This is a genomic window from Pseudomonas sp. DrBHI1 (assembly GCF_002205115.1).
Taxonomy (GTDB): Bacteria; Pseudomonadota; Gammaproteobacteria; order Pseudomonadales; family Pseudomonadaceae; genus Aquipseudomonas; species Aquipseudomonas mosselii.
In genome coordinates, this window is record NZ_NIBE01000059.1 from 260,142 (window position 1) to 317,812 (window position 57,671).

Annotated in this window: 42 protein-coding genes and 1 pseudogene (1 of these 43 only partly in view); 27 read left to right on the plus strand and 16 right to left on the minus strand. The window is 63.5% G+C overall.

Annotated elements, in window-relative coordinates:
* Positions 1-224 precede the first annotated feature (224 nt).
* Positions 225-2,291 carry a hypothetical protein gene (locus tag CC207_RS13250; protein ID WP_143496112.1) on the plus strand — a complete coding sequence of 689 codons (2,067 nt, stop codon included), beginning with the start codon at positions 225-227 and terminating at the stop codon, positions 2,289-2,291.
* Between the two features lie 45 nt (positions 2,292-2,336).
* On the opposite strand, the gene CC207_RS13255 is transcribed toward CC207_RS13250, so the two are convergent.
* Positions 2,337-3,764, minus strand: coding sequence for a serine protease (locus tag CC207_RS13255; RefSeq protein WP_028688417.1), 1,428 nt, complete (start codon positions 3,762-3,764; stop codon positions 2,337-2,339).
* 161 nt (positions 3,765-3,925) lie between these two features.
* Here CC207_RS13255 and CC207_RS13260 point away from each other — a divergent pair, with 161 nt between their 5' ends.
* On the plus strand, positions 3,926-8,596 hold the full coding sequence (locus CC207_RS13260) for a dermonecrotic toxin domain-containing protein (protein ID WP_088852234.1): 4,671 nt from the start codon (positions 3,926-3,928) through the stop codon (positions 8,594-8,596).
* 5 nt (positions 8,597-8,601) lie between these two features.
* Here the strand turns inward: CC207_RS13260 and CC207_RS13265 are convergent, their stop codons facing one another.
* The 5 genes from CC207_RS13265 to CC207_RS27160 all read right to left on the minus strand — a co-directional run bounded on the left by CC207_RS13265 (position 8,602) and on the right by CC207_RS27160 (position 13,925).
* Entirely contained in the window at positions 8,602-9,366 is a 765-nt protein-coding gene (locus CC207_RS13265; RefSeq protein WP_062362600.1) for a divergent polysaccharide deacetylase family protein, read from the minus strand.
* 9 nt (positions 9,367-9,375) lie between these two features.
* Positions 9,376-10,707: a S41 family peptidase gene (locus CC207_RS13270; protein WP_028688414.1), complete on the minus strand. Its 1,332-nt coding sequence runs from the start codon at positions 10,705-10,707 to the stop codon at positions 9,376-9,378.
* A gap of 87 nt (positions 10,708-10,794) precedes the next feature.
* Complete coding sequence (locus CC207_RS13275) at positions 10,795-12,093, minus strand: murein hydrolase activator EnvC (RefSeq protein ID WP_028688413.1); 1,299 nt, start codon at positions 12,091-12,093, stop codon at positions 10,795-10,797.
* Between the two features lie 140 nt (positions 12,094-12,233).
* Positions 12,234-13,769: a 2,3-bisphosphoglycerate-independent phosphoglycerate mutase gene (gpmI, locus tag CC207_RS13280; RefSeq protein ID WP_028688412.1), complete on the minus strand. Its 1,536-nt coding sequence runs from the start codon at positions 13,767-13,769 to the stop codon at positions 12,234-12,236.
* 9 nt (positions 13,770-13,778) lie between these two features.
* On the minus strand, positions 13,779-13,925 hold the full coding sequence (locus tag CC207_RS27160; protein ID WP_175406146.1) for a hypothetical protein: 147 nt from the start codon (positions 13,923-13,925) through the stop codon (positions 13,779-13,781).
* Between the two features lie 50 nt (positions 13,926-13,975).
* Here CC207_RS27160 and CC207_RS13285 point away from each other — a divergent pair, with 50 nt between their 5' ends.
* Genes CC207_RS13285 through secB form a run of 3 tightly spaced genes read left to right on the plus strand, consistent with a single transcriptional unit; the run spans position 13,976 to position 15,167 of the window.
* A complete protein-coding gene (locus CC207_RS13285) occupies positions 13,976-14,389 on the plus strand; it encodes a rhodanese-like domain-containing protein (RefSeq protein ID WP_028688411.1) in 414 nt (137 codons plus the stop codon).
* Position 14,390: 1 nt separating this feature from the next.
* A complete protein-coding gene (gene grxC / locus CC207_RS13290) occupies positions 14,391-14,645 on the plus strand; it encodes a glutaredoxin 3 (RefSeq protein ID WP_003249204.1) in 255 nt (84 codons plus the stop codon).
* 39 nt (positions 14,646-14,684) lie between these two features.
* The gene (secB, locus tag CC207_RS13295; RefSeq protein ID WP_011531802.1) at positions 14,685-15,167 is read left to right on the plus strand and encodes a protein-export chaperone SecB; all 483 of its coding nucleotides are present in this window, start codon (positions 14,685-14,687) and stop codon (positions 15,165-15,167) included.
* Positions 15,168-15,236: 69 nt separating this feature from the next.
* Here the strand turns inward: secB and trmL are convergent, their stop codons facing one another.
* Positions 15,237-15,692, minus strand: coding sequence for a tRNA (uridine(34)/cytosine(34)/5-carboxymethylaminomethyluridine(34)-2'-O)-methyltransferase TrmL (gene trmL, locus CC207_RS13300; protein ID WP_028688410.1), 456 nt, complete (start codon positions 15,690-15,692; stop codon positions 15,237-15,239).
* On the opposite strand from trmL, the gene CC207_RS13305 reads away from it, so the two are divergent.
* Together CC207_RS13305 and CC207_RS13310 are read left to right on the plus strand one after the other, a co-directional pair.
* Positions 15,691-16,128, plus strand: a complete 438-nt coding sequence (locus tag CC207_RS13305) for a hypothetical protein (RefSeq protein WP_088852235.1) — start codon at positions 15,691-15,693, stop codon at positions 16,126-16,128. The genes trmL and CC207_RS13305 overlap by 2 nt on opposite strands.
* Positions 16,129-16,395: 267 nt before the next feature.
* Positions 16,396-17,196 carry an RHS repeat-associated core domain-containing protein gene (locus tag CC207_RS13310; RefSeq protein WP_081791505.1) on the plus strand — a complete coding sequence of 267 codons (801 nt, stop codon included), beginning with the start codon at positions 16,396-16,398 and terminating at the stop codon, positions 17,194-17,196.
* A gap of 77 nt (positions 17,197-17,273) precedes the next feature.
* Here CC207_RS13310 and ntrC read toward each other — a convergent pair whose 3' ends face one another.
* The 4 genes from ntrC to glnA form a co-directional block, all read right to left on the minus strand.
* Entirely contained in the window at positions 17,274-18,710 is a 1,437-nt protein-coding gene (gene ntrC / locus CC207_RS13315; protein ID WP_028688408.1) for a nitrogen regulation protein NR(I), read from the minus strand.
* On the minus strand, positions 18,707-19,792 hold the full coding sequence (gene glnL, locus CC207_RS13320; RefSeq protein WP_062362614.1) for a nitrogen regulation protein NR(II): 1,086 nt from the start codon (positions 19,790-19,792) through the stop codon (positions 18,707-18,709). The genes ntrC and glnL overlap by 4 nt, the downstream gene beginning before the upstream one ends.
* Positions 19,793-20,046: 254 nt before the next feature.
* Complete coding sequence (locus CC207_RS13325) at positions 20,047-20,589, minus strand: chorismate mutase (protein ID WP_088852236.1); 543 nt, start codon at positions 20,587-20,589, stop codon at positions 20,047-20,049.
* Between the two features lie 145 nt (positions 20,590-20,734).
* The gene (gene glnA / locus CC207_RS13330; RefSeq protein ID WP_028688405.1) at positions 20,735-22,141 is read right to left on the minus strand and encodes a type I glutamate--ammonia ligase; all 1,407 of its coding nucleotides are present in this window, start codon (positions 22,139-22,141) and stop codon (positions 20,735-20,737) included.
* A gap of 414 nt (positions 22,142-22,555) precedes the next feature.
* On the opposite strand from glnA, the gene thiI reads away from it, so the two are divergent.
* Complete coding sequence (gene thiI, locus CC207_RS13335) at positions 22,556-24,010, plus strand: tRNA uracil 4-sulfurtransferase ThiI (protein ID WP_028688404.1); 1,455 nt, start codon at positions 22,556-22,558, stop codon at positions 24,008-24,010.
* Between the two features lie 127 nt (positions 24,011-24,137).
* Entirely contained in the window at positions 24,138-25,958 is a 1,821-nt protein-coding gene (gene typA, locus CC207_RS13340) for a translational GTPase TypA (RefSeq protein WP_028688403.1), read from the plus strand.
* A 115-nt stretch (positions 25,959-26,073) separates the two neighbouring features.
* Here typA and CC207_RS13345 read toward each other — a convergent pair whose 3' ends face one another.
* A complete protein-coding gene (locus CC207_RS13345) occupies positions 26,074-26,478 on the minus strand; it encodes a YkgJ family cysteine cluster protein (protein WP_028688402.1) in 405 nt (134 codons plus the stop codon).
* 198 nt (positions 26,479-26,676) lie between these two features.
* On the opposite strand from CC207_RS13345, the gene CC207_RS13350 reads away from it, so the two are divergent.
* The 3 genes from CC207_RS13350 to CC207_RS13360 all read left to right on the plus strand — a co-directional run bounded on the left by CC207_RS13350 (position 26,677) and on the right by CC207_RS13360 (position 30,916).
* Entirely contained in the window at positions 26,677-29,142 is a 2,466-nt protein-coding gene (locus CC207_RS13350) for a glycogen/starch/alpha-glucan phosphorylase (RefSeq protein ID WP_088852237.1), read from the plus strand.
* 163 nt (positions 29,143-29,305) lie between these two features.
* Positions 29,306-30,316, plus strand: coding sequence for a class 1 fructose-bisphosphatase (locus tag CC207_RS13355; protein WP_028688400.1), 1,011 nt, complete (start codon positions 29,306-29,308; stop codon positions 30,314-30,316).
* A gap of 3 nt (positions 30,317-30,319) precedes the next feature.
* A complete protein-coding gene (locus CC207_RS13360) occupies positions 30,320-30,916 on the plus strand; it encodes a DUF924 family protein (RefSeq protein WP_028688399.1) in 597 nt (198 codons plus the stop codon).
* Between the two features lie 122 nt (positions 30,917-31,038).
* Here CC207_RS13360 and CC207_RS28330 read toward each other — a convergent pair whose 3' ends face one another.
* Positions 31,039-31,869, minus strand: coding sequence for a methyl-accepting chemotaxis protein (locus tag CC207_RS28330; protein ID WP_371916451.1), 831 nt, complete (start codon positions 31,867-31,869; stop codon positions 31,039-31,041).
* A gap of 24 nt (positions 31,870-31,893) precedes the next feature.
* Positions 31,894-32,931, minus strand: a pseudogene (locus tag CC207_RS28335) (cache domain-containing protein); the annotation flags it as partial.
* A 223-nt stretch (positions 32,932-33,154) separates the two neighbouring features.
* On the opposite strand from CC207_RS28335, the gene bamE reads away from it, so the two are divergent.
* Together bamE and CC207_RS13375 are read left to right on the plus strand one after the other, a co-directional pair.
* Complete coding sequence (gene bamE / locus CC207_RS13370) at positions 33,155-33,409, plus strand: outer membrane protein assembly factor BamE (RefSeq protein WP_088852238.1); 255 nt, start codon at positions 33,155-33,157, stop codon at positions 33,407-33,409.
* The gene (locus CC207_RS13375; RefSeq protein ID WP_088852239.1) at positions 33,406-33,978 is read left to right on the plus strand and encodes a lipocalin family protein; all 573 of its coding nucleotides are present in this window, start codon (positions 33,406-33,408) and stop codon (positions 33,976-33,978) included. The genes bamE and CC207_RS13375 overlap by 4 nt, the downstream gene beginning before the upstream one ends.
* 159 nt (positions 33,979-34,137) lie before the next feature.
* On the opposite strand, the gene CC207_RS13380 is transcribed toward CC207_RS13375, so the two are convergent.
* On the minus strand, positions 34,138-35,502 hold the full coding sequence (locus CC207_RS13380) for a formimidoylglutamate deiminase (RefSeq protein WP_088852240.1): 1,365 nt from the start codon (positions 35,500-35,502) through the stop codon (positions 34,138-34,140).
* Between the two features lie 144 nt (positions 35,503-35,646).
* Here CC207_RS13380 and hutC point away from each other — a divergent pair, with 144 nt between their 5' ends.
* The 7 genes from hutC (at position 35,647) to hutG (ending at position 43,966) form a co-directional block, all read left to right on the plus strand.
* Entirely contained in the window at positions 35,647-36,357 is a 711-nt protein-coding gene (hutC, locus tag CC207_RS13385) for a histidine utilization repressor (protein ID WP_172402402.1), read from the plus strand.
* Entirely contained in the window at positions 36,354-36,926 is a 573-nt protein-coding gene (locus CC207_RS13390; protein WP_088852241.1) for a HutD family protein, read from the plus strand. Before hutC ends, CC207_RS13390 begins: the two co-directional genes overlap by 4 nt.
* A 155-nt stretch (positions 36,927-37,081) precedes the next feature.
* The gene (hutU, locus tag CC207_RS13395) at positions 37,082-38,755 is read left to right on the plus strand and encodes a urocanate hydratase (protein ID WP_028688392.1); all 1,674 of its coding nucleotides are present in this window, start codon (positions 37,082-37,084) and stop codon (positions 38,753-38,755) included.
* 87 nt (positions 38,756-38,842) lie between these two features.
* The gene (gene hutH, locus CC207_RS13400) at positions 38,843-40,375 is read left to right on the plus strand and encodes a histidine ammonia-lyase (RefSeq protein WP_062362629.1); all 1,533 of its coding nucleotides are present in this window, start codon (positions 38,843-38,845) and stop codon (positions 40,373-40,375) included.
* Between the two features lie 149 nt (positions 40,376-40,524).
* Positions 40,525-41,928, plus strand: a complete 1,404-nt coding sequence (locus CC207_RS13405; RefSeq protein WP_062362632.1) for an amino acid permease — start codon at positions 40,525-40,527, stop codon at positions 41,926-41,928.
* An 18-nt stretch (positions 41,929-41,946) separates the two neighbouring features.
* On the plus strand, positions 41,947-43,152 hold the full coding sequence (gene hutI / locus CC207_RS13410; RefSeq protein WP_069015857.1) for an imidazolonepropionase: 1,206 nt from the start codon (positions 41,947-41,949) through the stop codon (positions 43,150-43,152).
* Between the two features lie 10 nt (positions 43,153-43,162).
* Entirely contained in the window at positions 43,163-43,966 is an 804-nt protein-coding gene (hutG, locus tag CC207_RS13415) for an N-formylglutamate deformylase (RefSeq protein WP_088852242.1), read from the plus strand.
* A gap of 62 nt (positions 43,967-44,028) precedes the next feature.
* On the opposite strand, the gene CC207_RS13420 is transcribed toward hutG, so the two are convergent.
* Positions 44,029-49,518, minus strand: a complete 5,490-nt coding sequence (locus CC207_RS13420; RefSeq protein WP_256582082.1) for a dermonecrotic toxin domain-containing protein — start codon at positions 49,516-49,518, stop codon at positions 44,029-44,031.
* 168 nt (positions 49,519-49,686) lie between these two features.
* On the opposite strand from CC207_RS13420, the gene pip reads away from it, so the two are divergent.
* The 6 genes from pip to CC207_RS13450 all read left to right on the plus strand — a co-directional run.
* Positions 49,687-50,658 carry a prolyl aminopeptidase gene (pip, locus tag CC207_RS13425; RefSeq protein WP_028688386.1) on the plus strand — a complete coding sequence of 324 codons (972 nt, stop codon included), beginning with the start codon at positions 49,687-49,689 and terminating at the stop codon, positions 50,656-50,658.
* Positions 50,655-51,092, plus strand: a complete 438-nt coding sequence (gene dtd, locus CC207_RS13430) for a D-aminoacyl-tRNA deacylase (RefSeq protein ID WP_062362635.1) — start codon at positions 50,655-50,657, stop codon at positions 51,090-51,092. Before pip ends, dtd begins: the two co-directional genes overlap by 4 nt.
* A 263-nt stretch (positions 51,093-51,355) precedes the next feature.
* Positions 51,356-53,092 carry a glucan biosynthesis protein G gene (locus tag CC207_RS13435; RefSeq protein WP_218192828.1) on the plus strand — a complete coding sequence of 579 codons (1,737 nt, stop codon included), beginning with the start codon at positions 51,356-51,358 and terminating at the stop codon, positions 53,090-53,092.
* Complete coding sequence (gene mdoH / locus CC207_RS13440; protein ID WP_088852243.1) at positions 53,085-55,658, plus strand: glucans biosynthesis glucosyltransferase MdoH; 2,574 nt, start codon at positions 53,085-53,087, stop codon at positions 55,656-55,658. Before CC207_RS13435 ends, mdoH begins: the two co-directional genes overlap by 8 nt.
* Positions 55,659-55,920: 262 nt before the next feature.
* Positions 55,921-56,718 (plus strand): transporter substrate-binding domain-containing protein, encoded by a 798-nt coding sequence (locus tag CC207_RS13445; RefSeq protein ID WP_028688382.1) that lies wholly within the window; start codon positions 55,921-55,923, stop codon positions 56,716-56,718.
* 79 nt (positions 56,719-56,797) lie between these two features.
* Positions 56,798-57,671 carry the 5' portion of an amino acid ABC transporter permease gene (locus tag CC207_RS13450; RefSeq protein WP_028688381.1) on the plus strand. 89 nt of this gene lie beyond the right edge of the window, so the window shows 874 of its 963 coding nt (coding positions 1-874); it begins with the start codon at positions 56,798-56,800; its stop codon lies beyond the right edge, outside the window.

Sequence of the window (57,671 nt, forward strand, 5' to 3'; positions counted from 1 at the left end):
CGAGCCAAGGCCGGGTCACGTCACCTGGGCCCTTGGCATGGCCAGAGCCAGTGGTGGGCGACGCAGCCGTTGTGGACTTCAGTTGGCGTGGCAACCAGGGCTTCAACGACTTGCCGCCCTCGCGGCGCAAGGCGTTGATGGCCATGCGCTCGAACGTGGCACTCGCAGGTGAGCAGCCACAGGCATCAGGGGTTTACCGGGTGGCTGGGCAGGACTGCGTGCCGATGCTGGGCGAAGTGTTTGCCGTGAGCGCATCGGACGACGGCATCCGCGTGGTCGACCCGGCGGGTGGGCATGGCCCTTACTTGTCCTACGAGGCGGGCGCCTGGCGTGTCGATACCCGGCTGCGCTTGCGCGGTGGCATGCCCAAGCCTTCCCTGGAAAAGCAGTTCAACAGGATGCTCACGCAGATCGACCGGCTGACCCTGGAATCGAACCAGGCGGCGGGAGTTCTCAAGCCAACCCTTGATGAAGCGCTGGTATTGCAACGCAAGCACGATCAGCTCTGCGTGCTCGAGGCTGCGGAGCGAAAGCGTCGCCTGGACGCCGAAATGACAGGCGACACCTGCTTCGACAAGGTCGGCTCCGACCGCCTGATGACCAGCTACCAGGCACGACTCGCCGAGTTGAACACGGCGTTGAAGGCAAAGCGGCTCGAGGCGCTGTCGGCGCTGGAAGCGGTCATGGCGCCCGATCGCAAGCAGATCGCCCAGATCAAGGTGATGCTCGAGCCCAAGTATGGTCGCTACCGGCAGCATGGCGCGGGCGCGCTCCTCGATGGCCAGTTGAACCTGCTCACGCAGTCGACGATTCGTAACGCCGATTTCGCGCTGACCGAACTCTATACGCTGGCCGACTACGCGCACATCAGTGAGATGCGCAAACAGTTCAGGGGAAAGTACCTTTTCGAAGTGGCGGAGCAATATCGGCAATTTCGTAACGAACTCATCGATCTCTGCGAGATCAACGAGCGGGTGCTTGCTTTGCACGGCGAGCTCGACGTGCTGCTGCTCGACGTGCCGGATACCCTGAATGTCAGCGCCACGACGACGGCCCGCAGCGTGGCGCAGTTGATCATGGGGCGGCGCTTCACCACGATCGATTTGCGTTTCCAGCACGTGTTGAACCTCGCGGAGGCCGCGTTGCGGCTGGAGTCCAGGAGCATGCCGCGGCGCTTGTTGAGGTTCCAGCGGGGGCTGGTCAACCCTGCGCTGAATCGCGCCTCCTCGGCGCATGGGGATTCGTTGAAGGCCAACCTGTCGGCGGCCGACCGGATCAGCATCCTGCAAGAGGCCTGGGACGTGTACACCGCCGCGATCGTACACAGCCTGCACATCGAGCCCCAGGCCGGCGAGTTGCTCGACCCCGTGATGCTGCGCCGCTACCGGGCTCACATGATCCTGCTCAAGGAGGACGCGGGGCGCCGCTTGGTCGATGCCATCGCCGAGCAGGACGGTGCGCCGACGTCCAGCGGGCGCGTGCCTTACCCCGTCGCCCAGGAGCCCAAGCGGATAATTCGCAATGACGACGGCCAGTTGCTCATCGCCACCGAGGTAGACCACGAAGGACGGGTTGTCCTGGAGGTGCGCCAGTCGATCACCGACAAGGTCTTGCAGGTGTTCGAGCGCCAAGGGGATGCCTGGGTCGAGCGTGTTGAGGACGCGCCCGCGCCCAGCGTGCAGCCAGGCCCATCGATTGACGTCGCTGCGCAGGTCAAGGCGCTGCTCGCGGACCACCAGGACCTGCTCGACGCCGCCCAGGCGTATGTGCAGGACGATGTCAGTGGCGCGCTGCTGGATCGCCTGCTCAGTGAGCAGGTGAAGGTGTTGGAGCAAGCCTTGGCAGGCTTCGCCGAGCAGGGGGCGCAGGCGACGGCTACCGCCCCGCTGAGAAAGGCCTTGGAGGCCTTGAAGACTTACCGGGTCGAACAGTTGACCCTGCTCTACGGCAAGACCCCATACCCCACGGCCAAGGGGTTGCGCTTCCTGCATGAGCAGCAACTGATCAAGGTCGAGTACGTGCGGCGCGAGAGCTCGGTCAACACCAGCCCGTTCGATGAGTTCAAGATCGTGCGTCTGAACGCGCCGGCTGGCAGCAAGGGTCGCCCGCTTTGGGCCGCGCATTTCCACTTGCCGTCGCAAGCGGCAAACCTGGCGGACTTCACCCACGCCCACCTCAAGCTCTGGAGCCAACGCTTGTTGGGCCGGCAGTACGAGGCCGCCAGCGGTCAGCGGGTGCACCGCGGGCGTCTGGAGCAGGCCGATGTGCAGGGCATCATCCCGCTGACCTGACGCCCGCAGGGACAGGCCCGGTCTTCACGACAGGGCCTTCGATCATCAACTTTCCGGGCTCAGCAACTCGCTGCGGGTGGCCGAGACCTGCCCGTCGAGATCGATCGCCCGGCTGCAGAGGGTGACCGGAAGCTGCGCCGCCGTGATGACCTGAGACGACATCAATGCGCGTCGGTAACCAAAGGGATTGGTGCAGTCGACTGCGTCCGGCTTACCCAGCTTGAGCACGTAACGCCGCAAGTAGGGCTGGTCAGTCTGCCAGTTGATCCGTACATGGCCTGCTTGGTGACGATCGATGCTGTAGCGCACCTGCGGCGAGCCCTCGGCGAGCAGTTCCAGCGGCACGCTCAAGGCATTGGCCATTAACGCTGGCGAAGGCAGTTGGTCGGCCGATTGCACGCCGATCAGGCACAGGTGATACCTGCCGGGTTGGCTGCCGATCGGGTCGTCGATGTGGTTTTCACTGGACGCTAGGGTTGCGCTGTAGCCGACAGGATCCTCGCAGGCCAGCGCATCGCGCACGGTTTTGTAGCGGTAGTAAGGGGTATCGAGGCTGAAGCTCATGTTCCATGTCGCGGGGAGGGGCTGGCCCTGCGCGTCGCTGGCTACCCGCTTCAGCAGACGGATGGGCGGCTTCTGGACGAGTTGGAAGCCGGGCAGCAGGTCGCAGCCCTCTACGCTGAGGTCTACGTGTGCGTTGCGAAAGCATCCCATCACCCGTTGCACCGGAATCGCGAAGTTGTTCATGGGCGTACAGGCGCCACCGGGGGCGCAGGCCTGGCCGACCGCCGCACTGTTGAGCACGCTGACCACGCGGCCGTTGGCGCGTTCGATCACCGGGCTGCCTGAGGCGCCTTCGCTACGGGTGGGGCAGTCGTTGGTCTTGAGCTTGCGCCAGACCCAGGGGAAGTCGGTCACGCTGTCCACGTCAGTCTCTTTGCAATACGCCGCGCGCAAGCCGCTGTCTGGTCGGCTGGGCTCACCCACCATCACCACTTCGCTGCCCGCTGGGGCGCGTTTGCCGAGCGTCAACGGCTCGACCCCGGCGGCCATGACATCGGCCAGGCTGGCTTGCAGTTCCACCAGGGCCAGGTCACTGCCTTGCACGCTGCTCCACACTGTGCGCTTGAGGGGGAAGGCGGCGCGTGTATCGGGGGTGTCGATGAAGTAGTTGAATGTGATCGTACCTTGCGCCGGTGCGTCATGGACGATCTGGCCGTTACGGGTGCTCAGGCAGTGGCCGCTGGTCAGCACGTAGGCGGGGCCGTTGGTGGCAGATGTCTGCTCACGGCTGTCGATCAGGGTGGCGATGCATTGGGTGTAGGGCGGCACGCTCAGGCGACCGATGCCGGTCCAGTGGGCGTTTTCGCCGTTGGCATTGGTCAGCGGCGTGGGCACCGCCTGGGCGGCGATGGCGTTAAGGGTGGTCAGGGCCAGTACGCTGGCCAGGGCGTTGGTGGGGAGCATGGGCATGGGGCGGTTCTCTTCGTGGGGGGCGCCGTCACGCTGCCGTAACCGGACCCTGCGTTGTGGTGCTTATTGATGACGTCACCGCGCTGAGCAATATGTAGGCCTGCCCCGCGTTCTTGGCTGTATACGCTCCTTGGCCACCCTCAGCCTGGAGCCGCCCGCCCATGACCCCTTTGACCGATGACAAGCACGCCGTGGCGATTCAGTTCGCCAGCCGCCCGACCCTGCGCCAGGTCGCGGGGCGGCAGTTGATGCAGGTGCTGATTGAGCATCACCCGACGATTGCCGAGTACCGCCCGGAGCTGACATCTGCAGAGGTGCTGTACCTGATGATCCCCCAAGCGGATACCACCTGGCGCAACCAGCCGTTCGTCGACTACATCCTGCAAGCGCTGCTGGATCGACGCGTCCTCGATTTTTCCCGGGTGGCTGGTCTGGACTACCGCCTAAGCCTTGAGGTCCCGCGCCGGTTCTACGCCAACCCGGCCCCCTTCGAAGGTTCCGATGCCGACGTGGTCAGGCTCGAAGCGCTGACCGACGCGCTCAATGACCTGCTGGTACTGCTGCCCGAGCACTTCTGCCAGGCGCAGGTCGAGTACTGGCAAGGCACGGGCAGTGCCGGGGTCAGCCGCGACCGCTGGCTGCAACAGGCGATGAAGTCGGCCTGGTTGGCCAACCTGCCCCTGCAAGGCTTGGATGCCGAGCAACAGGGCTACGTCCATGGCCTGCTTCAAGGCGGCAAGCAATCGCCTAGCGTGAGTGTGCTCCAGGTGCAATTGAGCCAAGGCGCCGAGCGTTACCACACGCTGCTGCCGAACCTGCTGCTCATGGGCGAAAGCGATGCGCGCAAGGTGTTCCTCTGGTGCATGCCTTCCAGTGCCATCCGCGCGTTCGACTCGCTCGAAACCCTGGTCCTGTTCCTGCGCGATGCATTCGCTCAGGAGCAGGCGTTCGAGACGTTCGTGTGGAACCGCTACGAACTGGAGGGCGATGCGTTCGCCCAGCTGAGCACGTTGATGCTCGAGGCGTCGCTCGAGCGCGTGCGCCGTGTCCGCTACTCGCAACTGGCCGATGTCGACGCCCTGGAGCGCTGCTTCGCCGCGCTGTGCGACCCGTCGCGCCCCTTCATCGAGGGCTACCGCGTGAACGACCCGCAAGCCCGCGCGCTATTGCCGCCGCAGTTTCTGCACGCGGTGCCGGCCGACAGCTTCGCTTGCCAGTGCGCGCTGTTCGACCTGGCCCTGGCGCAGGCGCTGTCCGATGGTGTCGGCGCCCTGGATGGCGTGCTCGACCTACAGGCCTACGCGCGCCAGCAGTTGCGTACGCAGTTGCTGGCCGACCATCCCGACGACGCCAACTACTTCCCGGACGACCTGGAGTTGACCCTGACCATCGCCCGAGGCACACCCGGCGGTGCGGGCGCAGGCGTGGGTGGCGGCAGCGTGGCGCACCGGCGCATGAGCCTGACCGAATTCGCCATCGGCAACCTGAGTTCGCTGCAAGGCGCGCTGCTGAGCGCCGTCGAACACCGCAAGGGCCAGTTGATCATGGACTGGATGAACCCGGGCTACGTGCAGTCACTGGTCCAGCGGGTCGATATCGGCGGGCACTACCCGAACTACGTGGCGCAGTGCCTGGACGACCCTGCCCAGCGCGCGCAGCGGGTCGTGCGGTTCGGGCGCGAGTGGCGCTGCTCGCTGTTGTTCAGCGCCCTTTCGGCACGCCTGGCCAAGACCCTCAGCGAAGCGGCCCTGGGCTGCGTGGTCGACTACTGCCGCGGTGTCGTCGATCCGCAGTCGCCTGCGCAGATGCTGATGCCCTTGGCGTTCAAGCGCGAGCCCGATGCGACCTCCAGCGACAAGGCGGCGGGCATGTACGTGCTATTTTCCACCCAACCTGAATGTGTGCTGCTGTACCGGCCGCTGTACGGTAATGCCGCGCTCATCGAGTACGCCAGCCTTAGGGCGATGATGGCGGCGATCAGCCAGTCCGGTGCGCTGCAGGACAGCGTCCTCGACTGGCTCACCCCCGAGGCGCGTCTTGTCTATGGCCGCGGCGGTTTTCTCGAGCCGCACCTGCTGCGGCCGATCGTCGACACCTCGGTGTTGCCTTCGCGGGTCAAGCCTGCCACCTTCGAGGCGCAGTTCTGGCAGCGCGACGTCGATGCCAAGCTGTACCAGGCCAACCGCGATCTGCTGGTGGAACTGGCCGACCGGCAATCGGTTTCCAATCGGGAAAGCCGCTGGGCGATCCTCACCCAGGGCGCCTGGTTGCTGTTCGATGTGGTCAGCCTGTTGCTGCGCGGGCCTGTGGCCACTGTTGCCTGGCTGGCGCAGGGCATCACAGGGATGCAGAACGACCTGGCGGCGCTGCGTGGCGACAACGCGTTCGAGCGCTCCGCGGCCGTGGTGGACCTGCTGCTCAACGCGTCAATGGCGTTGATGCACCTGCGCCTGCCGGGGGCGTCGGCCGTCACGCAATCGATCGTGCCTGCATCGGCCATCGAGCGCCTGCCGTTGCTGCAGCCAGCTCGCCGCGCACAGGCACTCAAGCCTTCGCAGGGCAAGGTCGGGTTAGCGGGGGCCCTGGGTGACGCGGCCACACGGCTGGACTTCTCGTGGCGCGGCGCCCAAGGGCTCAACGTGCTCACGGCCGAGCGGCGCAAGGCGCTGCAAGCCCTGCGTGTCGGGCAATCGCTTGACGGTCTGGAGGCGATTGGAAGCGGTGACCATCAAGGGCTGTATGCGCTCGAGGGACATCACTATTTGCCCTTGGATGGCGATGTGTACCGCGCTCGTGTCTCTGGCGAGGGGGTGCGCATCGTCGACCTTGCCGGGCAAGCGGGGCCTTGGGCGGTGTTCGTCGACGGCCAGTGGCGGATCGACCCGGCGCTGCGCCTGCGCGGCGGCATGCCGCGCAGTCGTCTGAAGGCGATGAAGGAGGAAAACCAGAGGTTGTTCGACAGTCTGCGTCATAGCGAGACGGTATTCGCGCAAACCAACAACCGACTGGGCAAGCTACTGGAGGACCACCGCGACCTACTGAACCAGAAGGACCGCCAGATTGCCGCATTGGAAGCCTTGCCCGCACTGGACGAGCTGAACCAGAACGTCCTCGACCTGACTCGGCGCTTGCGCAAGAAGATCAACGAGAAAGTCATCTACGAACTCAAGGCGGTGGTGGAGAACGGTATCGAGCATGACCGGCTCCTTGCTCGCCTGCACGACATGCGGATCGACGACACGGCGCTGCAAGCTTCGCTCGCGGAGCAGCGCAGTGGCGTGCGCCAGGCCCTCGTCGAGAATCTTTCGGTGTACTACAACGAGATGGCCTCGATGATCAATGAAGAGGGGCTGGATGATATCTCCAAGGATGTCGCCGTGCGCCCCGAGGGAGCGCTGGAGATACAGCACTACAAGACGTTCCTGGCCTCGCTGGAGAATGTCATCAAATGGGAGACCGACCTGGTCGACATCTCCCGAGTGCTGGACAAGGTGCTCGTGGATACCCTGAACGACACCTCGATCGTGTTCAAGAATGACAAGAACGAGGCGAGGATCAACAAGGACACCGAGCTCAAGCAGACTATCGAGCGCCGACGCCTGTCGGCCATCGACCTGGATTTCCGCCTGTTGCTCGACCTGGCCGAGGTCAGCCTCGACCGCTTGGTGGATGTCGAGGAGCGTACCTTGGAGCAGTACCTCGACTACCTGGCCAGCGAAGCCCTGAAGAGTGCGGGCAATGCCCATGGTGACCTGGCCGGGAGCGAGCTTTCGGTCAATGAGCGGATCGACGTTCTGACGGGCATCCTGGAGGCCTACGAAGAGGCCAGGGGGATGGCGGACTACCTGAGTAGCCTCGGTGGCCAGGCGATCCGGCAGGATCGTTTACAGCAGTACAAGCAGACCCTCGAAGGCCTCAAGAACTTGGCGGAAAAAGACCTGGCCGAGGCCGTCCGGGAAAAGGAACTCGAGCTGCCGCCGGTGAGACAGGCTTCCACCTACGCGCCACGCGGCGGCAGGCGCAAAGTAGTCAGGACCAGCCGCGGGCGCAGCGTCCTGGGTGAAGAGGTGGAGATCGACGGTATCGCGGTGATCCAGCAGCGGGACTTCCGCACCCAAAGCGTGATCAAGACTTTCCACAACCAGGGTGGGGAATGGGTCGAGCAAGCCTCGGGGAGCGGGGCTGACGACCTTCCGCCCGTTTCGCCCAAGGACCCGCGCATCGCGCGTCAGCGTGCCCATGCCTTGGTCGGCCAGGTGGACTCGGTAATCAACCTTGCCCGGCTGTACGTCAAGTCCGATGAAGCGCTCGGGCTTTCCGCGGTGATGGAGGGGCATATCGGCAAACTCAAGGAGGTGCAGGCCAAGTTGCCTAGGCTGACCCCTGAAGACGAGCTGTTCGACAACCTGAGCCAGGCGGTGACGCGTCTGCAGGCGACCCAGCGTGACCTGCTGACGGGCATGTACCTGGTCACCTCCCACCCCACGGCGAAGAGTTTGCGCTTTCTGTTCGAGCACAACGAAGTGACGGTTCACCGAGCCGGCCCACGGCGAATGCTGTCGGCCAAGGACTACCTGGACGTTTATGAGATTCGCCGCCGTCAGCGGGCGGGCGAGCAACAGGGCGAGGGCCTGTGGGAGGCGCATTTCCACTACCCTGCAACGACCACCGGCACACGGCAATTCAGCAAGGGCCATCTCAAGCTGTGGTCGCAGCGCAAGCTGGGGCGCAAGGCGCAACTGCATGCGGCGGCCAGCGGCAAGGACCTGCTGGCGATCTACCGGGGGGAAGTGCGACTGGGTGAGGTGGAGGGCGTTATTCCCTTCGACTGAGGCGCTCAGCGGTTCAGGTAGCGGCCTTGCTTGCCGTGCGCGGGCGTGGCCTGGTTGCCCCGTTCGGCGATCATCTGGTGCAGGCTGATCAGCTCGATGCCTTGGCTTTTCAGCCGGGGCAGTTGCTCCTCCAGGACCGCCAGGGTTTGTGGGTAGGGGTGGCCGATCAGCACCGCCGAGCCTTGCTTGCGCGCCTGGGCAATGCCCAACTGCAACTGTCCGCTGATCGCCTCTGTGGTGCGCACGTCATCGAGGAACACATCCCTCGAAACATGAGCCAGGCCGACGGTCTGCGCTTCGGCGGCTGCCACGGTGGCAGCGCTGGTGCGGCTGTCGACGAAGAACAGGTGGCGGCGCTGTAGTTCTTCCATAAGCCAGTGCATCGGCTTGCGCTGGGCAGTCATGCGGCTGCCCATGTGGTTGTTGATACCCGCGGCGAAGGGCACCTTTGTCAAGGCGGCGTCCAGGCGCCGGGCCAGCTCCTCGATCGGCGTGCCAGGGTGCCAGGCGTAGGGGCCGGTGGCCGGGTCCATGGGCATGTGCAGGATCACCGTGCGTCCGGCCTTGTGGGCCTGGCGGGCGAAGTCGGTGGCGTGCGGGGTGTCGGGCATTATCGCCATGGTCACCGGCCCAGGCAGGGCGAGGGTGCGGCTGTCACGCTCGCTGTTCTGGCCCAGGTCGTCGATGATGATGCTCAGGTAGGCCTTGCCCGGCGCCGCCTGGGCGGTACCGAGCATCAGGCAGATAAGCGTGAACAGCAGGTAACGCATTGGCAACGGTCAGTCGCCCTTGGTGATGTTCAGGCCCTTCAGCAGGCTGAGGGCCTGGCTGAGCTGGAAGTCGTTGTCCTGTGGGCGGTCCTTGCGCTTGCTGCTGCCGCTCGGACGGTCGGCGCCGCCGTTGCCGTTGCCCAAGTGACCCTGCAGATCGGCTTCCTTGAAGTTGTCGTTGTCGGCCTCGGCGGTAAGCTTGGCAGGACGCACCTCGATGTCCGGGACGATGCCCTGGGCCTGGATCGAGCGGCCGTTGGGGGTGAAGTAAAGCGCGGTGGTGAGCTTAAGCGCACGGTCGTTGGCCAGTGGTAGCACGGTCTGTACGGAGCCCTTGCCGAAGCTGTCGGTGCCCATCAGCACGGCGCGTTTCTGGTCCTGCAGGGCGCCAGCGACGATTTCCGAAGCCGAGGCGCTACCGCCGTTGATCAGCACCACCAGCGGCACGCCTTCGCTGGCGTCGGCCGGATCGGCAGAGTAGCGCAGCTCGGAATTGGCGATACGGCCCTTGGTGTAGACGATCAGGCCCTTGGTCAGGAAGTGGTCGGCTACTTCCACCGCCGACTGCAGCACGCCGCCGGGGTTGTTGCGCAGGTCGAGGACCACGCCGCGCAGCTTCTTGCCGTTGTCCTTGCGCAGCTTGGCCAGGGCCTTGCCTACCTCGTCGCCGGTCTTGACCTGGAACTGGGTGATGCGGATGTAGCCGTAGTCGTTTTCCAGCAGCTGGCTCTTGACGCTCTTGACCTGGATCACCGCGCGGGCCAGTGTCACGTCGAACGGCGTGCCGCCGTCGCGCACCAGGGTCAGGGTAATTTTCTCGCCGATCTTGCCGCGCATCTTGTCCACGGCCTCGGTCATGGTCTGGCCACGGGTTGGCGCGCCGTTGATCTTGACGATCAGGTCGCCGGCCTCGATGCCGGCGCGGGATGCCGGGGTGTCGTCAATGGGCGAGACCACCTTGACGAAGCCGTCTTCCATGCCCACTTCGATGCCCAGGCCGCCGAACTCGCCGCTGGTGCTTTCCTGCAGCTCCTGGAAGTCCTCGGGACCAAGGTAGGCCGAGTGCGGGTCGAGGTTGCTGAGCATACCCTTGATGGCGTTTTCCAGCAGGGTCTTGTCATCCACTGGCTCGACATAGGCTGCCTTGATACGGTCCATGACCTCGGCGAAGGTGCGCAGCTCGTCCAGCGGCAGCGGCGCCTTGGCGGTCACCTCGGTGGCCGGCACGGCGGCGGGCTTGGCCGTCGTCGGCTTGGCCGGCTCGGCGGCAACGGCCAGGGGCGCGCCGACGACCAGAGCGATGGTCAAGGCCAGCTGGGTGAGGCGAGGCGAGTGCAGCATGTCAAACGAACTCCTGATCCTGTTGGTGCTCCCGTTGGGAGCATCGGTGCCACCGTTTCGTGGGCGGCGCCGTAAAAGTAGCATTAACTAGCCTCGGCACCATTGCGCTGGGTCGGTTGGCCGGCCCTGCTGGCGAATCGCGAAGTACAAGCCCGCGTTGTCCTGGCCACCGCTGTCGCCTACGGTGGAGATGGCATCGCCGGCCTTGACGATGTCGCCAGCGCTCTTGAGCAGGCTCTGGTTGTGGCCGTACAGGCTCAGGTAGCCATTGCCATGGTCGAGAATGACCAGAAGTCCAGCGCCGCGCAACCAGTCGGCGAACACCACGCGCCCGCCGTGCACGGCGCGCACCTGGGTGCCGGCGCTGGCGCCGATCATCACCCCGTCCCACTTGGCCCGGGCATCGCCGCCGCGGGTATCGCCGAAGCGTGCCAGCAATCGACCATTGACTGGCCATGGAAGTTTTCCCCGGGCCGCAGAAAAAGCACCGCCGTAGCTGGCGCCATCGCTGGAAACCACTGGGCCGAGGGTGGTACGGGCCTTCTTCGGCGCTTCCTCGGGTTCCTGGGCGCTGGCCGCCGCGGCCAAGGCCTGCTGCTTGCGGCGTTTTTCTTCTTCCTGCTTGGCCAGCAGGGCGCGCTGGCGGGCTTCCTCGGCCTCGCGGGCCTGACGGGCGAGGGTTTCCTCGATGGTCTTGAGCACCTTGCCCAGGTCGGCCTGGTCCTGCTCGCGGCTCTGCAGCTTCTGGTCGCGTTCTTTCATGTCGCTGTTGAGCTTGGCCAGCACCTGCTGGCGCTTGTCGCGTTCGGCCACCAGCGCTTGACGGCGGCCGTCGAGGTCGGCGCGTTGGGTCAACAGCTGTTCCTGCTGGCGGACGATGTCTTGCTCGACATTGGCCAACTGGCGCAGGGTCTCGTTGAAGGCGCGCAACTGCTCCATGCGTGCCTTGCTGAGGTAATCGTAATAAGTGAGGGTGCGGGCGAACTTCTCGGGGTTCTGCTGGTTCAGCAGCAGCTTGAGGTATTCCTCGCGGCCATTGTTCTGATAAGCGGAACGGGCCTGGATGGCAATCAGGCGTTGCTGTTCAACGCGGGCGCTCTGGAGTTTTTTTTTCTCGTGATCAAGGCGCTCCAGCTCGCCCTCTGTCTTTTTTAGTTCTTGCTGCAGTGCCTCCACCTGTTTCTCGAGGTTGCCGATGTCGGTCTCGGTGGACTTGAGGTCTTTCTGCACGCCGGCTTTCTCCTCCTGGAGCTTGCCCAGCATCTTCTTCAGCTCGGCGATGTCCTGGCGGGTGGCGTCCAGCTGCTGCTGGGTCTGCGCGCGCTCGTCGGCGAAGGCCGGGGTGAGCAGGCATGACAGGGCGAGTAAAAAGAGGGCGCGGAGCATGGGGTTTGGCGTACCGGGGATGGAGACTGGCCTAGTATGCCCTTGCGGGCCTGCAAAAAAAACGCCCCGCGGCTTGGGCGGCGGGGCGTTGGTCTGGAATTAGGGTATTTCGGGGCCACAAAGCGGCCCCAGTAGAACCCTCAAGCATCGATCAGGATCGAGGTTCCGGTCATTTCCGCCGGCTTTTCCAGCCCCAGCAGCTTGAGCATGGTCGGCGCCACATCGGCCAGCACGCCGCCTTCGCGGACCTTGACCTGACGCTTGCCGACATAGATGAACGGCACCGGCTCGGTGGTGTGGGCGGTGTGCGCCTGGCCGGTGCATTCGTCTTCCATCTGCTCGACGTTGCCGTGGTCGGCGGTGATCAGCGCTTCGCCGCCGACCTTGTCCAGCGCCTCGACGATGCGACCGACGCAACCGTCCAGCGCTTCCACGGCCTTGACCGCCGCGTCGAATACGCCCGTGTGGCCGACCATGTCGCCGTTGGCGTAGTTGACCACGATCACGTCGTAACGCTGCTGCTCAATGGCCTCGACAATACGGTCGGTGACCTCGGGGGCGCTCATTTCTGGCTGCAGGTCATAGGTGGCGACCTTTGGCGATGGGATCAGGATGCGTTCTTCGCCTTCGAACGGCTCTTCGCGCCCGCCCGAGAAGAAGAAGGTGACATGGGCGTACTTCTCGGTCTCGGCAATGCGCAGTTGGGTCTTGCCGTTCTTGGCAAGGTATTCGCCGAGTACGTTGTTCAGGCTGGCCGGGGCAAACGCCGCTGGGGCCGGAATCTTCGCCGAGTACTGGGTCAGGCCGATGTAGGCCGCCAGTTTCGGCAGGCGGGCGCGAGGGAATTCGTTGAAATCGGCCTCGACGAACACACGCGACAGCTCGCGGGCACGGTCGGCGCGGAAGTTCATGAAGATCACCGCGTCGCCGTCCTCGACCTTCACGGCTTCGCCGACACGGGTGGCCTTGACGAACTCGTCGCTCTCGTCGCGGGCATAGGCGGCTTCGAGGCCGGCCAGGGCGGTGTCGGCGGTGTAGTCGGCGACGCTGTCGACGATCAGGTTGTAGGCGGCGCTCACGCGGTCCCAGCGGTTGTCGCGGTCCATGGCGTAGTAGCGGCCGATCAGGCTGGCGATGCGGCCCTTGCCCAGCTTGGCGAAGGTGGCGTCGAGCAGTTCGATGGACGACTGGGCGCTGCGCGGTGGGGTGTCGCGGCCATCGAGGAAGGCGTGCAGGTAGATCTTCTCGGCGCCACGCTGCGCGGCCAGCTCGGCCATGGCGACCAAGTGGTCTTGGTGGCTGTGCACGCCGCCGTCGGAGAGCAGGCCGAGGATATGCACGGCCTTGCCAGCACCGACGGCCTTGTCCACCGCGCCGCCGAGCACGGGATTCTCGAAGAACTCGCCGTCACGGATGGCCTTGGTCACCCGAGTGAAGTCCTGGTACACCACACGGCCGGCGCCAAGGTTCATGTGTCCGACTTCGGAGTTGCCCATCTGCCCGTCGGGCAGTCCCACGTCCATGCCGGAACCGGAGATCAGGCCATGCGGCTGGGTGGCGCGCAGGCGGTCGTAGACCGGCGTGTTGGCAGCGAAGATGGCGTTGTATTCGGGGCTTTCGCTGTGACCGAAGCCATCCAGGATGATCAGGACCAGGGGTTTAGGCGTACTCGTCATCAATCAAACTCACGGTTGTTCAAAGATGATAAAGACACGCATTTTAGGGCAAATCCGCCAGCGACGGCGAATATTCCTCCCCTTGCCCGACAGGCGCGGCCAGGCATGCAACATGAAGACGCGTTTGCCGCCAGCCCAGTGGGCTTTGGTGGTCATGGGGCGCTGTGTATACTGGCCGCCATTTTCAATCGCCTGGAACACCCCTGATGGTTGCTCACCTGATTCAATTCGCGACAGATCACTACATCCTGGTGGCCATTTTCGTCGTCCTGCTGGTCCTGCTGCTGATCAACGAAGTCCGCCGTGGCGGCCAGAGCCTGAGCAACGGCCAGCTGACCGCGCTGGTCAACGCCGACAAGGCCGTGGTGATCGATATCCGTACCGCCAAGGAATACTCGGCCGGGCATATCGTCGGTGCGCTGAACATTCCCCAGGACAAAGTGGCCGGCCGCATGAGCGAGCTGGAAAAACACAAAGAAAAGACCCTGATCGTCGTCGACGCGATGGGCCAGCAGTCCGGCACCCTGTGCCGCGAACTGCTCAAGGCTGGTTACACCGCCGCCAAGCTCAGCGGTGGCGTTTCCAGCTGGAAAGCCGATAACCTGCCCCTGGTGAAGTGATATGAAGCCCGTCATCGTCTATTCCAGCGACTACTGCCCCTACTGCATGCGCGCCAAGTACCTGCTCGAGAGCAAGGGCGTGGCGTTCGAGGAGATCAAGGTCGACGGCAAACCCCAGGTTCGCGCCGAAATGAGCCAGAAGGCCGGCCGCACCTCGGTGCCGCAGATCTGGATCGGCAGCACGCACGTCGGTGGATGCGATGACCTCTATGCCCTGGAGCGCGCGGGCAAGCTCGACGCGCTGCTGGCGGCCTGATTCGCACTGCATTCAAGAACATTAGGAAAAGGATCTGCCATGACCGAGCAACAGACCAACGGCGCCACTGACGCCAACGCCCCACAATTCTCCCTGCAGCGCATCTACGTGCGCGATCTGTCGTTCGAGGCGCCGAAAAGCCCGCAGATCTTCCGCCAGCAGTGGGAACCGAGCGTCTCGCTGGACCTGAACACCCGCCAGAAGGCCCTGGAAGGCGACTTCCACGAAGTCGTGCTGACCCTGTCGGTGACCGTCAAGAACGGCGACGAAGTGGCCTTCATCGCCGAAGTGCAGCAGGCCGGCATCTTCCTGATTGCCAACCTCGACGCCGCTTCGATGAGCCACACCCTTGGCGCGTTCTGCCCGAACATCCTGTTCCCGTACGCCCGTGAGACCCTGGACAGCCTGGTGACCCGTGGCTCGTTCCCGGCGCTGATGCTGTCGCCGGTCAACTTCGACGCCCTGTACGCGCAAGAGATGCAGCGCATGCAGGAAGCCGGCGAAGTGCCGACCGTGCAGTAATCGCTGAAACAAGAAAGGGCGACTTCGGTCGCCCTTTTTTGTTCGTCGGTGTGCCCCGCGAAAGACCTTTCAGGCAAACCCCTGCTGCCGCCACGCCTCGTACACCGTCACCGCCACGGTATTGGACAGGTTCAGGCTCCGGCACCCCGGCCGCATCGGCAGGCGCAGGCGCTGCTCGGGGGCCAGGCTGTCCAGTACCTCGGCCGGCAGGCCACGGCTTTCAGGCCCGAACAGGAACGCATCGCCAGGTTGGTACTCGACCTCATGGAACGGGTGCGAACCCTTGGTGGTAAAGGCGAACAGCCGCGGCTGATTCAGGCTTTCCAGGCATTCGGCCAGGCTTTGGTGACGCTTGAGCGTGGCATACTCGTGGTAGTCCAGCCCGGCCCTGCGCAGGCGCTTGTCATCCAGTTCGAAGCCGATCGGCTCGATCAGGTGTAGGTCGCAGCCGCTATTGGCGCACAGGCGGATGATGTTGCCGGTATTCGGCGGAATTTCTGGTTGAAAAAGGATGACGTGAAACATGCACGGCTCCAAGCATGAGGATAACGAGCATTCTACCCCCGAACCCGACCCGCGTTCGAAGGCCTTCCCGCGGGTGATCCTGTCGCTGGCGATTGTCGGGCTGATGGTGGGCATGATGATCGGACGCCTGACCACCCCGGAGGAACGGGTGCTCGAGCAGGTGCAGGTGGTGCAGGATGGCCTGGACCTGTGGTTCAACGAAGAACCCAAACTGCATGGCGAGAATGTCCAAGGCACCGTTGCCATCGTGTTCGAGGCCCAGGGCAAGGCACAGCGTGGTCAGCTGACGCTGCAGGACAAGCCGGTGGGCTGGCGCCTGCAGAAGAGCGAGGAAGGGCTGGTACTGACCTTGGTGGCCGCCCGCCCCCTGCGCGGCGACTGGAACGCTACGGAGGAGGCGGGGCGCTGGCGGGTGCAGGTGAGGCTGCATGAATAAAAGAGGGGATTTCCCGGCCTGCCTGTACCGAGGTCCCCAAAACTGGAGGTACTTGGTACATAGCAGGGAGCGTGCCAGGTCTTGTGCGCCCAGAAATACGGTGTTCCGGCCATTTTTTGAGGGCTTGCGAGGGCGAATCTGCCTTTTGCTGGTGCGCGCAGCACAGCAACGGTGCAAATGGGGCCTGATAATTTTGCCAGTTTCGGACACTGCCAGCCTCGGTTAGCTTTCGGCTCATGATTCCCGGCTCGATAGGAGTGACTGTTCATGAGCCAGTACTTGCCGATGACAGATCACCAGCGATCACCTTTCAGAGGACGCAATTTCTCCAGGGCGTATACGCCATATGGTGCTACTGCGGCTGCAGGAGGCCCAATTCTCGGTTTCTGTGGGCAGCCCTGCGAGAGGCCCATTGGTATCTACCCTCTGGGCAACGGCTACCGTTGTTATTCCCCAACCGCGTTGCGCTTCCTGTCTCCGGATCGATTGAGTCCTTTTGATGAGGGAGGGATCAATGCCTATGGCTACTGCGCGGGTGATCCAGTCAACAAATGGGACCTCAGTGGCGGGGTATGGGAGCCGATATTTGGTGGCATCATGGGTATTATCGGCACGGTGGAGACAGCAAGTAGCCTGGCCACAAATATCAAACTCAGAAAGAATATAAAAACGCAGAAAGCTACTTCCAATGACCCTGCCGTGCTGAATACTGTAGAGCCCACCAGAACACGTATTCTGGAAGAGAAGATAGCAACAGGCTTGGCACTGGGCGCCACGGCAAGTGCTGGGGCTACTTTGGCTGGTGTGGCAGTGGCCGCACCCGTTGGAGTTGTTCTTGCCGGAGGATCCTTTGGCGCGTGGGCCCTGGATAAGGTGGCAGCTCGTCGTGAAGAGAAGAGACGTGAAAACCCACTAGATTTTCTGGGGCGCTCGGCAGGGACTCGCGAGAACCAGATCATTGCCGCGTTCAAGGTGGTCAGAAAGGCGATCAATGACGACATAGGGTCGATTGAATCTGCACCCAATGAGGTTTTGGCGGCTGCCAATGAGTTGAGAGAACTGGTCTGACTTACCGTCTAAGTTGATGTTGTGCGGCGCACGTGAGGACCACAAATGGCCCTCACTGGCCTGTACTCTCTTGATGGTTAGTGATCTTCACCTTCATCGTCATCCGAACCATCTACTTTCATCCCCAACTCCTTGATCTTTCGCGTCAAGGTATTGCGCCCCCACCCCAGCAACAGCGCTGCATCACGACGACGTCCGGCCGTATGCTTGAGCGCGGTCTCGATCATGATCCGCTCGAAGCTCGGCACGGCGCTGTCGAGCAAACTTGACTGGCCACGGGCCAGGGCCTGGTCGGCCCACTGGCGCAAGGCCTGTTCCCAGTTGGTCACGGGCGCTGCGTCCTGGGGCAGGTTGAGCAGCTCCGGCGGCAGGTCGCCGACCAGCACTTCGCGGCTGGAGGCCATCACCGTGATCCAACGACAGGTGTTCTCCAGCTGGCGCACGTTGCCCGGCCAGGGCAGGTTGCGGATGAATTCCTCGGTCTCCGGCTTGAGCAGCTTGGGTTCCACCGCCAGCTCCTGGGCGGCGCGACCTAGGAAATGGCGGGCCAGGGCCGGGATGTCCTCGCGCCGGTCCGCCAGGCGCGGTATATGGATGCGGATCACGTTGAGGCGGTGGAACAGGTCTTCACGGAACTTGCCGGCCTGCACCAGCGACTCGAGGTTCTGGTGGGTGGCGGCAATGATGCGCACATCCACCTTTACCGGCACATGGCCGCCGACCCGGTAGAACTCGCCATCGGCCAGCACCCGCAGCAGGCGGGTCTGGGTGTCGGCGGGCATGTCACCGATCTCGTCGAGGAACAGCGTGCCGCCGTCGGCCTGCTCGAAACGCCCACGACGCAGGTTGGCGGCGCCGGTAAAGGCGCCTTTCTCATGGCCGAACAGCTCGGACTCCATCAGGTCCTTGGGGATCGCCGCCATGTTCAGGGCGATGAACGGCGACGCCGCACGCGGGCTGTGACGGTGCAGGGCGTGGGCTACCAGCTCTTTACCTGTGCCGGACTCACCGTTGATCAGCACGGTGATGTTGGAGTGGCTGAGGCGACCGATGGCGCGGAACACCTCCTGCATCGCCGGCGCCTCGCCGATGATCTCGGGCGTGCGGGTCAGTGCCTGGGGCACTTCCAGGGCCTGCTGTTCCTGGGCATGCTGGTTGGCGCGCTTGACCAGTGACACCGCCTCGTCGACATCGAACGGCTTGGGCAGGTATTCGAAGGCGCCGCCTTGGTAAGAGGCCACCGCGCTGTCCAGGTCGGAGTGGGCGGTCATGATGATCACCGGCAGCCCTGGGTGCTGTTCGCGGATCTGGGCGAGCAGGTCAAGGCCGCTGGCGCCGGGCATGCGGATGTCCGAGATGATCACATCCGGTTGCTGGCGGGCCAGGCGGCCCATGACGCCGTCGGCGCTGTCGAAGCTCTGGGTGGTCATGCCTTCCTGCTGCAGGGCCTTTTCCAGGACCCAGCGGATGGAACGATCATCATCGACGATCCAGACGGTTTCACTTCGGCTCATGGGGCGGTGGCTCCTTGTTCCAGGGGCAGGTAGATCGAGAAGGTGGTGTGGCCGGGGTGGCTCTCGCACTCGATCAGGCCCTGGTGCTGGCTGATGATGTTCTGGGTGATGGCCAGGCCCAGCCCGGTACCGTCCGGGCGGCCGCTGACCATGGGATAGAAGAGGGTGTCCTGCAGTTCCGTGGGGATGCCGGGGCCGTTGTCGACGATCTCGATCCGGGCGACCAGGCGGTGGCGCACATGGCCGATGGTGAACTGGCGCACGGCGCGGCTGCGCAAGGTGATGCGGCCCAGGCGCAGCTCGTTCTGCCCGCCGATGGCCTGCATGGCGTTGCGCACGATGTTGAGCACGGCCTGGATCATCTGCTCGCGGTCGATCAGTACGTCCGGCAGGCTAGGGTCGTAGTCGCGCACCAAGGTGATGCAGCCCTGGCTCTCGGCCTCGACCAGGCTGCACACGCGCTCGAGCACTTCGTGGATGTTGGTCATGGCCAGCGACGGCAGCTTGTTCGAGCCAAGCATGCGGTCGACCAGGTTACGCAGGCGGTCGGCTTCCTCGATGATCACGTTGGTGTAGTCGCGCAGGCTTTCTTCCGGCAGTTCACGGGCCAGCAACTGGGCCGCGCCACGGATGCCGCCGAGAGGGTTCTTGATCTCGTGGGCCAGGCCGCGCACCAGCATCTTGGTGGTCTCCTGCTTGCTCAGCTGGGCCTCTTCCTTGGTGATGCGCAACAGGCGATCGCGTGGGTGCACCTCCAGCAACAGCAGGGTCTGGCCCAGGTGCAGGATGGGCGTGACGGCATAGTCGACGGTTATGGTCTGTCCGGTCAGCGAGGTCAGCTGCGCTTCACGCTTGGTGAACGGGTGCGCCTGCTCCACCGCCTGGCGCAACGAATTGAGCGCCTCGGTCGATTCGGTGAACAGCTCGCTAATGAACTGCCCGTGGCTGCGCTGGCCGCTGACGGCCAGAAGCATCTCCGCCGCCGGGTTCATGTACTCCAGGCGCAGTTCAGAATTGAGCAACAGCGTGGCCGTGGTCAGGTTGTCCAGAAGCAGACGGTGCTGTGCATCGCTGATGGTCATAAGGCGTCGTTGACCTCTTTTGGCACAGTGGCGCCCAAGGGCTCAGGCCTGGGGCGCGCACGGAAGAGTGCTGGATGCAGTGAAAATGCAAGAACCAAACCAAGGCTCCGAAAAGAAGCGGAAATTCCGGATAAAGACTCGGAAATGCGCGAATTCGAGCCAGAAAGCCTTGGTTTATCGATTCTTGTGACCCAAATTGGGGTACATGATGGGGCGGCTTGCGCAATCATGCACCAATATGGAGCATAGGGCGGTCAGCGCAATTTGCACAGCTGGGCGCTGGCGCGAACCAGGGCGAGGTGGCGCGTGGTGTCCTGGGCGCGTTGCTGCAGGGCGTCGGCCAAGTGGTTGGCGCAATTGGCCGGCGGGGTCTGGTCAAAGCGGGCGAGGGCGCTCAGCAGCTGTTCCTGCAGCAGATCCAGTTCCGGGCGCACGTCGTTGGCCAGGTCGCGGCGTGGCAGGGCTGGCGCTTGACGGGCGCGATGCCAGGTGTCGAGCAGGTGGTACTGCAGGAGCTTGTTGGCTTCGATCTGGTCGGCAAAAAAGGCCTCGACGCGTGCCGGATCCAGGTGGTGAGCGACGGCGGCCTGCCGTGCACTGGCCAATACCTGCTGCTCGCGGGCGCTGGCCTGCACCGGTTGTTGGTGATCCCACTTGTGCAGGGCGACCGCTTCGGCCAGGTCCAGGCGCCGGTCAATGGTGGCAAGCAGCTGATCCAGGGTTGGCGTGACGTTCGGTGAGGTGGCACAGCCGGATAGGGCGAAGCAGCAGGTCAGGGCGAGGGTGGTGGCACGCATGGCGATCTCCTTGGGAATGAAGCCTCGAGTGTCGCCTTTGGCTGTGTGGCGGCTAATAGGTGTTGTCCGATTATGAGGGTATGAAAAAGAAACGGCCTCCCGAGGGAGGCCGTCCTGATGTCATCGACGCGGGGCGCCGATCATATCAGCAGCTGTAGTACAGCTCGTATTCCAGCGGGTGCACGAAGGTGCGGACCTTGATCTCTTCTTCGCTCTTCAGCTCGATGAAGGCATCGATGAAGTCGTCGGAGAACACGCCGCCCTTGGTCAGGAACGCACGGCCCTTGTCCAGCTCTTCCAGGGCTTCCTTCAGGCTGCCGCACACTTGCGGGATGTCTTTCGCCTCTTCAGGCGGCAGGTCGTACAGGTTCTTGTCGGCGGCATCGCCTGGGTGGATCTTGTTCTGGATGCCGTCCAGGCCTGCCATCAGCAGGGCCGCGAAGGCCAGGTATGGGTTGGCCGACGGGTCCGGGAAGCGTGCTTCGATACGGCGGGCTTTCGGGCTACCGACGTACGGAATACGGATCGAGGCGGAACGGTTGCGAGCCGAGTAGGCCAGCATTACCGGGGCTTCGAAACCTGGGACCAGACGCTTGTAGGAGTTGGTCGAAGGGTTGGTGAAGCCGTTCAGGGCCTTGCCGTGCTTGATGATGCCGCCGATGAAGTACAGGGCGGTATCGGACAGGCCGGCATAGCCTTCGCCGGAGAAGGTGTTCTTGCCGTCTTTCCAGATCGACATGTGCACGTGCATGCCCGAGCCGTTGTCGCCGTACAGAGGCTTGGGCATGAAGGTGGCGGTACGGCCATAAGCGTCGGCAACATTGTGCACGACATACTTCAGGGCCTGCACTTCATCCGCTTTCTTGACCAGGGTGTTGAACTTGACGCCGATCTCGTTCTGGCCGGCGGTCGCCACTTCGTGGTGGTGAACTTCGACGGTCTGGCCCATTTCTTCCAGGGCATTGCACATAGCAGTACGGATTTCGTGGTCGTGGTCGAACGGCGGAACCGGGAAGTAGCCGCCTTTCACGCCCGGACGGTGGCCTTTGTTGCCGCCTTCGACGTCAGCGCCGGTCATCCACGAGCCTTGCTCGGAGAAGATCTTGAACATCGAACCGGAGATGTCCGACTGGAACTTCACTTCGTCGAAGATGAAGAACTCAGGCTCTGGGCCAGCGAACACGGTGTCACCGATGCCGGTGCTCTTCAGGTACTCTTCGGCGCGCTTGGCGATGCCGCGCGGATCGCGATCGTAGCCCTGCATGCTCGACGGATCGACGATATCGCAGGTGATGATCAGGGTCGGCTCTTCGGTGAACGGGTCCAGCACGGCGGTTTCGTCGACCGGCATCAGGATCATGTCGGAGGCTTCGATGCCTTTCCAGCCAGCGATGGAGGAACCGTCGAACATCTTGCCGACTTCGAAGAAGTCTTCGTCCAGGCCATCGCGCGCCGGCATGGTCACGTGATGCTGAATGCCCTTGGTGTCCGTGAAACGCAGATCAATCCACTTGACGTCATGATCTTTGATGAGTTGAACCGACTTCGACATGTTGTCCTCCGGATGGTCTAGGGCGCAGTTGGCCGCTGCCCTGGAAAAAGGGTGTCGCTGGGCGCGGATAGTCGGCCAAGCGTACCTGCCTCACAAGGGAGCAAATTGCATGCCAGTGCCCAAAAATGGCGAGAGTGGGATGAAAGGGGGCGTTGGCGGGCATTTCTTGGAGGGGTGGAGTGTAGCTTTGCACTCATAAGATGCGTTTTTGGGTGTAGGTGCACCATTGTGGTGCTTTCGTGCTGGCGTGGGCCTCATCGCGGGGCAAGCCCGCTCGCACGCAGCAGGCCGACGAGGGGTGGCGCGGCCAACATAAATCGCACCTTCTGTACAAAAGTTGCTCAAACCTTGAGCGATTTCCGCTATAATTCGCGCCCCCTATTTTCGGCAGGCCCTGTGCGCGCTGTTAAACCAATGAAACTTATCGTCAAAGTCTTCCCAGAGATCACCATCAAGAGCCGGCCGGTGCGCAAGCGCTTCATCCGTCAGCTCAGCAAGAACATCCGCAACGTGCTCAAGGATCTCGATCCTGAGCTCGCGGTCGATGGTGTCTGGGACAATCTCGAAGTGGTCACCCGCATCGAGGACGAAAAGATCCAGCGCGAAATGATCGAGCGCCTGCGCTGCACCCCGGGCATCACTCACTTCCTGCAGGTGCAGGAGTACCCACTGGGCGACTTTGACGACATCGTCGAGAAGTGCAAGCAGCACTTCGGTCACTTGCTCGCCGGCAAGTACTTCGCCGTGCGCTGCAAGCGCGGCGGCCACCACGACTTCACCTCGATGGACGTCGACCGCTACGTCGGCAGCCAACTGCGCCAGCAATGCGGCGCTGCCGGCATCGAGCTGAAGAAGCCCGAAGTGCTGGTGCGCATCGAGATCCGCGATCAGCGCCTGTACGTGATCCACAATCAGCACAACGGCATCGGTGGTTATCCGCTGGGCGCCCTGGAGCAGACCCTGGTGCTGATGTCCGGTGGCTTCGACTCCACCGTGGCGGCCTACCAGATGATGCGTCGCGGCCTGATGACGCACTTCTGCTTCTTCAACCTCGGTGGCCGCGCCCACGAACTGGGCGTGATGGAAGTGGCCCACTTCCTGTGGAAGAAGTACGGCAGCAGCCAGCGCGTGCTGTTCATCAGCGTGCCGTTCGAGGAAGTGGTCGGCGAAATCCTCAACAAGGTCGACAACAGCTACATGGGTGTCACGCTAAAGCGCATGATGCTGCGCGCTGCCGCCCGCATGGCCGACCGCCTGCAGATTGATGCCCTGGTCACCGGCGAGGCGATTTCCCAAGTCTCCAGCCAGACGTTGCCGAACCTGTCGATTATCGATTCGGCCACCGACAAGCTGGTGCTGCGCCCGCTGTTGGCCAGCCATAAGCAGGACATCATCGACCAGGCCACCGAAATCGGCACCGCCGACTTCGCCAAGCACATGCCCGAGTACTGTGGCGTGATCTCGGTAAACCCGACCACCCATGCCAAGCGCCACCGCATGGAGCACGAAGAGAAGCAGTTCGAGATGGAAGTACTGGAGCGTGCCCTGGAGCGCGCCAAGTTCATTTCCATCGACCACGTGATCGATGAACTGGGCAAGGACATCGAAGTCGAGGAAGTGGCCGAGGCGCTGCCCGGTCAGATCGTCATCGACATTCGTCACCCTGATGCCCAGGAAGACGAACCCCTGGCGCTGGACGGTATCGAAGTCCAGGCCATGCCGTTCTACGCGATCAACAGCAAGTTCAAGCACCTGGACCCCACGCGCCAGTACCTGCTGTATTGCGACAAGGGTGTGATGAGCCGTCTGCACGCACACCACCTGCTCAGTGAGGGACATGCCAATGTGCGTGTTTATCGTCCGACATAAGACGCCAGGGCTGTATGGCGGCAGCATCCGCCATCGCCCTCCCGACCGCCGGGCCCGCTGAGCCTTAAACAGTACATATTGGCCGCCTACACTGGCGGCAACCGAATCCTCTGATCGAGATACAGTTGTGATCGAAAATCTGCGTAACATCGCCATCATCGCCCACGTTGACCATGGTAAAACCACCCTGGTCGACAAACTCCTGCGCCAGTCCGGCACCCTGGAGCGTAACGAGCTCAACGACGAGCGCGTCATGGACTCCAACGATCAGGAAAAAGAGCGCGGCATTACCATTCTGGCGAAGAACACCGCCATCAACTGGAACGGCTACCACATCAACATCGTCGACACCCCCGGCCACGCCGACTTCGGTGGCGAGGTCGAGCGTGTAATGTCGATGGTCGACTCCGTGCTGCTGCTGGTCGACGCCCAGGACGGCCCGATGCCGCAAACCCGCTTCGTGACCAAGAAGGCCTTCGAAGCCGGTCTGAAGCCGATCGTCGTGATCAACAAGGTCGACCGTCCGGGCGCGCGTCCTGACTGGGTTCTGGACCAGATCTTCGACCTGTTCGACAACCTCGGTGCTACCGACGAGCAGCTGGACTTCAAAGTTGTCTACGCCTCGGCCCTGAACGGCATCGCCGGCCTGGACCACACCGAAATGGGTGAGGACATGACCGCGCTGTACCAGTCGATCGTCGACAACGTACCCGCACCGTCGGTTGACCGTGACGGCCCGTTCCAGATGCAGATCTCCGCACTGGACTACAACAGCTTCCTCGGTGTTATCGGCGTTGGCCGTATCGCCCGTGGTCGCGTCAAGCCGAACACCCCGGTTGTTGCCATCGACACCGAAGGCAAGAAGCGCAACGGTCGTATCCTCAAGCTGATGGGCCACCACGGCCTGCACCGCGTCGACGTCGAAGAAGCCCAGGCTGGCGACATCGTCTGCATCAGCGGTTTCGACGAGCTGTTCATCTCCGACACCCTGTGCGCCCCGGATACCGTCGAGGCGATGAAGCCGCTGACCGTTGACGAGCCAACCGTTTCGATGACCTTCCAGGTCAACGACTCGCCGTTCTGCGGTAAAGAAGGCAAGTTCGTCACCAGCCGTAACATCAAGGACCGCCTGGACAAAGAGCTGCTGTACAACGTTGCCCTGCGCGTTCAGGAAACCGATTCCCCTGACAAGTTCAAGGTATCGGGCCGTGGCGAGCTGCACCTGTCGGTACTGATCGAAACCATGCGCCGTGAAGGCTTCGAGATGGCCGTGGGCCGTCCTGAAGTGATCATCCGCGAAGTCGACGGCGTCAAGCAGGAACCGTTCGAGAACGTCACCATCGACATCCCTGAAGAATCCCAGGGCAAGGTCATGGAAGAGATGGGTCTGCGTAAAGGCGACCTGACCAACATGGTTCCGGATGGCAAGGGCCGTGTTCGCCTGGAATACAACATTCCAGCCCGTGGCCTGATCGGTTTCCGTAACCAGTTCCTGACCCTGACCAACGGTGCAGGCATCCTGACCTCGATCTTCGATCGTTACGACACCATGAAGTCGGGCCAGATGTCCGGCCGCCTGAACGGTGTCCTGGTTTCGGTCGAGACCGGCAAGGCCCTGACCTACTCGCTGGAAACCCTGCAGGCTCGCGGCAAGCTGTTCGTTGAACACGGCCAGGAGATCTACAACGGTCAGATCATCGGCCTGAACAGCCGTGACAACGACCTGGGCGTGAACCCGACCAAAGGCAAGAAGCTCGACAACATGCGTGCTTCGGGCAAGGACGAAGTCATCGCCCTGGTTCCGCCGGTTCGCCACACTCTGGAGCAGGCCCTGGAATTCATCCAGGACGACGAGCTGTGCGAAGTGACGCCGAAGTCGATCCGTCTGCGCAAGAAGATCCTCGATGAAGGCGAGCGTACCCGCGCTGCCAAGAAAGCCAAGAACTGAGTCATTAGTTCAGGCTGAATGAAAACGCCCCCGGTCGAAAGGCCGGGGGCGTTTTTGTTTGCCTTGAGAAATTGGGGCCGCTTTGCAGCCCCGGGATTTCACAAGCAAAGCAGGATCAGCGGGTAGCCACCTTGGGCTTGTACGCACAATACCCCGGGCGCGGACCGATCTTGGGGTGATTGCGGCAGGTATCCGGGCGCTTGTCATAAATGGTGCACAGCCGGCTCTTGCGGTCCAGATAGAGGCAGTCGTCGTTGCTCATCCGGGTCAAGGTGAAGATCCCCGACTTCTGGTTGAAGCGTTCGATGATGCCGTCCTTCTGCAGGCGCTTGGCGATGTTCTTCGGCGGCTCGTCCTTCTCGAACTCGTCCACCACGCCGATACGGATCAGATCCTTGATCTTCACCTCCACCGGCAAGGTGCAGCAGGTCGAGTGGCAGCCACCGCACATGTGGCTGGCATAGCGCTGCCAGGTCTCCAGGCGGTCGACTTCGGCGGCGGCGATCAGGGTCGGTTTCATGGTTACGGTTTTATTCTTGCAAGGGAAATCACGGTTTTGGGGCGCGCGATGATACCGGAGTTGTTCAATTTGTGAACAACCTTTTGCCGGTTTCTCCAGCGGTGGATGAAAACCGCGAACCGTCGCTGTCGCTCCGTGTCAGAGCGTCTAGGCTGAACAATCTCCCTGCGCTTTCGCCCATTTGCCCGAGGATGCCCCATGTCCCAGGAAACCGAAGCCCGTGACGAAAAGCACCATAGTGCAGAGGTGGCGGCCTTTCGCGCCGCCGTGCTGGCCAAGCTGACCTACGCGGTCGGCAAGGATCCGGAACACGCCTTCGACCATGACTGGTTCGAGGCCATCGCCCTGGCCGCCCGCGACCACATGGTCGATCACTGGATGGACCATACCCGCCAGGCCTACAGGCGCAGCCAGAAGCGCGTCTACTACCTCTCCCTCGAGTTCCTCATCGGCCGCCTGCTGTACGACAGCCTGAGCAACCTCGGCTACCTGGAGATCGCCCGCGAGGCCCTCGAAGGTCTGAACGTGGACCTGGAGCGCATCCGCCTGCTCGAGCCCGACGCGGCGCTGGGCAACGGCGGCCTGGGTCGGTTGGCGGCGTGTTTCATGGAAAGCATGTCGACCCTGGGCATCGCCGCCCATGGCTACGGCATCCGCTACGAGCATGGTTTGTTCCGCCAGGCGGTGGTCGATGGCTGGCAGCAGGAGCAGACCGAAAACTGGCTGGATTTCGGCAACCCCTGGGAGTTCGAGCGCGCCGAGGTGATCTACCCGATCAGTTTCGGCGGCAGCGTTGAAACCGTGCACGAGGGCAACGGCCAGCAGCGCCAAGTCTGGTCACCGGGCGAAACGGTGCGGGCGGTGGCCTACGACACGCCGGTGGTCGGCTGGCGCGGTTCCAGCGTCAATACCCTGCGCCTGTGGCGGGCCCGGGCCCTGGAAGAGCTGCACCTGGAGCGCTTCAACGCTGGCGACCATCTGGGCGCGGTAGCCGAGGTGGCCCGCGCCGAGAGCATCTCGCGGGTGCTGTACCCGGCCGACAGCACCGAGGCCGGCCAGGAGCTGCGCCTGCGCCAGGAGTACTTCTTCGTCTCCGCCTCGCTGCAGGACCTGCTGCGCCGCCACCTGAACATGCACAAGGATCTGCTCAACCTGCCGGACGCCGCGGCGATCCAGCTCAACGACACCCATCCGTCGATCGCCGTGGCCGAACTGATGCGCCTGTTGGTGGACCAGCACGAAATCCCCTGGGACAAGGCCTGGGCGCTGACCGTCGGAACCTTGGCCTACACCAACCACACCCTGCTCCCCGAGGCCCTGGAAACCTGGCCGGTGGCGCTGATGGAGCGCATGCTGCCGCGGCACATGCAGATCATCTACCTGATCAACGCCTACCATATCGATGCCCTGCGGGCCAAAGGCCTGCATGACTTCGACGTGCTGCGCGCGGTGTCGCTGATCGAAGAGGACAATGGCCGGCGGGTGCGCATGGGCAACCTGGCGTTTCTCGGTTCGCACAGCGTCAACGGCGTGTCGGCGCTGCACAGCAAGCTGATGAAGAGCACGGTGTTCGCCGAACTGCACAAGCTCTACCCGCAGCGGATCAACAACAAGACCAACGGCATTACCTTCCGTCGCTGGCTGTACCAGTCCAACCCGCAGCTCACGGCGATGCTGATCGAGGCGCTGGGCCCCGAGGTACTGGACGATCCGGAAGGCAAGCTAAAGGGGCTGGCGCCGTTTGCCGACAACGCCACCTTCCGCAAGCAGTTCGCCGCCCAGCGCCTGCACAGCAAGCGCGCCCTGGCCAGCATCATCCAGGACCGGCTGGGGGTGACTGTCAATCCGGAGGCGCTGTTCGACGTCCAGGTCAAGCGTATCCATGAGTACAAGCGCCAGTTGCTCAACCTGCTGCACACGGTGGCGCTGTACCAGGCGATCCGCAATGACCCCAGCACCGACTGGGTGCCGCGGGTGAAGCTCTTTGCCGGCAAGGCGGCGGCCAGTTATCACCAGGCCAAGCTGATCATCAAGCTGGCCAACGACATCGCCCGGGTGGTCAACAACGACCCCACGGTGCGTGGCCTGCTCAAGGTGGTGTTCCTGCCCAACTACAACGTCAGCCTGGCCGAGAGCATCATCCCGGCGGCGGACCTGTCCGAGCAGATCTCCACCGCCGGCTACGAGGCGTCCGGTACCAGCAACATGAAGTTCGGACTCAATGGCGCGCTGACCATCGGCACCCTGGATGGCGCCAATGTCGAGATGTGCGAGCAGGTGGGCGCCGAGAACATGTTCATCTTCGGCCTGACCGCCCAGCAGGTGGAGGCACGCAAGCGCAGCGGCGATTTCGGCGCCGCCGCGGCGATCGCCGCCTCCCATCGCCTGGGTGATGTGCTGCAGGCGATCCGCAGCGGGGTGTTCTCGCCGGACGACCCGGCGCGCTATGCCGGATTGGTGGATGGATTGATCGCCTATGACCGCTTTCTGGTATGCGCCGACTTTGATGCCTACTGGGACGCCCAGCGACGGGTCGAGGAGCTGTGGCACGCCCCGCAGGACTGGTGGCGCATGGCGGTGCTCAATACCGCGCGGATGGGTTGGTTCTCGTCGGATCGGACCATCCGCGAGTATGCCACCGAGATCTGGAAGGCGTTGGATTGAGGTCCATCGCGGGGCAAGTCGGGCCGCCGCGATGGCTTAAACCGACCACCGGCCGGCAGCTTGCTGAACTCAACCCCGCCCGACGAGTCTCTTTGCTCGCTAGCCCGCCACTCTCCCTGTAAACTGCGGGGGTTTTCTCCCCCTATTCCTTTCGGAGCCATACATGTCCCGCGTTACCCTGAGTCGCTATCTGATTGAGCAGACCCGCAGCAACAATACCCCTGCCGATCTGCGCTTCCTGATCGAGGTGGTGGCGCGTGCGTGCAAGGAGATCAGTCACCACGTGTCCAAGGGCGCCCTGGGCGGCGTGCTGGGCAGCATGGGCACCGAAAACGTCCAGGGCGAAGTGCAGAAGAAGCTCGACGTGATCTCCAACGACATCCTGCTCGAGGCCAACGAGTGGGGCGGCCACCTGGCCGGCATGGCGTCCGAAGAGATGGACAACGCCTACCAGATCCCGGGCAAATACCCGAAAGGCGCCTACCTGCTGGTCTTCGACCCGCTGGACGGCTCGTCGAACATCGACGTCAACGTTTCGGTCGGCACCATCTTCTCGGTACTGCGTTGCCCTAACCAGTACCTGAGCCAGAACGAAAGCCTGAACGAGAATGCCTTCCTGCAGCCAGGCACCGAGCAGGTCGCCGCCGGTTACGCCATCTACGGCCCGCAGACCATGCTGATCCTGACCCTGGGCAACGGCGTCAAGGGCTTCACCCTGGACCGCGAACTGGGCAGCTTCGTCCTGACCCACGAGAACATCCGCGTACCGGAAACCACCGCCGAGTTCGCCATCAACATGTCCAACCAGCGTCACTGGGAAGCCCCGGTGCAGCGCTACGTGGGCGAGCTGCTGGCCGGCGAGACCGGTCCGCTGAAGAAGAACTACAACATGCGCTGGATCGCCTCGATGGTGGCTGACGTGCACCGTATCCTGACCCGTGGCGGCTTGTTCATGTACCCGCGCGACGCCCGCGAGCCGAGCAAGCCGGGCAAGCTGCGCCTGATGTACGAGGCCAATCCGATGTCGTTCATCATCGAACAGGCCGGTGGCGCGTCCACCAACGGTTACGAGCGCATCCTCGACATCAAGCCGCAGAGCCTGCACCAGCGCGTGTCGGTGATCCTCGGCTCGAAGGAAGAGGTCGAGCGCGTCACCGCTTACCACAAGGAGTAAGTCATGCTCGCACCTTGGCAGCCGTTGCTGGAATGGTGGTTCGGTTGGGGCACGAGTGCCCAGGCCGTGGCTGACGAGAAGAACACGCTGTGGTTCGGCAAGCATCACGACGCCGATGCCCAGGCGCTGTTCGGCGAGCTGGTCGAGCAAGCCCTGGCGGGCGGGCTCGACGAGTGGCAGCAGAGCCCCCAGGGCTGGCTCGGTCTGCTGCTGCTGCTGGATCAGCTGCCGCGCATGATCTATCGCGACACGCCGCGTGCCTTCGAGGGCGACCGGCGTGCCCAGGTGGTGGCCATGCAGGGTCTGCAGAAGGACTGGGACTATCAGCTGCTGCCGATCCAGCGGGTGTTCGTGCTGCTTGTGCTGGAGCATGCCGAGGTGCTGGACTGGCAGAACCTGTGCGTCGAGCGTTACCAGACCTTGCTGGACGAGCAGCCCGAGGCCAACCGCCGGTTGTTCGAAGGCTTCCTCGACTATGCCGAGCAGCATCAGCGGGTGATCGCCCGCTTCGGGCGCTTCCCGCACCGCAACCTGGTGCTGAACCGCCCGAGCACCAGCGAGGAGATGGACTTCTTGCTGGAGCCGGGTTCCCGCTTCTGAATAGCCGGGCCTGCTGCGCGGGCCTTTCGCGACACGAGGCCGCTCCTACAGGGAATCGCATCCCCCTGTAGGAGCGGCCTTGCACCGCGATGGGCCGCAAAGCGGCCCCCAGGGCCTTCGAATCAGATCCTGAAACTCCCCACCAGATGCTTCAACCGCTCGACCTGATGTTCCAGGTCGGTGCAGGCACGCAAGGTGCTCTGCAGGTTCTGCACCCCTTCCTGGTTCAGCGTATTGATCTCGGTGATGTCGACATTGATCGACTCGACCACGGCCGTCTGCTCTTCGGTGGCGGTGGCCACCGACTGGTTCATGCCGTCGATCTCGCCGATGCGCTGGGTGACGCTGCCAAGGCGTTCGCCGGCCTGGTTGGCGATGCCCACGCTGCGGTCGCTGTGCTGCTGGCTCTGGTTCATGGTGCTCACGGCCACCTGGGCGCCGGCCTGCAGCTCTTCGATCAGGCGCTGCACCTGTTGCGCCGAGTCCTGGGTCCGGTGGGCCAGGTTACGCACCTCGTCCGCCACCACCGCGAAGCCGCGCCCGGCCTCGCCGGCGCGGGCGGCCTCGATAGCGGCGTTGAGCGCCAGCAGGTTGGTCTGCTGCGAGATGCCACTGATCACATCGAGGATCTGGCCGATGTTCGCCGTATGGTTGTTCAGCGTCTCGATATTGCCGCTGGCGTCGCTGATGCGCGCCGACAGTTGGTTCATCACGTTGATGGTCTCGCCGACCACCTGCTGGCCTTCCTCGGCCAGGCCACGGGCGGCGCTGGAGTGCTGCGAGGCGAGGGCGGCGTTCTGGGCGATTTCCTGGGCGGCGGCACCCAGCTGGTTGATCGCCGCGGCCACGCTGCTGGTGCGGCTCGACTGCTGGTCGGCGTTGTGGATCGAGGCGTTGGAGGCGTTGACCACCTGGCTGGCCACGGCATTCACCTGGCCGGTGGCCGAGGCCACTTCGCGGATCGACTCATGGATCCGTTCGACGAAGCGGTTGAACGACTGCGCCAGGCTGCCGAACTCGTCCTGGGCGTGGATGTTCAGGCGTCGGGTCAGGTCGCCCTCGCCCTCGGCGATATCGCGCATGGCGCGGCCCATGACGTGCAGCGGCTCCATCAGCACGCGGATGAGCAGGCCGAGCAGGGCGATGATCACCACCACCGCGATCAGCGTCGCCACCAGCGCCGAGGTGCGCAGCTCGCCGAGCATGGCGAAGGCCGCGTCCTGGTCCAGCACCAGTGCCACGTACCAGTCCGCCGACGGCACGCCGTCGACATGGGTGAAGCTGATGAACTGCCGGCGGCCTTCGACCTCGACCTCTTTCAGGCCGCTGCCGATGCGCAGGTCGTTGCCGGGGTAGACATCGGCCAGGGTCTTGAGCGCCAGCTCGCCCTTGGGATGGATGAGCACCTTGCCCTCGCCGTTGACGATGAAGGCATGGCCGCGACCGCCGAAGTCCAGGGTGTTGATCAGGTTGCTGATGGTCTGCAAGTCGGTGTCGACACCGCTCACACCAATCATGCGCCCGCCCTGTTGCACCGGGGTGGCCAGGGTGATCACCAGCTTGCCGGCCGAGACCGAGATGTACGGCTCGGTGACGATGGTCTGGCCCGCCGCGCTGGCCGCCTTGTACCAGCCGCGCACGCGCGGGTCGTAGTCGGCGGCGCGGTTGCCCACCGGCACCGACTGCATGCTGCCGTCCTGGCCGCCGAAGTAGGTGAGGATGAAGTTGGCGCTGTACACCGGCAGCGCCAGGATGCGCTCAAGGCTGCCCTTGGCCGGGCCGTCGACGGCGATCTGCTGGGCCACCGAGTTCACCAGCTGGATGCGGCTGTCGAGCCAGGTTCGGATGTTGCCCGCGGTCAGGTTGCCCAGTGACTGCAACGTCGATTCGGTGTCGCTGCGTAGCGACTGGCGCTGCCGGTAGTCGTTGAACAGAACGAAACAGGTAAAGGCGACGGCCACCACGAGGGCGGCGGCCAGCAGGATCTTGTGGCTGAACTTGAGGTTCTTGGTCATTTTTCTTGGAATCTGCGCACGGGCACGAAGGGGAGGGGTGCGGCAAAAGGCCACACCACCGCTCTATGTCGACGCGCAGGAACAAAACATTAATCGTTTGCGCGCCAGGCGACTAACGGCGCACAACGAAACCTGGCCTGCCAGGGAACCACGGAGCCTTTTTCCCTTCTAAGCTCCCTGCAGGCCCTCGTACCTGCGTATCCACCTCCAGGAGTGTCCCTTCATGTCGTTGCGTTCCCTCGCCCTGTTGTCCTTGTGCGTCGTCCTGACCGCCTGCAGCAAGATCAACCAGGAAAACTATTCCAAGCTCAAGGCCGGCATGAACAAGGCTGAGGTCGAGCAACTGCTCGGTTCGCCCAAGGAGTGCTCCGGCTCGCTGGGCATGAGCAGTTGCACCTGGGGTGACGAGAAGAGCTTCATCAGCGTGCAGTACGCGGCGGACAAGGTCCTGATGTATTCCGGGCAGGGCCTCAAATGAGGCGTCTGCACCTGCTGCTGGGCGTGTGCCTGGTGATGCTGCTCGGTGGCTGCGCCACCTCGGCCACCGACCCGCTGGCGCCGAAGACCGCAGGTGCGGTCGACCTCAAGCGTTATCAGGGCAAATGGTTCGAACTGGCGCGTCTGCCGATGAAGTACCAAGATGGCTGCGCCCAATCCGAAGCCCACTACAACCTCAAGCCCGACGGCACGGTCGGCGTGCTCAACCGCTGCCGCACCCTGGGCGATGAGTGGCTGCGCGCCGAAGGCCATGCCACGCCGCAGGAGGCCGGGCACACCGACAAGCTGTGGGTGGAGTTCGACAATTGGTTCACCCGGCTGGTGCCCGGCGTGGCCAAGGGTGATTACTGGATTCTGTTCGTAGACGAACGCTACCGCACGACGATTGTCGGCAGCCCGGATCGCAAGTACCTGTGGATTCTTTCACGTACGCCTTCGCTGCCGGCCTGGGAGCGCGAGAACCTGTTGGCCAAGGCGAGGCAGCAGGGGTATGACACCAATCGGTTGATCTGGCGCACGCCTGACAAGCAGATTGTCGTCCGGCATTGAGCAGCAGACTGACGCGGTCCCTGCAGGAGCGGCCTTGTGTCGCGATAGGGTTGCGAAGCGCCCCCAGGATTTCAGTGTCAATGCACATATCGCCGGGGCCGCTATGCGGCCCTTTCCGACCGGCCCGACGCCTCGGCAAGGCCGCTACAGAGCCGGCGTTCAGGCTAGAAGCTGGCGCAGGGCTGCCGCAAACGCCACCGCGCTTTCCTCTTCCTGCCCATGACGCCCCTGGCGCACCACCCACTGCCCGTTGACCATCACATCGCGCACCTGGCGGTCGCCGCCGGCGAACAGCCAGCGGTTCAGGATCGCATCGCCTTCGGCCACGGCCAGGTATGGATCCTGCCCATCGAGCACCAGCCAGTCCGCGCGCTTGCCCACGGCAAGTTCGCCGATCGGCTGCCCCAGCGCCTGGGCGCCACCCGCCAGCGCGGCGTCGTAGAGGGTGCGGCCAACCATCGGCTGGTTGCTGCGATACAGCCGGTTGCGCCGCTGGTCGCGCAGGCGCTGGCCATACTCCAACCAGCGCAACTCCTCGACCACGCTGAGCGACACATGGCTGTCCGAGCCGATGCCCATGCGTCCGCCCTGGGCCAGGTAGTCCACCGCCGGGAAGATTCCATCGCCCAGGTTCGCCTCGGTGGTCAAGCAGAGCCCGGCCACCGCGCCGCTGCGGGCCATGGCGGCGACTTCGTCGGCTTCGGCGTGGGTGGCGTGGACCAGGCACCAGCGCTGATCCACCTCGACATGCTCGTATAGCCACTGCAGCGGACGGCGGCCACTCCAGGCCAGGCAGTCATCGACTTCCTTCTGCTGCTCGGCAATGTGGATATGAATAGGGCAGGCCGCATTGCTGGCGCCCAGCACATCGGCGATCTGGCCCGGCGTCACCGCGCGCAGGGAATGGAAGCACAGCCCCAGCGCTTGCGCCGGTTGTTGCGCCAGCAAGGGTGCAAGCTGCTGCTGCAGGCGCAGGTACTGCTCGGTGGAATTGATGAAACGTCGCTGACCGTCGTTGGGCGCCTGGCCACCGAAGCCGGAATGGCTGTACAGCACTGGTAGCAAGGTCAGGCCGATACCGCTGGCGCTGGCGGCGGCGCTGATGCGGCGCGACAGCTCGGCAGGGTCGGCATAGGCCTGGCCATTCTGGTCATGGTGCACGTAATGGAACTCGGCCACCGAGGTGTAGCCGGCCTTGAGCATCTCGATGTACAGCTGGCGGGCGATCACCTGCAACTGCTCCGGGGTGATCCGGCCGACCAGGCGGTACATCAGCTCGCGCCAGGTCCAGAAGCTGTCGTTGGGATTGCCGGCCACTTCCGCCAGCCCTGCCATGGCCCGCTGGAACGCGTGCGAGTGCAGGTTGGGCATGCCCGGCAGCAACGGCCCGGCCAGGCGCTCGGCGCCATCGGCGCTGGCATCGGCCTCGATCGAGGCCAGTCGGCCGTCGGCGGCGACCTCCAGGCGGACATTGCGGGCCCAGCCCGAGGGCAGCAGGGCGCGTTCGGCGAAGTAGGCGGACATCGGTGAAATCCTGTTATTGTTAGCTTGTATATACATATACAGCCGTTTGCCTGCCGGGTAAACTCCGGCAAGCTACCGTTCACTCCAACCGCACAAGGATTCAACGCCGTGCCGACACCTCCTGTCTCCGCGCTGGTTGCCCAGATGGGCGAAGGGCCGGCGCCGCTCTACGCCCGGGTGAAACAGATGATCATCCAGCAGATCGAGAGCGGCAGCTGGCCGCCTCATCACCGGGTGCCTTCCGAGAGCGAACTGGTCAGCGAGCTGGGCTTCAGCCGCATGACCATCAACCGCGCCCTGCGCGAACTGACCGCCGAAGGCCTGCTGGTGCGCATGCAGGGCGTCGGCACTTTCGTCGCCGAGCCCAAGAGCCGCTCGGCACTGTTCGAGGTCAACAACATCGCCGACGAGATCGCCGGCCGTGGCCACCAGCATAGCTGCCAGGTGATTACCCTGGCCGAGGAGGCCGCCGGTTCCGAGCGCGCCCTGGCCCTGGACATGCGCGAAGGCCAGCGGGTGTTCCATTCGCTGATCGTGCATTACGAGAACGGCGTGCCGGTGCAGATCGAGGACCGCTACGTCAACGCGGCCATCGCTCCGGATTACCTCAAGCAGGATTTCACCCTGCAGACGCCTTACGCCTATCTATCGCAGGTCGCGCCGCTTACCGAAGGCGAGCACGTGGTCGAGGCCATCCTCGCCGAGCCTGAAGAATGCACGCTGTTGCAGATCGAGCGGGGCGAACCTTGCCTGCTGATCCGCCGCCGCACCTGGTCGGGGCGCCAGCCGGTGACCGCCGCGCGCCTGATCCACCCCGGTTCCCGCCATCGCCTTGAAGGACGATTCAGCAAATGACTCAGTTGCAGTTGTTGCGCGCCCGGGATTATCCGCGCATGCCCTGGAAGAACGGTGGTGGCTTCACCGAAGAGATCACCCGCGATGCCGGCGACAGCCTGGACGGTTTTGGCTGGCGCTTGTCGATTGCCGATATCGAAGAGTCCGGTGGCTTTTCCAGCTTTGCCGGGTACCAGCGGATCATCACCGTGTTGCAAGGCGACGGCATGCGGTTGCTGGTCGATGGCCAGGCCAGCCGGCCGCTGCTGCCGTTCGATGCGTTTGCCTTCAGTGGCGAGAGCCAGGTCAGTTGCAAGCTGCTGGGCGGGGCGATTCGAGATTTCAATCTGATCTACGCGCCGCAGCGGTATCGGGCTCGGTTGCAGTGGTTCGATGGTGGCAACCGCGTGTTCAGTTCGGCGTCGACGCTGTTGCTGTTTGCCGCCGGCACTGATGTCGAGGTGAGGTTGGCTGGGGAAGAGACGCAGCAGCTTGGGCGGTATGACTGCCTGCGGATCGATGGCAACGAGGGGTTGCTGGAAATGGATATGCAGGGGCGATTCTGCCTGATCGAACTCACTTCGCGTTGAAATAACTGGGGCCGCAAAGCGGCCCCAGTTATTTCAGCCGCTCAGCGGATAGGTCTGATTTTTTTGGTTGTCCATGCTTGTACATACAAGTAAAGGTGTGTTTGTATATTGAGCACGACATACCCGCCCGCGGACGACCGCAGAGGACCTCTCCCGTGACTGACAACAACAAATACCGTGACGTAGAAATCCGTGCCCCGCGTGGCAACAAGCTGACCGCCAAGAGCTGGCTGACCGAAGCCCCGCTGCGCATGCTGATGAACAACCTCGACCCGCAGGTCGCCGAAAACCCGAAAGAGCTGGTGGTGTACGGCGGCATCGGCCGCGCCGCGCGCAACTGGGAGTGCTACGACAAGATCGTCGAGACCCTGACCCGCCTGGAAGACGACGAAACCCTGCTGGTGCAGTCGGGCAAGCCGGTCGGCGTGTTCAAGACCCACAGCAACGCCCCACGCGTGCTGATCGCCAACTCCAACCTGGTGCCGCACTGGGCCAACTGGGAACACTTCAACGAGCTGGATGCCAAGGGCCTGGCCATGTACGGCCAGATGACCGCCGGCAGCTGGATCTACATCGGCAGCCAGGGCATCGTCCAGGGTACCTACGAAACCTTCGTCGAAGCCGGCCGCCAGCACTACAACGGCAGCCTGAAAGGCAAGTGGGTACTGACCGCCGGCCTAGGTGGCATGGGCGGTGCCCAGCCACTGGCCGCCACCCTGGCCGGTGCCTGCTCGCTGAACATCGAGTGCCAGCAGAGCCGCATCGATTTCCGCCTGGAAACCCGCTACGTCGATGAGCAAGCCAAGGACCTCGATGACGCCCTGGCGCGCATCGCCAAGTACACCGCCGAAGGCAAGGCCATCTCCATCGCCCTGCACGGCAACGCCGCCGAAATCCTGCCGGAGCTGGTCAAGCGTGGCGTGCGCCCGGACATGGTCACCGACCAGACCAGCGCCCATGACCCGCTCAACGGCTACCTGCCGGCCGGCTGGACCTGGGAGCAATACCGCGACCGCGCGCAGACCGACCCGGCTGCGGTGGTCAAGGCCGCCAAGCAATCGATGGCCGTGCACGTCAAGGCCATGCTCGACTTCCAGAAGCAAGGCATCCCGACCTTCGACTACGGCAACAATATCCGTCAGATGGCCAAGGAAGAGGGCGTGGCCAACGCCTTCGATTTCCCGGGCTTCGTCCCGGCCTACATCCGCCCACTGTTCTGCCGCGGCGTCGGCCCGTTCCGCTGGGCCGCGCTGTCCGGCGACGCCGAGGACATCTACAAGACCGACGCCAAGGTCAAGGAACTGATCCCGGACGACGCCCACCTGCACCGCTGGCTGGACATGGCCCGCGAGCGCATCAGCTTCCAGGGCCTGCCGGCACGTATCTGCTGGGTCGGCCTGGGCCTGCGCGCCAAGCTTGGCCTGGCGTTCAACGAAATGGTGCGCAGCGGCGAGCTGTCGGCGCCAGTCGTCATCGGCCGTGACCACCTGGACTCGGGCTCGGTGTCCAGCCCCAACCGCGAGACCGAAGCCATGCGCGACGGCTCCGACGCGGTCTCCGACTGGCCGCTGCTCAACGCCCTGCTCAACACCGCGGGCGGCGCCACTTGGGTTTCGCTGCACCACGGCGGTGGCGTGGGCATGGGCTTCTCCCAGCACTCGGGCATGGTCATCGTCTGCGACGGTACCGATGAAGCCGCCGAGCGTATCGCCCGCGTGCTGACCAACGACCCGGGGACCGGCGTCATGCGCCACGCCGATGCCGGCTACCAGATCGCCATCGACTGCGCCAAGGAGCAGGGCCTGGACCTGCCGATGATCACCGGCTGATCGCCGCGCTTTGGATCGCACCCTGTACGGGTGATACTGAACAACAAGAAGGGGCCCTGCGTGGCCCCAAGCGATTGGAGTAGCGAAGTGACCGAATTGACCCTCAAGCCCGGCACCCTGACCCTGGCCCAACTGCGCGCCATCCACGCCGCCCCCGTGCGCCTGCAGCTGGACGCCAGCGCCGCACCGGCCATCGACGCCAGTGTCGCCTGCGTCGAGCAGATCATCGCCGAAGACCGCACCGCCTACGGCATCAACACCGGTTTTGGCCTGCTGGCCTCGACCCGCATCGCCAGCCACGACCTGGAGAACTTGCAGCGCTCGCTGGTGCTGTCCCACGCCGCCGGGATCGGCGCGCCGCTGGACGACGACCTGGTGCGGCTGATCATGGTGCTGAAGATCAACAGCCTCAGCCGTGGCTTCTCCGGCATTCGCCGTAAAGTCATCGACGCGCTGATCGCCCTGGTCAACGCAGAAGTCTATCCACACATTCCGCTCAAGGGCTCGGTCGGCGCTTCCGGCGACTTGGCCCCGCTGGCGCACATGTCGCTGGTGCTGCTGGGCGAGGGCAAGGCGCGCTACAAAGGGCAGTGGCTGTCTGCCACCGAAGCCCTGGCCGTTGCCGGCCTCGAGCCGCTTACCCTGGCCGCGAAGGAAGGCCTGGCCTTGCTCAATGGTACCCAGGCGTCCACCGCCTACGCCCTGCGCGGCCTGTTCCAGGCCGAAGACCTTTATGCTGCGGCCATCGCCTGTGGCGGCCTGACCGTGGAAGCGGCACTGGGCTCGCGTTCGCCGTTCGATGCGCGCATCCATGCCGTGCGTGGCCAACGTGGCCAGATCGACACCGCCGCCTGCTTCCGCGATCTGCTGGGCGACTCCAGTGAAGTGTCGCTGTCGCACAAGAACTGCGACAAGGTCCAGGACCCGTACTCCCTGCGCTGCCAACCACAGGTCATGGGCGCCTGCCTGACTCAGATCCGCCAGGCCGCTGAAGTCTTGGGCATCGAAGCCAACGCCGTATCGGACAACCCGCTGGTGTTCGCCGCCGAAGGTGATGTGATCTCCGGTGGCAACTTCCACGCCGAGCCCGTGGCCATGGCCGCCGACAATATTGCCCTGGCCATTGCCGAGATCGGTTCGCTGAGCGAGCGGCGCATCTCGCTGATGATGGACAAGCACATGTCCCAGCTGCCGCCGTTCCTGGTGGAAAACGGCGGGGTCAACTCCGGCTTCATGATCGCCCAGGTCACCGCCGCCGCGCTGGCCAGCGAGAACAAGGCGCTGTCGCACCCGCACAGCGTCGACAGCCTGCCGACCTCGGCCAACCAGGAAGACCACGTGTCGATGGCCCCGGCTGCCGGCAAGCGCCTGTGGGAAATGGCCGAGAACACCCGTGGCGTGCTGGCCATCGAATGGCTGGGCGCCTGCCAGGGCTTGGATCTGCGCAAGGGGCTAAAGACCTCGGTCAAGCTCGAACAAGCGCGCCAGGCGCTGCGCAAGGACGTGCCGCACTATGACCGCGACCGTTTCTTCGCGCCGGATATCGAAGTGGCGTCCGAGCTGCTGGCCAAAGGTACCTTGACCGGCCTGCTGCCGGCTGGGGTCCTGCCTAGCCTGTAATGCCGCTGGGGCCGCTGTGCGGCCCTTTCGCCGGCAAGCCGGCTCCCACGCAGGTGTGCCGCATGCACCCTGTGGGAGCCGGCTTGCCGGCGATGGGCTGCGCAGCAGCCCCCTCATTCTCACGACCAGAACAACAATAAGGACGTGACATGCAACAAGCTCAAGGTCTAAAGCGCGGGCTATCGGCCCGGCATATCCGTTTCATGGCGCTCGGTTCGGCAATCGGCACCGGGCTTTTCTACGGTTCGGCCTCGGCCATCCAGATGGCCGGCCCAGCCGTGCTGCTGGCCTACCTGATCGGCGGCGCTGCCGTGTTCATGGTCATGCGCGCCCTCGGCGAGATGGCCGTGCACAACCCGGTGGCCGGCTCCTTTGGCCACTACGCCAGCACCTACCTCGGCCCGATGGCCGGCTTCATCCTCGGCTGGACCTACGCCTTCGAGATGGTCATCGTCGCCATCGCCGATGTCACCGCCTTCGGTATCTACATGGGCTTCTGGTTCCCCGAGGTCGCCCGCTGGATCTGGGTGCTGGGTATCGTCTTCCTGATTGGCGGCCTGAACCTGTGCAACGTGCGGGTCTTCGGCGAGATGGAGTTCTGGCTGTCGCTGCTCAAGGTCGGCGCCATCGTCGCGATGATCCTCGCGGGCCTGGGCATCATGGCCTTTGGCTTCAGCCAGGTGGGCACCGGGCACGCGGTCGGGGTGAGCAATCTGTTCGACCATGGCGGCTTCATGCCCAATGGCGTCAGTGGCCTGATCGCCTCGTTCGCGGTGGTGATGTTCGCCTTCGGCGGCATTGAGATCATCGGCGTCACCGCCGGCGAGGCGAAAGATCCTCAGCGGGTCATCCCCAAGGCGATCAACGCCGTGCCGCTGCGCATCCTGCTGTTCTATGTGCTCACCCTGTTCGTGCTGATGTGCCTGTACCCGTGGCCGCAGATCGGCAGCCAGGGCAGCCCGTTCGTGCAGATCTTCAGCAACCTTGGGATCGGCTCGGCCGCGGCCGTGCTCAATATCGTGGTGATCTCGGCGGCGATCTCGGCAATCAACAGCGACATCTTCGGCGCCGGGCGCATGATGTATGGCCTGGCCCAGCACGGCCAGGCGCCGCGTGGCTTCGGCAAACTGTCGAAACACGGCGTACCGTGGATGACCGTGGTGGTGATGGGCGCGGCGCTGCTGATCGGCGTGCTGCTCAACTACCTGATCCCGGAAAACGTGTTCCTGCTGATCGCCTCGATCGCCACCTTTGCCACGGTATGGGTGTGGCTGATGATCCTGGTCACCCAGGTTGCCATGCGTCGCAGCATGAGCCGCGAGGAGGTCGCCCAGCTCAAGTTCCCGGTACCGTTCTGGCCCTATGGCCCGGCCCTGGCCATTGCCTTCATGGTGTTCATCTTCGGTGTGCTCGGCTACTTCCCTGACACCCAGGCGGCGTTGATCGTCGGCGTGATCTGGGTGGTGTTCCTGGTGGCGTCCTACCTGCTGTGGTGCAAGCCGCGCGCCGGTGGTGGCGAGCAGGTCCGGGAGCCTGCCGAGCTGCATCGCTGAATTAGAAAGGAGATCCTGATGAGAACCCTCTGGCAGCACTGCCACGCCGCGACCATGACCGATGGTCGCTACGCGGTCATCGAGGACGCGGCGATCGTCACCAGCGCTGGCCTGATCGAGTGGATCGGCCCCCGCGCTGACGTGCCTTCGGTCGCGGCCGACCGCGTCGTCGACCTGGGCGGCGCCTGGCTCACCCCCGGGCTGATCGACTGCCATACTCACGCGGTATTTGGCGGCAACCGCAGCGGCGAGTTCGAGCAGCGCCTGCAGGGCGTGAGCTATGCCGAGATCGCCGCCCAGGGTGGCGGTATCGCCAGCACCGTGCGGGCCACCCGCGCCGCCAGCGAGGACGAGCTGCTGGCCAGTGCCCGCCAGCGGGTGCAGGCGCTGATGCGCGACGGCGTGACCACGATCGAGATCAAGTCCGGCTATGGCCTGGACCTCGAGAACGAACGCAAGATGCTGCGCGTCGCCCGGCGCCTGGGCGAGGAGCTGCCGGTGACTGTACGCAGCACCTGCCTGGCTGCCCACGCCCTGCCGCCGGAATACGCGGGCAAGGCAGATGATTACATCGATCATATCTGCGAGCAGATGCTCCCGGCGCTGGCTGCCGAGGGGCTGGTGGACGCGGTGGACGCTTTCTGCGAGCACCTGGCGTTCTCCCCGGCTCAGGTCGAGCGCCTGTTCATCAAGGCGCGCGAGTTGGGGCTGCCGGTCAAGCTGCACGCCGAGCAGCTGTCTTCGCTGCACGGCTCGAGCCTGGCGGCGCGCTACCAGGCGCTGTCGGCCGACCACCTGGAGTTCATGACCGAGGAAGACGCCATCGCCATGGCCGAGGCCGGTACCGTTGCCGTGCTGTTGCCTGGGGCGTTCTACTTCCTGCGCGAAACCCAGCTACCACCGATGGACGCCCTGCGCCGGCACGGCGTGAAGATAGCCCTGGCCAGCGACCTCAATCCCGGGACTTCACCGGGGCTGTCGCTGCGCCTGATGCTGAACATGGGCTGCACCTGTTTCCGCATGACCCCGGAAGAAGCGCTGGCCGGTGTCACCGTTCACGCCGCCACGGCGCTGGGGCTGGGCGACAGCCACGGCTCGCTGGAAGTGGGCAAGGTGGCAGACTTCATCGCTTGGCAGATCGAACGCCCGGCCGACCTCAGCTACTGGCTCGGCGGCGACCTGCCCAAGCGTGTGGTGCGCCTGGGCCATGAGATATCCAATTGAGCGAGGCGACATGGACAAGGTATTGAGTTTCCACCAGGGCCGCCTGCCCCTGCTGATCAGCATGCCCCACGCCGGGCTGGGTCTGACGCCAGCCGTGCGTGAAGGCCTGGTTGACCAGGCACGCAGCCTGCCAGACACCGACTGGCACATTCCACGCCTGTACGACTTCGCCCGTGACCTGGGCGCCAGTGTGGTGGCGGCCGAATACTCGCGTTTCGTCATCGACCTGAACCGCCCGGATGACGACAAGCCGCTGTACGCCGGCGCCACCACCGGCCTGTATCCGGCGACATTGTTCGACGGCAAGCCATTGTTCAGGGAAGGCCAGGTGCCCTCCGTTGAGGAGCGGGCAACGTACCTGGAAGAGATCTGGCGCCCCTACCACGACATGATACGTCGCGAGCTGGACCGTCTGCGTGCCGAGTTCGGTTATGCACTGCTCTGGGATGCTCACTCGATCCGTTCACATATACCCCACCTGTTCGATGGCAAGTTGCCGGACTTCAACCTGGGTACTTTCAATGGTGCCAGTTGCCACCCGGAGCTGGCCGAGCGGTTGCAGACTGCATGTGCCCAAGCCAAAGGCTACAGCCATGTCCTCAATGGCCGTTTCAAGGGCGGGCACATTACCCGGCATTACGGCGACCCGGGTAACGATATTCATGCCGTGCAGTTGGAGCTGGCGCAGTGCAACTACATGAATGAAACCGAGCCATTTGCCTACCGCGAAGACCTGGCCCAACCGACGCAGAAGGTATTGACGCAGCTTTTGCAGGCCCTTCTGGATTGGGGCAATGAACGGTACAGGCGCTGAAGTTTTCCTGTGGAGTTGGCGACGCGCCGCGGGCCATGTGCGTCGCCAGTTCAAGCAGTTAATCAGTTGTTGATCTGCGCTATTGTGAGCTCACGCAACAGCTCCTGCTCCTCCAGATCCCTATCATTTTGCAATCTCTGTTGCAGGCTTAGCTCCTCCCCAAGCGAATGATCCTTGTTGGCCAGCTCAAGCACGTGCTGGCGGAAACGGGTTTCAATTTCAGCGAAGCGGTCGGCATGTTCGGCTCGCAGGCGTGCAACCCAGTCCGTATTTGCCAACATATAGTCGACCAGAGCATCGCTCAGTTCACTTTTGCGAACGTTTTCCAGCACTTGCGACAATTCATTAGGCGCCAGATTCGCGGCACTTCGAAAACGCATGCTGTCGGCAAGTGGAAGGTCAAGTTCCTTGGCCAGCTCCCGCCGGTAGGCCAGTCGCACCGAAACCCGGTCACCCGGGCCGGATCGCTGGCTGGCCAGTTTCTCCAGCTGTTCGATCCTGAACAGCTGCAATAGACGCCGGCGTAACGTTTGCAAGGTATCGCCAGCCTCGATGATCAGGCGCTGCCCCATCAGGTACAACTCGATATTGTTGAACTCCTGCAATGCGCCATCGTGGCAAGTCTGCGAGCCTGTTTCAGGGTCGGGCAATGCGGCTGCGGCAATATTTTCCATGAGCGGGCGCTCATCCTGGTTGCTTGCGGCTACCACCAGCATCATGCGCACGCGCTCGCAGAAGCTGGCTTGTGTGTTCGGGTCGACGTAGGGCGCAGCATTGCGCAAACGGCCTGCCAGGCGCAGCAGGTCGCTGCCTTCGAGCATGTCCCAGCAGTCGCGCAAGGCCTCGTTCTGCGCATCGTTGCCAAGCATCCAGTCTTCAAGCCTGGGTTTATCGTCGCCCAGTAGCGGGAAGTGAGGGTGATCCAGTGAGCCTTCGCTCGATGAGTCGTCAAGCATCAGGTTGTCCGGGATATCCAGGGCGAAGGAATAACTGTGCTGGCTGTCCGAGAGCGCACGCACCCGAAGAATGGTTTCCAGTGGCAAAGGGTTGTCGAACAAGGCAATCGAAGAAATAGGCATGGAGTTGCCCAGGTTCGAGAGGATGTGCTCTGGCAACTGGGTGATGCTGTTGGAACTCAAGTCCAGCAGCTCCAGCGGCAGCAAACTGTCGCACCAGCTGGGCCAGGCTTGCAGGTCCATGTTGGTCAGCGCGAGTGATTGCAGGTTGCTGGACAGCTGCGCGGGAACCTGCCTGATGGTCCCCACGCGGTTGCCTGAGAGGTCCAGCGAGGTCAGGTGCTCCAGCCCTGCGAAGGCCTCCAGCATCGCTTGATCGACTTCCAGGCCCATGTTGCGCATTTCCAGGTAGTTGAGTTGGGGAAGGTGTGCCAAGGCAGACGCCAGAGAAGAAGTGGCCGCCTGATGCGTATCAATGGTCAGCCGGGTGACGTTGGGGAAACGGCTGAGCAGATTAGCGACCTCTGAAGCGGCGCCGCTGGTGCGGGTCAGGAAGAGCGCCCGAACGCGTTCTTCAAAAAATGCCGGAAGCCGTCTGGGGAAGTGTTCGACAGCCACATCCTCCAATTGCAAGCGAAGGTATTGCTGGCCCTGTTCCTGCTGTTCCCAGAATCGGCCGATCGCTGCCTGGATACGCTGCCTGTCCGCCAACGCTGCGGGTGTCAGCGGGTTGCGCGAACTGGACGCCTGGGCCCAGCCGTCGATCGCGTCGCGCATCTGCTGGCGCTCATCGCGGATGCGTGCAAGCCGGTCGGTGAGCGCCGCGGACACATCCACGGTGATACCGGCTGTCCCGGCCCACTCGTTCAACAGCAAACGCTGCAAATGGGTTTCATTGATTGGGTTGTCTTCGAGTGCAATCACCGTCGGGCTTGGCAGGGCGTCTGCTTCATTGAGCAGGAACGATGGCAATGACCTGAGGTTGTTGTTGCGCAGGGACAGGTGGGTGATGCGTCTCAGGGCATCACTGCCAATCCCGATAGGCCACTGCGTCAGTTGCATGTTATCCAGGCCCAGGAAATCCAGAGACAGCTGATGGAAGCTAGGGCTGTTGTTCTGGGCCAGGCGGTTGCCACTCAGATTCAGGTACCTCAACTGGCGCAATGCTGCCAACTGATTGAGGTCGTTTTCGGAGAGCGCGATGTTCTGGTTGGTTAGCACCAGTCTTTGCAGCTCGGGCAAGCGCTCGGTGATGGAAGGGACAGCGAGAAGGAATAAGGACGGTGTAGCTCTGGGGTTGTACGGCCGGCTGATTTCAAGTGATTCGATCTGCGGCATCAACCTGAGCAGGCGTTGCAGCAAGCGTTCGTGCTGTGCCCAGCCGGCGAGGCTGCCTGACGGTAGATCGACCAGGCTCAAGCTGCGTATGCGACGGTAGAAGAAATCGGGCAAGGTCAGGGGGACATCGGCCAAGGAAACCCGCGTGATGCGGAGCTCAGCCGTGTGCTCGCCGCTTTCATCCAGAGCGGTGTCATACCAGTGTTGCATGATTGACTCGCGCAGGCGGCTGTAGTCCTGTGCAGCTTGCTCTGTCACGGGGGAAAAGGCCTCGCTCCAGTCAGCCAGCCTGCTTTGCAATTCATTGCGCTGCTCCAGCAGCACCTGCAGGTGTTCGAGCGTCTGCAATTGCGTACGTCCGCGATTGGCAAGCGAAAACAGTACCTGATCCGCCGAAAGCCCAGTGTGTGTGGCAAGGCCTGTTGCTTCGACAGCGTCGATCAGGCGCTGGTGGGTAATGCCTTGTGTTGCAGGGCCACCCCCGCTCAGCGGATAGCCCAGGCGCCCATCGGCCAGGCGCATGGGCGAACGGTAGCCAGGGAGCACTGGTTGCATGCCCAGAAACGTCCTCAAGGTCGAGCGGGGCAGCAAGGGGAGGGCCTGTACCAGGTGCTTTAATGCTTGCCGATCTGCGACACGCAACTGCGTCATGGCCTTTGGCAGCGCTTGATATATCGCTGAGTAAAGGTCAGCGTATGCCGTGAGCCCTGCACTCGGGCGGCTTTTATCGTGAACGATGTAGCCTGCCTCGGCATGAGTGATGGTCTGGTAGGGGCGCGTGTCCTGGGGGCCGATGCTCTGCGACTGGGCAGGCCAGGACATGCGCTGCAGCACTTGCAGTTTTGTCTCGGCCGGCCAGCCTGGCAGTCGCTCAAGCGTGTGCAGGATCAGTCGGTCACTGTCCCAGTTTGGCACCCCGGACAGGTACAGCCCTTCGCAGGCGCGGGCCAGGCGAATGTGTTGCAGGTAGACGCGGATTTCCTCTCCAAGGCGTATGGGTATCTTGCCGCTGCCAAGCATTTGCCGTTCGCTGGCGCTGGCGCCGCGTTCCAGCTCAGCGATTACGGGGACCGGCAGGTTCGGATACACCCGCTGTATGGTCTCGGCTCCCGGCGCCAGATTGCTCGGTAGGCGGGCGTAAGCTCTGGAATACTCCGTTGGCCAGGTGCTTGCGTCAGGTAGCTGGCGGATGGTTTCGTCAAGCTTGAAGCGTTGCATCGTGTCTTCCAGCAAGGCCGGCAGCCGCTGGTTCTCGGCCAAGACCCGGCGCAGTACGTCTTCGTGGGTGTCGCTTACGGCGAGTATCCGTTGTAGCGTTGGCTCGTCGAAGTGGTTGTTCAAATGACCGATACGGCGTAACAGGGCGCCGCCCGACCAGCTCAGTGGCTGATCGGTTACTTGCAACCAGGCCCCGGCCCCATTATGTCGTAGCGATGGCTGATAACCGCCAGCCTTGCTGGGGTGTTCGATGCTGTAGGTGCCTCTATCCACATTCCATTTGAGTGAAAATGCCTTGCCTTCAAGGCGTAACCAGATCTTCCCATCCTGGCGGTACAGCCCGAGCTCATCTGGTTTGGCCTGTGAGGGAAACGCGATGTCTTGTGCAAAGGGAGTCAGGTCCTTCTTCCACAAGCGCGTACTGCCATCCGGTAGCTCAACCTCCACCAGTTCCTCGATGAAGGAGGGCGTTGTCACAGCAATATGTTCTACCTCGGGCTCTTCCAGCGCGGCGCCTGTTTCGCCGACTTCTGTTCTCGTCGCTTTGGCTGCCGCGCTCAGTACGGCCATGATCGCCACGTTTTCGATCACATCGACCATGTAGGTGAAGGCTTTTTCGCGTTCGTCGTTTTTCCAGGCCTCGATGCCTTCGTATACCTCATGGGCTAGCTGGGTCACGCAGACGGCAAGCATCACCTCGCCCAGTCCGGGCACGAAGAAACCGGCGATGTTCAGGGCCGTCAGCACGCGGCCGGCGATCATTTTCCGGTGAGCCTGGGCGGTGCGCCGGTCGACGATTTCAGTCGGGATGGCGTTGAACAACGCATCTTTTTCATGGCGTTGGGCTTTCTGAAACGCCATGGCGCCTTGGAACGCGTGGCTGAAAGGCTCGGCAACCGGATACAGGGTGGCATGTGGGTCAGGGACACCCTCAAGTACCCCGCGGGCACTCCAGGTGATGGGCGTGAACCGGTCCTTGAGACGAGATATCGTCGACGCTTTGTCACGGTCGGCGATGTGTTTGTCCAGGTAGCTGATGTTGGCCTGGAGCCGGTCGCGCAAGTCGGCCTGCAGGGCCTCCAGGGTTGCAAATTCCTTGAGGGGCTCTGCGCTGTCCTCTGGGTTGTACAGGGCCACGGCCTGATGCCCTTTGGCCTGAAAGGTCATGAGCACAATCCCGGTCAGCTGCGTTTCCCACAGGTAGAGATAGCTGAACGTCACCTGCGAGGCTGCCGATAGCGGCTGGTCAAGCGGGACGGCAAGGGCTGCGGTGTACAGCGGTTCGCTGATATCGCCTTTGAGGCGGGCGAAATGTAAAGACTGCCGGAAGGCCGAGACCTCTGCTTGCCCCAGGGTCTGGTAAACGGACAGCTTGGCTTCATCGGCGCTGAGCTGCGTCGTGGCCGCAGGGTAATAGATCGCATGCACCAGTTGGTGATACTTGCCGCCGATGTCCAGCGTACGGCACAGGTCGGCGAAGTCTTCGGCGGCGATATCCACGGCATTGGTGATCGGCACGGTGCCCATGAAGCGCCGGTGATCGAGGATGACGGACTTCTTCAGCAGTGCCTTGGGCGCGTTCATCCCATGTTCGGCAGCGGTGTACTGGTCAAAGTTGTGCAGGGCACTTTGCAGCAACGAGCGGGTAGCCTGGTTCACGGCCATGCGCGCGTCGCTTGTATTGGTAGGGTCGATCAGGCGTGCATCGACCAAGTGTGTGTTGCGCACATCCAGGTCGAGCCCGAACCGCTGCTTGATGGCTTCAGTCAGTCGCTGGGCGGCGTAGGCTTGCAGGTCGGGTAGTTGTTCGAACAGTTTCTGCACCTGTGCCTGGTGTTCACGGTGGCGGGCATGTTCCTCCTGCCACGCTTTGGCAATTTCCGGTAGCCGCCGGATTGCTGCGGTCAGCCAAGCTGGGGCCTGCTGCCAGTTGCGCATGGCGCGATGGGTGTCTGGCGGGGCTTGCTTGAGCCAGGCGGGGATCTTGCGCTCGATGGCGGTGTAATGAGCGCTGGGCGAAGTTGTGGAGGGGGGTGGCATGGCGGGCCCTTGCTAGGTATGGGGCAAGGGACTATCGATGAGTTGGCTGGCGTGTTGGAGGTAAATGTATGTGCCCGGCTCGCGGTGGTGTCCGAGAGGACGGTGCTCAAAGCGCAATTCAGGTTTATGATGGCCCACGGCCGAACCAAACCTCACACGGAGTGCGCGATGCAGACCCTCTACCCGCAGATCAAACCCTACGCCCGGCACGATCTGGCCGTGGAAGCGCCGCATGTGCTGTATGTCGATGAGAGCGGCTCGCCGGAAGGTCTGCCCGTGGTGTTCATCCACGGCGGTCCGGGCGCGGGCTGTGATGCCCAGAGCCGTTGCTACTTCGACCCCAACCTGTACCGCATCGTCACCTTCGACCAGCGCGGCTGCGGTCGCTCCACGCCCCATGCGAGCCTGGAGAACAACACCACCTGGCACCTGGTCGAGGACCTGGAGCGCATCCGCGAGCACCTCGGCATCGAGAAATGGGTGCTGTTCGGCGGCTCCTGGGGCTCCACGCTGGCCCTGGCCTACGCCCAGAAGCACCCCGATCGCGTGCACGGCCTGATCCTGCGCGGCATCTTCCTGTGTCGCCCGCAGGAGATCACCTGGTTCTACCAGGAAGGCGCCAGCCGCCTGTTCCCCGACTATTGGCAGGACTACATCGCGCCGATCCCGGCAGAAGAGCGCGGCGACCTGGTCAAGGCCTTCCACAAGCGCCTGACCGGTAACGACCAGATCGCCCAGATGCATGCTGCCAAGGCCTGGTCGACCTGGGAGGGCCGCACCGCGACCCTGCGTCCGAACCCGCTGGTGGTCGACCGCTTCTCCGAGCCGCAGCGCGCCCTGTCGATTGCTCGCATCGAATGCCACTACTTCACCAACAACGCCTTCCTCGAGCAGGACCAACTGATTCGCGACATGCCGAAGATCGCCCACTTGCCGGCGGTGATCGTGCATGGTCGCTACGACGTGATCTGCCCGCTGGACAACGCCTGGGAGCTGCACCAGGCCTGGCCGAACAGCGAGCTGAAGGTGATCCGCGACGCCGGCCACGCCGCCTCCGAGCCCGGCATCACCGATGCCCTGGTGCGCGCCGCCGACCAGATGGCCCGACGCCTGCTCGACCTGCCCCTGGAAGAAGCATGAAGGGGCTGATCCAGCGCGTGCGCGGCGCCCGGGTTGAGGTGGCGGGGGAAATCGTCGGCGCCATCGACCAGGGGTTGCTGGCGCTGGTGGCGGTCGAGCCTGAAGATTCGCCTGAGCATGCCGACAAGCTGTTGCACAAACTGCTGAACTACCGGGTGTTCAGCGACGAACAGGGCAAGATGAACCGTTCGCTCAAGGATGTCGGTGGTGGCCTGCTGCTGGTGTCGCAGTTCACCCTGGCCGCCGACACCCGCAACGGCATGCGCCCGAGCTTTTCGACGGCTGCGCCACCGGCCCTCGGCGCCGAACTGTTCGACTATCTGCTGCGCCAGGCACAGGGTCAGCACCCGGTTGTGGCCAGTGGTCGCTTCGGTGCCGACATGCAGGTGCATCTGGTCAATGATGGCCCGGTAACATTTATGTTACAAATATGAGGTCAAAAAACCCTTTGTTTGTCGAAAAACAAGGGGTTTTGTACGATAAATAGTTTGTTCAGCCTGATGCGTTGTAACGCGACCTGCTGGATAATCGCGCGCTGCATGAACCTGCGTTCGCAGGTTCGTTTCACTTTGACTCGAGCATTGTCAGGATCCGTTTGGGGAATCATTAGGCCCTCACGGGGTCCGAACAGTGCTCGCCAACCCGGCATTGGTCGCTGGCCGTTGGTTTCATGATCTGTTTTCGGCGAGGATTGCTCGTGATTGTAAGCCCCTGTATTGCACCTAGAATCCCCGGTACCCGGCTGCGCAAGGCCATGCTGGCCGGCGTGGCGCTGGTCGGCCTGATGAGCGCGGGCCAGCTGTGGGCATTCAATCTGGACGATGTTGCAGCCAAGGCAAAGGATCTGGCCGGTCAGAAGTTCGAGGCACCGAAGAGCAACCTGCCGCCGGTGTTCCGCGACATGAAGTACGCCGACTACCAGAAGATCCGCTTCCTGCAGGAAAAGGCCGAGTGGGCCAAGGACAAGACGCCGTTCAAGCTCTCGTTCTACCACCAGGGCATGCATTTCGACACGCCGGTGACCATCAACGAGATCACCGCCAACAAGGTCAGGGAAATCAAGTACGACCCGAGCCGCTTCGAGTTCGGTGACGTGCCGCACGACGCCGACGCCACCAAGAACCTCGGCTACGCCGGTTTCCGCGTGCTCTACCCGATCAACAAGGCCGACAAGCAAGATGAGATCATGACTCTGCTTGGCGCCAGCTATTTCCGCGTGGTCGGCAAGGGCCACCGCTACGGCCTGTCGGCCCGTGGCCTGGCCATCGACACCGCGCTGCCGTCCGGCGAGGAGTTCCCGCGCTTTCGCGAGTTCTGGATCGAAAAACCCAAGCCGAATGACAAGCACCTGGTGATCTACGCACTGCTCGACTCGCCGCGCTCCACCGGCGCCTACAAGCTGACCCTGCGTCCGGGCGAGGATACCCTGGTCGACGTCAAGTCGCGGGTCTACCTGCGTGACAACGTCAGCCGCCTGGGCATCGCCCCGCTGACCAGCATGTACCTGTTCGGCCCCAACCAGCCGTCCAAGGTCATGAACTACCGTCCGGCCCTGCACGATTCCGAAGGCCTGTCGATTCACGCCGGCAACGGCGAATGGCTGTGGCGTCCGCTGAACAACCCCAAACACTTGGCCGTGAGCAACTTCAGTGTCGAGAACCCGCGTGGTTTCGGCCTGCTGCAGCGCCAGCGCGACTTCAGCGACTACGAAGACCTCGACGACGAATACGAGAAGCGCCCGAGCGCCTGGATCGAGCCGAAGGGTGACTGGGGCAAGGGCACTGTCGACCTGGTCGAGATCCCGACCGCCGACGAGACCAACGACAACATCGTGGCCTTCTGGAGTCCGGAAAAACTGCCGGAGGTAGGCAAGCCGTTCGAGTACGACTACCGCCTGCGCTGGACCATCAAGGAAGACCAGCTGCACTCGCCTGAGCTGGGCTGGGTCAAGCAGACCTTGCGTTCCACCGGCGACGTCAAGCAGTCCAACCTGATCCGTCAGCCCGATGGCACCATCGCCTTCCTGGTCGACTTCATCGGCCCGAACCTTGCCAGCCTGCCGGCCGACACCGCCGTGCGCAGTCAGGTCAGCGTTGGCGACAACGCCGAAGTGGTCGAGAACAACCTGCGTTACAACCCGGAAACCAAAGGCTGGCGCCTGACCCTGCGCCTGAAGGTGCAGGATCCGAAGAAATCCACCGAGATGCGTGCCGCGCTGCTGCGTGACGTTCCGGTCGAGCAGCCCGAGCCGGCCAAGGATGCCAAGCAGGACAAGGCCGCGGCCAAGCACGCTCACGCCAAGGCCGAGAAAGCCAAGGCCGAGAAGGCTGCCGAGCAACCCGCCGCCGATGCGGCATCCACCAACGGGACCCCGGCCACCACCGAGAAAGTGCTGACCGAGACCTGGAGCTATCAGTTGCCTGCCGATGAGTAACTCAAGCGCAAGGCCGGAATCGCTGAGCGAATACCTGGCCCACCTTCCCCTGAGCGACGAGCAGCGTGCGGAACTTGCCCGCTGCACCTCCTTCAGCGAGCTGCACCAACACCTGGCGGCCCAACCGGCCGCCGGCACCACCGAGGCCGCCCAGGCTTCGGTGGGCGCCCGTCTTACCGTCGGCAGCGCCGCCGAACTGGAAGACGCCGAGATGCTCGGCGTCGATGCCGGTGGGCGGCTGTGCCTGAAGATCGCCCCGCCGATCAAGCGTACCAAGGTCGTGCCCGAGCCTTGGCGCACCAACATCCTGATCCGCATGTGGCGCCGCATGACCGGCCGCACCAACGCCCCGCAGCCGCCCAAGCGCGAGCTGCCGCCGGCGCGCTGGCGCACGGTCGGTTCGATCCGCCGTTACATCCTGCTGACCCTGATGATCGGCCAGACCCTCGTCGCCGGCTGGTACATGAAGGGCATCCTGCCTTACCAGGGCTGGTCGTTCGTCGATCTCGACGAGATCCTCAACCAGCCGTTGTGGGACACGGTGGTGCAGGTGTGGCCGTATGCGCTGCAGACCTCCATCCTGGTCCTGTTCGGCATCCTGTTCTGCTGGGTGTCGGCGGGCTTCTGGACCGCCCTGATGGGCTTCCTCGAGCTGCTCACCGGGCGTGACAAGTACAAGATTTCCGGCAGCAGCGCCGGCAACGAGCCGATCGCGCCCGAGGCGCGCACCGCGCTGGTGATGCCGATCTGCAACGAAGACGTGCCACGGGTGTTCGCCGGCCTGCGCGCCACCTTCGAATCGGTGGCCGCCAGCGGCAACCTCGACCGCTTCGATTTCTTCGTGCTCAGCGACACCAACGACACCGATATCGCCGTCGCCGAGCAGCAGGCCTGGCTCGACGTGTGCCGTGAAACCAAGGGCTTCGGCCGCATCTTCTACCGCCGCCGCCGGCGCCGGGTGAAGCGCAAGAGCGGCAACCTCGACGACTTCTGCCGTCGCTGGGGCGGCGAATACAAGTACATGGTCGTGCTCGACGCCGACAGCGTCATGAGTGGCGAGTGCCTGAGCAGCCTGGTGCGCCTGATGGAGGCCAACCCGGACGCCGGTATCATCCAGACCGGGCCGAAAGCCTCGGGCATGGACACCCTGTATGCGCGCATGCAGCAGTTCGCCACCCGCGTGTACGGCCCGCTGTTCACCGCCGGCCTGCACTTCTGGCAGCTGGGCGAATCGCACTATTGGGGCCACAACGCGATCATCCGCATGAAGCCGTTCATCGAGCACTGCGCCCTGGCGCCGTTGCCGGGCAAAGGTGCGTTTGCTGGTGCGATCCTCTCCCACGACTTCGTCGAAGCCGCGCTGATGCGCCGTGCCGGTTGGGGCGTGTGGATCGCCTACGACCTGCCGGGCAGCTACGAAGAGCTGCCGCCGAACCTGCTCGACGAACTCAAGCGCGACCGCCGCTGGTGCCACGGCAACCTGATGAACTTCCGCCTGTTCCTGGTCAAGGGCATGCACCCGGTGCACCGCGCGGTGTTCCTCACCGGGGTGATGTCGTACCTGTCGGCGCCGCTGTGGTTCCTGTTCCTGGTGCTGTCGACGGCGCTGCTGGCGACCAACACCCTGATGGAGCCGCAGTACTTCATCGAGCCGTTCCAGCTTTACCCGCTGTGGCCGCAGTGGCACCCGGAGAAAGCCATCGCGCTGTTCTCCACCACCATCGTGCTGCTGTTCCTGCCCAAGCTGCTCAGCGTCATCCTGATCTGGGCCAAAGGCGCCACCGAATTTGGCGGGCGCATCAAGGTCACCCTGTCGATGCTGATGGAGATGCTGTTCTCCATGCTGCTGGCGCCGGTGCGGATGATCTTCCACACCCGCTTCGTGCTGGCCGCGTTCCTCGGCTGGGCCGCGACCTGGAACTCGCCGCAGCGTGACGACGACTCGACTCCGTGGAGCGAGGCGGTACGTCGCCATGGTCCGCAGACCCTGCTGGGCATCGCCTGGGCTGGCCTGGTGGCCTGGCTGAACCCGAGCTTCCTGTGGTGGCTGGCGCCGATCGTCGGCTCGCTGGTGCTGTCGATCCCGGTGTCGGTAATTTCCAGCCGCACGCGCCTGGGCCTGGCGGCCAAGGACGAGAAGCTGTTCCTCATCCCCGAGGAATATGCAACGCCGCAAGAGCTGCTGGCGACCGACCAGTACACCCACGAGAACCGCTGGCACGCCCTGCATGACGGTTTCGTCCGTGCCGTGGTCGACCCGCGCCAGAACGCCCTGGCCTGTGCCATGGCCACTGCGCGTCACGGCCAGGCGGCTCCGATCGATGCGCTGCGCGCCGAGCGCGTGGGCAAGGCACTGGAAGTCGGCCCGAAAGGCCTGGACCTGAACACCCGCCTGGCGCTGCTCAGCGATCCGGTGGCGCTATCGCGTCTGCACGAGCAGGTGTGGGCCGGGCACAACACGGCGTGGATCGATGTGTGGCGGGCGTCCATCGCCAACGATCCGCACTCGCCGCTGCTGCCGCTGCATCCGGAGAACGTGGCCCAGCCAGCCTTGGCCGGCGCCTGACCCTTCCTTGGGGCCGCTTCGCGGCCCGTTCGCCGGCAAGCCGGCTCCCACAGGTGCAACACTATCCTTGTGAGAGCCGGCTTGCCGGCGATACGAGGGCAAAGCCCTCGTTCTTCGCCATCTTTTGGCCAACAAAGTCCCCCCCGGCTCTAGGTCCTGCGCCGCGCATGCGTTAGCATCCGTCCCGATATTGCGCATCGGTCTGTCGGACCGTGCTTACAAGAAAAAATCTGCGTACTTCTTGCTAGGGGACTTGGTGATGATTAAGAAATACCTGTCGCGACTGCTGGTAGGTGCGACCGCCCTGATCGCGGTGACCGCCGCCCAGGCCGGCGCCATCGACGACGCGGTCAAGCGTGGCACCCTGCGCGTGGGCATGGACCCGACCTACATGCCGTTCGAAATGACCAACAAGCGCGGTGAGATCATCGGCTTCGAGGTCGACATCCTCAAGGCCATGGCCAAGTCCATGGGCGTCAAGCTGGAGATGGTTTCCACCGCCTACGACGGCATCATCCCGGCCCTGATGACCGACAAGTTCGACTTCATCGGCAGCGGCATGACCCTGACCCAGGAACGCAACCTGCGCCTGAACTTCAGCGAACCCTTCATCGTGGTTGGCCAGACCCTGCTGATCCGCAAGGAGCTGGCGGGCGAGATCAAGTCGTACAAGGACCTGAACAACGAGAAGTACCGCCTCACTTCCAAGCTTGGCACCACCGGCGAGATGGTCGCGAAGAAGCTGATCAGCAAGGCCAAGTACCACGGCTACGACAACGAGCAGGAAGGGGTGATGGACGTGGTCAACGGCAAGGCCGACGCCTTCGTCTACGACTCGCCCTACAACGTGGTGGCGGTGGAGAAGGCCGGCGCCGGCAAGCTGGTGTTCCTGGAAGAGCCTTTCACCTACGAGCCGCTGGCCTTCGGCCTGAAGAAAGGCGACTACGACAGCATCAACTACATCAACAACTTCCTGCACCAGATCAAGCATGACGGGACCTACGATCGTATTCACGACAAGTGGTTCAAGAGCAAGGACTGGCTGAAGGAAATGGAATAAGGCCCGGGCCAAAACCCCAGGCACTGACCTCGACGCGCAGGCAAGCCCTGCGCGTTTCGCTTTTACGGAAGTACCCCACGTGATCAAACACAAGAAAGCACAGTGGCCCTGGCATGGGCTGACCGCGCTGGTCCTGGTGGGCCTGGCGTTCAGCCTGTACCTGGCTACCTCGATGATTTCCTATGAGTGGCGCTGGAACCGCGTTCCGCAATACTTCGCCTACAAGGCCGAGGAAACCCAGCGTGCCACCAACCCAGGCACGGTCGAGGAAATCGTGGTGTCCGGCGACAATGCCCGGGTCACCCTGAAGGACGAGAACGGCGACAACCAGGTCGTCGAAGTGGCCAAGGACAGCATGCTGCTGGCCCGCGGCGACGACGTCGCCGAGGGCGATGCCATCGGCGTCACCCGCCACTGGGCCGCCGGCCCCTTGGCCTGGGGTCTGTGGACGACGCTGTGGATCTCGGTGATCTCCGGCGCCCTGGGCCTGGTGATCGGCCTGTTCGCCGGGCTGTGCCGGCTGTCGAACAACCCGACCTTGCGTGATCTTTCCACTGTCTATGTCGAGCTGGTGCGTGGCACGCCGCTGCTGGTGCAGATCTTCATCTTCTACTTCTTCATCGGTACCGTGCTCAACCTGTCCCGCGAGTTCGCCGGGGTGGCGGCGCTGGCGCTGTTCACCGGCGCCTACGTGGCCGAGATCGTCCGTGCCGGCGTGCAGTCGATCGCCAAGGGGCAGAACGAGGCGGCGCGATCGCTGGGCCTGAACGGCGCCCAGTCGATGCGTCACGTGATCCTGCCGCAGGCGTTCAAGCGCGTGCTGCCGCCGCTGGCCGGGCAGTTCATCAGCCTGGTCAAGGACACCTCGCTGGTGTCGGTGATCGCCATCACCGAGCTGACCAAGAGCGGCCGCGAGGCCATCACCACCTCGTTCTCGACCTTCGAGATCTGGT

Bases quoted from the DNA above. Each gene is read 5' to 3' on its own strand.
- mdoH (WP_088852243.1), top strand. From the start codon at position 53,085: ATGAGTAACTCAAGCGCAAGGCCGGAATCGCTGAGCGAATACCTGGCC.
- CC207_RS13285 (WP_028688411.1), top strand. From the start codon at position 13,976: ATGGTTGCTCACCTGATTCAATTCGCGACAGATCACTACATCCTGGTG.
- CC207_RS13360 (WP_028688399.1), top strand. From the start codon at position 30,320: ATGCTCGCACCTTGGCAGCCGTTGCTGGAATGGTGGTTCGGTTGGGGC.
- trmL (WP_028688410.1), bottom strand. From the start codon at position 15,692: ATGTTTCACGTCATCCTTTTTCAACCAGAAATTCCGCCGAATACCGGC.
- CC207_RS13355 (WP_028688400.1), top strand. From the start codon at position 29,306: ATGTCCCGCGTTACCCTGAGTCGCTATCTGATTGAGCAGACCCGCAGC.
- CC207_RS13275 (WP_028688413.1), bottom strand. From the start codon at position 12,093: ATGCTCCGCGCCCTCTTTTTACTCGCCCTGTCATGCCTGCTCACCCCG.
- CC207_RS13255 (WP_028688417.1), bottom strand. From the start codon at position 3,764: ATGCCCATGCTCCCCACCAACGCCCTGGCCAGCGTACTGGCCCTGACC.
- ntrC (WP_028688408.1), bottom strand. From the start codon at position 18,710: ATGAGCCGAAGTGAAACCGTCTGGATCGTCGATGATGATCGTTCCATC.
- thiI (WP_028688404.1), top strand. From the start codon at position 22,556: ATGAAACTTATCGTCAAAGTCTTCCCAGAGATCACCATCAAGAGCCGG.
- glnL (WP_062362614.1), bottom strand. From the start codon at position 19,792: ATGACCATCAGCGATGCACAGCACCGTCTGCTTCTGGACAACCTGACC.
- CC207_RS13305 (WP_088852235.1), top strand. From the start codon at position 15,691: ATGCACGGCTCCAAGCATGAGGATAACGAGCATTCTACCCCCGAACCC.
- dtd (WP_062362635.1), top strand. From the start codon at position 50,655: ATGAAGGGGCTGATCCAGCGCGTGCGCGGCGCCCGGGTTGAGGTGGCG.
- glnA (WP_028688405.1), bottom strand. From the start codon at position 22,141: ATGTCGAAGTCGGTTCAACTCATCAAAGATCATGACGTCAAGTGGATT.
- CC207_RS13380 (WP_088852240.1), bottom strand. From the start codon at position 35,502: ATGTCCGCCTACTTCGCCGAACGCGCCCTGCTGCCCTCGGGCTGGGCC.
- hutG (WP_088852242.1), top strand. From the start codon at position 43,163: ATGGACAAGGTATTGAGTTTCCACCAGGGCCGCCTGCCCCTGCTGATC.
- gpmI (WP_028688412.1), bottom strand. From the start codon at position 13,769: ATGACGAGTACGCCTAAACCCCTGGTCCTGATCATCCTGGATGGCTTC.
- CC207_RS13375 (WP_088852239.1), top strand. From the start codon at position 33,406: ATGAGGCGTCTGCACCTGCTGCTGGGCGTGTGCCTGGTGATGCTGCTC.
- secB (WP_011531802.1), top strand. From the start codon at position 14,685: ATGACCGAGCAACAGACCAACGGCGCCACTGACGCCAACGCCCCACAA.
- grxC (WP_003249204.1), top strand. From the start codon at position 14,391: ATGAAGCCCGTCATCGTCTATTCCAGCGACTACTGCCCCTACTGCATG.
- hutC (WP_172402402.1), top strand. From the start codon at position 35,647: ATGGGCGAAGGGCCGGCGCCGCTCTACGCCCGGGTGAAACAGATGATC.
- bamE (WP_088852238.1), top strand. From the start codon at position 33,155: ATGTCGTTGCGTTCCCTCGCCCTGTTGTCCTTGTGCGTCGTCCTGACC.
- CC207_RS13260 (WP_088852234.1), top strand. From the start codon at position 3,926: ATGACCCCTTTGACCGATGACAAGCACGCCGTGGCGATTCAGTTCGCC.
- CC207_RS13345 (WP_028688402.1), bottom strand. From the start codon at position 26,478: ATGAAACCGACCCTGATCGCCGCCGCCGAAGTCGACCGCCTGGAGACC.
- CC207_RS27160 (WP_175406146.1), bottom strand. From the start codon at position 13,925: ATGACCACCAAAGCCCACTGGGCTGGCGGCAAACGCGTCTTCATGTTG.
- CC207_RS13350 (WP_088852237.1), top strand. From the start codon at position 26,677: ATGTCCCAGGAAACCGAAGCCCGTGACGAAAAGCACCATAGTGCAGAG.
- CC207_RS13390 (WP_088852241.1), top strand. From the start codon at position 36,354: ATGACTCAGTTGCAGTTGTTGCGCGCCCGGGATTATCCGCGCATGCCC.
- CC207_RS13250 (WP_143496112.1), top strand. From the start codon at position 225: ATGCTGGGCGAAGTGTTTGCCGTGAGCGCATCGGACGACGGCATCCGC.
- CC207_RS13265 (WP_062362600.1), bottom strand. From the start codon at position 9,366: ATGCGTTACCTGCTGTTCACGCTTATCTGCCTGATGCTCGGTACCGCC.
- CC207_RS13325 (WP_088852236.1), bottom strand. From the start codon at position 20,589: ATGCGTGCCACCACCCTCGCCCTGACCTGCTGCTTCGCCCTATCCGGC.
- CC207_RS13270 (WP_028688414.1), bottom strand. From the start codon at position 10,707: ATGCTGCACTCGCCTCGCCTCACCCAGCTGGCCTTGACCATCGCTCTG.
- CC207_RS13310 (WP_081791505.1), top strand. From the start codon at position 16,396: ATGAGCCAGTACTTGCCGATGACAGATCACCAGCGATCACCTTTCAGA.
- pip (WP_028688386.1), top strand. From the start codon at position 49,687: ATGCAGACCCTCTACCCGCAGATCAAACCCTACGCCCGGCACGATCTG.
- CC207_RS13405 (WP_062362632.1), top strand. From the start codon at position 40,525: ATGCAACAAGCTCAAGGTCTAAAGCGCGGGCTATCGGCCCGGCATATC.
- hutI (WP_069015857.1), top strand. From the start codon at position 41,947: ATGAGAACCCTCTGGCAGCACTGCCACGCCGCGACCATGACCGATGGT.
- CC207_RS13420 (WP_256582082.1), bottom strand. From the start codon at position 49,518: ATGCCACCCCCCTCCACAACTTCGCCCAGCGCTCATTACACCGCCATC.